Below are 57671 nucleotides of genomic sequence, written 5' to 3' on the forward strand. Positions count from 1 at the left end.
TCGTCCAACTGCTGCACGCCGTCATGCACTCCCCCGGCTGAATGAGGATTCCTCCTTGGATCAGGGGTGGACGAGACCGTCGCTCACCCACCGGCACCGACCGCGAAACCGCAATGATCACCATCGCTGCGGAGTCGCCTCCGACTGGAATGATTTACAATACCAACAATCTCCATATTGGTTGGTATTACCAACGATGTCAAACGCCCCCGGACCGCGCACTCGGCGCGTAACGCAGCCACGGCGACATCTCCGCACTACTCAGCTCGACCGGTTGACGGCGAGCATGCTCCGCGAACTCAAAGAGGCGGTGCACTCTGTGTGCACCGCCTCCTTGAGAGGTCAGACGACCTGACCGGAGCTGCTGTCAGGAAGCGCTCCAGCCGCCGTCCACCGTCAGCTCGGTGCCGGTGATGGACATCGCCTCCGGTGAGCACAGGAACCCCACCACGCCGGCGACCTCGTCCGGCTCTATCAGGCGTTTCACCGCCGATCGCGCCAGCAGTACGTCCGAGATCACCCGGTCGGCGCTCAGCCCGTGAACCAGCGCCTGGTCCGCCAGTTGCTTCTCGACCAACGGGGTCCGCACATAACCGGGGCAGACGCAATTGCTGGTGACGCCCTTGGCCGCGCCCTCCAGCGCGATGACCTTCGAGAGTCCCAGAAGACCATGCTTGGCACTGACGTACGCGGACTTGTAAGCACTGGCCCGCAGACCATGGACGCTGGCGATGTGGATGATCCGTCCCCAGCCGCGCTCGTACATGCGGGGAAGCACGGCACGACTGAGCAGGAACGGCGCCTCCAACATCAGCCGCAGCATGAACGCGAACTGCTCAGGATCGAACTCGTCGATGGGGGCGACGTGCTGGACACCGGCATTGTTCACCAGGATGTCCGCTTCCAGCGTCAACTCGGCCAGACCGGCGGTCCGGCTCAGGTCGAGCACCAGAGTCTCACCGCCGATCCGCTCAGCCGTCCGTGCCGCACCCTCGGCATCGATGTCGCACACCACGACATGAGCGCCCAGCCCCGCCAGCCTTGTCGCCACGGCCGCGCCGATGCCACTCGCCGCGCCGGTCACGACGGCGCGGCGGCCGGAGAGGTCAGGGCCCGAGAGCGTGGTCGTCATGACTTCGGCGAAGCGAACGGATTGGCGTCGGCGTGGTGGTGTCCCCAGACGTCCGAGACGCCGAAGTCGTGCGGCGTCCAGTCCTCGCCCACGTCGATCCCCCCGCAGCCGATCTCCAGGTGGAACCCGCTGGGATTCCGCACGTAGAACGAGATCGCCTTGTCGTTCATGTGCCGGCCGAGGCTGATCGAAATCGGCACGCCGTTGGACTTGGCCCGGTCGTAGGCTCGCCCGACGTCGTCGATCGAGCCGTGCTCGAATTCAAGGTGGTGGATCGACGGCGTTTCCGCTTTCGCGAGCGCGATGCTGTGGTGGGTCGCATTGCAGCGGAAGAAGAACAGGCCGGGCGCACGGTAATCGGTCAGTTTGAACTCCAGCACGGACTCGTACAGTTCACGGAGTTCGTCGAGCTTCGGGCCGGCCAGGACGAAGTGGCCGAGGCCGGTGGCGCCGTGCGGGGAGCCATGCGGAGGCCTGTCACCGGGGCGCGCCTTGGCTTCGCCGATCGCCAGCTCCACGCGGTAACCGACCGGGTCGGTGAACCAGCGGAGCCGGGTGGCGCCGCGCAGTTCCAGCTCTTCCGGGGTGCCGTCCTCGACGGTGAATCCGGCGTCCGTCAGCCGCCGGCTGAGCCTGTCGAGCTCGTGCGGTGAATCGACGATCCAGCCCAGCTCGTGCGGGCTGTCCTGGGTGGACGGGTAAAGAGCCACACGGTACTTATACTCGTCAAGTGCGGCCAGGGCGACTTCGTCCGTGCCGAATTTCGCCGTGGTGACACCGATTCCCAGTGTTCGTTCGAGCAGGTCTGTCCAAGCATCGACGTCTGTGACGTTGAGTCCGACGTAACCCAGCTTGCGGATACCCACGGTGTCATCCCTCCGATGCGGCGGCTGCTCCGCCCTGCAGAAACTCGCGAACAATGTGGTTGAACTCAGGTGCACGCTCGTACTGCACCCAGTGCCGGCAGCGAGGCAGCACGCGGAGCTCCGCGTCGGGTATGCCCTCAAGGATCTTGGACGCCCAGGTCAGCGGCACGGTCTGGTCCTCCCGCCCCCAGACGAGCAGCGTGGGGGCGGCGATGAGAGCCAGGTCGGGGGTCAGGTCGCCGAAGTTCGGCGGAATCGGCAATTCGGGGTGGGCCCTGAGGCTCGACTCGTACCGCTCGTCGATGAGGGCCTCGGTCGCCAGCGTCTCGTCGTACACCATCAGCCGCACGAACTCGGCCATCGCGTCGCGCGAGGGCTTCTCGGCCGCCATATAGGCGAAGAGGCGGTCAAGCCCGATCGGCCACGGCGGCGCGTCCGCCGGGAGGACTCCACCCGGGGCCATGAGAACGAGCCGGTCCACGCGGTCGGGATGACGCATCGCCATGCGCATCGCGACGGCGCCCCCGTAGGAGTTCCCCACCAGGTGGGCGCGTTCGATCCCGAGAGCCGTCATCGCGCGGCGCACACGTTCCGCCGCGTGGAAGATCAGCGGCTCGTCCGTCGCGGGCCGCGGCGAGCTTCCCCAGCCGGGGAGGTCCACCACGATGTTGCGGTAGTCCTCGAAGGCCGGCAGGTTGCCGCCGAAGTTGCTCATGCCTGTGGCCCCCGGCCCCGAGCCGTGCAGCCACACGACCGGGCTGCCCGAACCGACGTCGGTGTAGGCCACCTGCCCGTCCCCGACATCCAACGTGCTCATCACTCTGACGCCCCATTCTGTGTATGTAACGCTCACTATACAGTGGTCGGCGGCGTTATCAAGGTCTTTCAAGCAGGCCAGGGGCGCGAACGCGGACGCCCGCCGGACGCGTCAGCGGCCGTAGGCTTCCAGCAGCCGTAGCCAGACCTCGCTGACGGTGGGATAAGCCGGGACCGCGTGCCACAGCCGGTCCAGCGGAATCTCGCCGACCACGGCGATCGTCGCCGCGTGCAGCAGCTCCGCGACGTCCGGGCCGGCCAGCGTGAAGCCGACGATCACCTTCCGGTCCTCGTCGACGACCATTCGGGCGTCGCCCCGGTATCCCTCGGCCTGCAGGACGGCGCCGGCGATGGCGCCCAGGTCGTGGTCGACGACCCGGATCCGCAGTCCGGCGGCCTCGGCGGCCGCGGCGGTCAGTCCCACCGAGGCGATCTCCGGCTCGGTGAAGACCACCTGAGGCACCGCGCGCTCGTCGGCCGTCGCCGCGTGCCGGCCCCACCGGCCGTCCTCGACCGCTTCGCCCTTCGCGCGCGCCACGATGACGTCCCCCACGGCACGAGCCTGGTACTTGCCCTGGTGAGTGAGCAGCACGCGCCGGTTCACGTCCCCGGCGGCATAGAGCCACTCGTCACCGATCGGCGCGCCGTCCTCCCCGACGACCCGCATCGTGTCGTCGACCGTGAGCCAGGCGCCCGGCGTCAAGCCGACGTGGTCCAGGCCGATGTCCTGGGTGTTGGGTGTGCGGCCGATCGCGACGAGGAGTTCGTCGGCTTCGATCTGCCCGCCGTCGGTGAGCGTGACGTGTACGGTGCCGTCGTCGTCGCGCTGCACGGATCCGGCCTCCGCGCCGAGACGGACGGAGACACCCGCGTCCCGTAACGACTCGATGACCCGCTCGCCGGCGAACGGCTCCGCGAGTGGCAGCACACCGTCACGAGCCAGCATCGTCACCGAGGCGCCGAGAGCGGCGAACGCGGTCGCCATCTCCGACGCCACCACGCCACCGCCGATGATGGCGAGCCTGCGGGGAACCGCGTCCGCGGCGACCGCCTCACGGCTCGTCCACGGCGCCGCCTCGCGCAGTCCGGGGAGGTCCGGGACCAGCGCGCCGCTTCCGGTCGCGATGACGACCGCGTGCCGCGCGGTCAGTGACGTCCTGACGGCGTTCTCGCCGGTCACCTCGACGGTCCGGGCGGACGTGATCCGCCCTTGTCCGCGGAACAGCGGGATCCCCACCTGCTCCAGCCAGGCGACCTGCCCGTCGTCCTTCCAGTGCGAGGCGAAGGAGTCGCGACGGCTGAGGACGGCGGCCACGTCCAGGTCGCCGGTCACGGCCTCACGCGCGCCGGGCACCTGGCGGGCCGCCCGGAGCGCCGCCGCGCTCCGCAGCAACGCCTTGGTCGGCATGCAGGCCCAGTAGGAGCACTCGCCTCCGACCAGCTCCCGCTCGACGATGGCAGCGCTCAAACCGCCCTGTACCACCCGGTCGGCGACGTTCTCCCCGACCGGGCCCGCGCCGATGACGATGACGTCGTACGTCGTGGTGTCCATGTCAGTTCCCCTTGGCGGCGCGGCCGAGGCGCAGTGCAGAGACGAGGAAGAAGACGCCACCGAGGACGGCGTAGCCGGCGATGTTGGTCAGCATGGGATTCGGCGCGGCGGCCCCCAGGAAGAACGACCCCCCGGCCAGCACGGAGATGCCGCCACTGAGGATCATCGGCCACTGGCCGCCCATCTTGCGACGGCCGACACCCACGATCAGCTGGACGATTCCGGAAACGACCGCCCAGACGCCCCACACCCGCAGGATCGCCGGCACACCGGAGGCGGCGGCGATGGCCAGGCCGGCGGCGGCGAGAAGACTGACCGCGATGTTCACATACAGTCCGAGAGCCGATCCGGTGGCACGGGACGAGCGAGCGTCCACGACCGCCGCGGCGACGTCGAACAAGGGGTAAAGGACGACCAGGGCGATACCGAGCGGCCCGAGCTGCGACATGGTGACGACCAGCAAGGCCGCCCAGACGATGGCGAACGCGAACCGCACGAAGTACAGCCGACGCAGAGCCGGCGCGATCCCGCCGGCGGCGGGTGAGTCAACGGTGGTCACGATGATCCTCTCAAGAGTGAGGTGTACGGGACGTCGGCTTCCTCAATGAGATGAGACCGAACGTTCTATCTTGAGCAAGTATGGCAACGTTGACCCGAACCGTCAAGACAGAACGTTCTACCTATCTTGCCGGCGTCAGCTCCGGTAGTCGTCGGCAGGAAGGGGGTGGTCGACGGGGACGACGCGGGAGTGGACCGCGGTCAGGCAGCCGGGGCAGTACAGCTGCCGGAAGACGATCTCCGCGTCGACGTACTCGGACGGGTCGTGCCAGATGTGCGGTCCCGCTTCCGTCGGGGCTCCGTCGCGACGTGCCAGCGCCGCGACGAACGCACTGCCGGCGAGCGGCCCGATCCGGGTGCCGCAATGCAGACACACGACGGTCCCGCCATCCGGCGATTCCAGGACGGCGAGGTTGTCGTCGAGACGGCGCGCCCCGTCGAGAACCAGCCCGTCGGGATCCAGCGCGCCGATCGGTTTGAGCGACGCCTCGGGCAGGCCGGCCCCGGCAGCGCGCCGGCGCCGCAGCTCCTCGCGGGTCTCGCCGGTCGCGGTCGCGTCCACGTCACCGTCCTCGCGGAGCACGACGCCGTAGACGTCCCTCGCGGCCGCCGCCGACACGCGGGCCTGCCGCACGTCTTCGCGCACGCTCCCGGCGGTACGCAGCAGGGGGTCGCCGTACCCGCCGCCCGCCTGCCAGTGCAGGTAGAGGGCGTCACCGGGGCCGAGATCCGACTCGCCCTCGCAGGGCAGGACCTCGATGTCCCCGCCGAGCTCGCCCAGGTCGCCGGGGATGGCGGTCGCCTGGGCGAGCTGGGGATCGTTGACGCCGCGCACCACCAGATCGAGCTGGGAGTTGCCCGGATGACCGCCGGCCAGTCCGACGTTCTGGTTCGCGACCTTGCCGGTCCCGGAGACGATCAGGGACATCGTTCCCTTCTGGTCCGGGTGCTGGACGTAGCAGACCGAGCCGCTCATCCCGCCCCGCTGCCGGCCGGGCCCGCCGGAGTCGATCTGCTCGCGGCGCCACAGGGCGACGAGGGGGTAGAGGTACTCGGTCATCTCGACATCCGGTGCCCGCGCGGAGGGGATGATGAGCCGGCCGCCGGTGTCGACGCCGTCGTGGTACACCTGGGCCCCGTAGCCACCGGCCATGACGTCGAACACCGGTGACACGAAGCCCTTGCTGCCGCCGCCGCGCACATCGACACCGGACACCACGCAAAGGTCGGTGGTGCCGTTGCAGATCGACTGCACGTCGCCGCGGTGGCTGGGTTCGGCGTCCAGCATCTTGGCGAGCACCTCGGCGACCAGGTTGCCCGCTCCCCACGCCGGCCCGAACGGTCCCTTGCCGACCGCGGCCGGGAACGACGCGTTGGTGATGGTGTCCTCGTCGGTGATGATCTCGAAGCAGCGCATCAGCCCGCCCGCCGCCCACGGGATGTCCCCGGCCAGCAGGGGCAGCATCGTGAAGACGATCCCGGCCCGCAGCCCCGGGTAGGGGCAGTTGATGATGCCGGTCTGCTCGGCGGTCCCGCGGAAGTCGAAGACGAGCCGGTCGGCCTCCTTGGTCATCGCGACCTTGATCGCGTGCAGGCCGCGGTCGCCGGTCTGCGACTGCTCCTGGTAGCCGACGGCGGTCCAGGTGCCGTCGGGCAGGTTCGTGAGCTTGGCTCGCAGCCGGCGTTCGGCGTCGTCCATCATCCGGCGCATCACGACCTTGACGGTGTCGGCGCCGTACTTGGCGATGAGCCGGAGGATCTGCTCCGCCGCGTTCTTGTTGGCGGCGATCTTGGCCCGGAGGTCTAGCCCCACCAGGTGCGGGAGCCGCGAGCGCCGGACCCAGGCGTCGGCGACGTCGCGCTGCAGCACTCCCCCGCGGACGACCTTCAGAGGCGGCGTCGGGACCGCCTCGCCGAACACGTCCTGCGCCGACGGGCTGAAGGAGCCCGGCCGCGGCCCGCCCAGGTCGATCTGGTGGGCGATGGCCGTCGTCCAGCCGAACAGCTTGCCCTCGTGGAAGATCGGCGCCAGGATCGCGGCGTCGTTCTGGTGCAGCCCGCCGCCGATCCACGGGTCGTTGCACAGGAACATGTCGCCCTCGGTGATGCCGGGATTGTCGCTGCGGTTGCGCAGCGTCCAGACGATGGCCAGGTCCATCGAGCCGATGAGGCCGACGTTGTAGGTGCCGACCTGGACCTGCTCACCGAGCTCGTCGCAGATGGAGAAGTTGAAGTCGTTGGACTCGGTGACGACGTGCGAGCCCGACATCCGCCGCAGCGTCTCCCCCATCTCCTGGGTGATCGCCCAGAGCCGGTGCCGGACGACCTCGTAGGTCAGGGCGGCGACCTGTTCCGCCTGCTCATCGTCGACCTGGTGCAGCGGCAGGGCCGGCGAGATCTGCCGCAGCAGCTCCTCGCGGGGAAGGGGACGGCTGGTGAACTCGTCCGCCCCGGGAATCCTTGAAGTCATGGGAACTGTCCTCACTGGTAGCTCAGCACGAGGTTGCCGAGGCGGTCGACGCGGCCGGTGACCCCGGCGGGGACCACGACGACCGTGGTCGGCACCTCGACGATCGCCGGTCCGGCGAGCTCGTGGCCCGCGCGCAGCCGGGCATAGTCGTAGACGGGGGTCGGCACGAAGCCGATCTGCGAGTCGAGGCAGACGGAGCGTTCGCCGAGGAGGGCTGCCGCGGGGTCCGGGCCGGCGGCCTCCGGGATATCCGGCAGCACGACCGGGAAGCCGAGGCCCGCCTTGACCCGCACCCGGTAGGTGATCGCCTGCACGCCGGCCTCGCGGTATCCGGCACCGCTGCCGTTGATGCGCTCGTACTGCTCCTCGAAGCGTTCGAGGATCTCGTCGCCGGTGCGCTCGGTGAACTTCTCGTCCGGGACGGCCGTCGCGAGCTCGGTGACCTGCATCGAATAACGCAGGTCCACCTCGCGCTGCAGCGTCACGTCGTGGAACTTCACCTTCTGCCGGTCGAGCGCACGCTGCAGGTCGGCTTCGAGCCGGGCGAAGTGGGACTCGAGCACTGTGTGGTCGACCGGGAACGAGGACGGATCGGAGAGCTCCGCGCTCAGCACGACGTCCGAGGCCGCGAGCCCGTAGGCCGAGAAGGCGGACGCGACGGGACCGAGCGGCACGACGACCTCGCTCACGCCCAGGTCCTGGCAGTAACCGGCGCAGTGGGCCGGTCCGGCACCGCCGAACGCGTAGGCGACGAAGTCGCGGGAGTCGTAGCCGGCCTGCACGACAGCGCGGCGGAGAAGGTCTCCCGCCTGCGCGTTCTGCACCTCGTGGATGGCGATCGCGGCTTGCTCGACGGTGAGGCCGAGCGGCTCGGCCACGTGCTCGCGGATGGCTTCCCTCGCCAGGTCCAGGCGGAGCGGCTTGCGGCCGCCGAGCAGGCCGCGCTCGCTCAGGATTCCGAGGACCAGGTTGGCGTCGGTGTTCGTGGGGCGCGTGCCGCCGTTGCCGTAGCAGGCAGGGCCGGGGACGGCCTCGGCGCTCTGCGGGCCGAGCCGCAGGTTGCCGCCGGCGTCCACCGACGCGAGAGCCCCACCGCCGGAACCGATGGTGTGCACCCGGATCGTCGCGGCGTTGATCGGGAACTGGTTCACGATGGAACCCGCCGCCATGACCGGCTCCCCGTCGACGACCAACCCCGCCAGGAACGTCGTGCCGCCGACGTCGGTGGTGATGACGTTGCGGTGCCCGAGCTGCTCGGCCAGGCGCATCCCGCCGATGACGCCGCCGGACAGGACGGACCCGACCGTGGTGATGGCGTGCTCCGGAGCCCGGTCGGCCGTGATGGTGCCGCCCTCGCTCTGCATGACCAGCAGGGGCCCCTTGAGCCCGCCTTCCTCCAGCTGCTTCTGCAGCGGGAGCAGGTAGGTGCGCAGCCGCGGCCCTATCTGGGCGTTCATGATCGTCGTGGAGGTCCGGGCGAACTCGCGGATGCGCGGGCTGACCTCCGAGGACAGCGTGACGTACATGTCCGGCGCGATCTCGTGGATGAGCTCGCGGACGCGCCGCTCGTGGGCCCCGTTCTTGAACGACCACAGCAGGCAGACGGCGATCGCCTCGACCCCCTGGTCCACGAGGGACCGCGTGACTCGGCGGACCTCGTCCTCGTCCAGGGGGACCAGAACCTTCCCGGCGTAGTCGATGCGCTCGGTCACTTCGAGCGCCCGGTACTTCGGGATCAGCGGCGCGGGCTTGCGTTGCCGGAGCGTGTCCTGGATCTCGTGGGCCGACCGGCCGAGGGTGCGGCCCTCGGCGTTCATGATGTAGATCGAGTCCCGGTGGCCCTTGGTGGCGATCAGCCCGACATCGGCCACCTCCCCCTGGACGAGGGCGTTGATCGACGCGGTCGTGCCGTGGGCGATGTAGTCGGTCTGCGAGAGCAGCTCGCCGACGCCGATGCCCAGCGCCTCCGCGAGCTCCTCGATCGCGCGCATGACGCCGACCTCGCGGTTCGGCGGGGTCGTCGGCGTCTTGGCCGACACGATGCGGCCGGCCCCGTCGGAGGCGACGGCGTCGGTGAACGTGCCGCCCACATCGATGCCCAGTGCGTATGGCATGTGGTTCTCCTGGTGTTCTTTACCGCTGGCGGGCGGGGACGCGCCCGGTGACTGTGTGCAGGAGCTCGTGGGGGCGAGCGTCCGATCCGCCCATCCAGGCGACGTGCTGGTCCGGGCGTACGAGCAGGAACGCGGCCGGATAGCGGTCGGTGTGGTTCGCCGGCAGGTCGACCACGGCGAGGGGGATCCCGAGCTCACGAGCCGCCACGACCCAGGGCGTCACGCTGACGTCCGGGTCGGTCCGCACCAGGGTGAAGTCGGGCCCGAGCACGTCGAACACCGAGCGGCCGTCCGCCAGCCAGACGTGGGGCAGCCGGAAACCGGCCTGCGCCCGGTCCCGGTAACCGCCCATGGTGATGGCGGCCTGGTCCTCTCCGCCGACGACGAGGGGGGAGCCCGCGTAGTGGTAGCCGAAGCTGAAGCCGTCGGGTGAGTACCGGTGCGGCTCCGTGACCGCGAGCCGCTCGGCGAGCTCGGCGCGAGCCCGCTCACCGGCCGGGCCGGACAGGTGGATGTCCGGCGAGACGTCCGCGAGGGACTTGCGCGCGGCCGATCCCACCGCCTGGGCGAACTGCTCCCCCACCGGCTTGCGCTCCCGTTCGTACGCGGTCAGCAGGTCCGGTGGCGCCCAGCCGTGGCAGACCGCCGCGAGCATCCAGGCCAGCGTCGCCGCGTCCTGGATGCCGGCGTTCATGCCGAATCCCCCGACGGGGATCCAGATGTGGGCGGCGTCTCCGGCCAGGAACACCCGGCCGTCGTGGTAGCGCTGGGCGACCAGCCGGCGGCCGGTCCAGCGCACCACGCCGAGCACCTCGTGCTCGACGGGGCCGCCCACGGCTTCGCGCAGGAGCTGTTCGGGATCCTCGCCCTCGGTGTCGTGGCCGGGCGCGAAGGCGACGTGGTTGAGCCACAACGAGTCCCCGTCGATGGCGATCAACGAGGCGAGTCGGCGGCCGTAGGTCCAGTATGTCCAGGCCCGGTCCCGTGCGGCCAGCCGCCCGAGCTCGGGTGAGCGGACGAAGGTCGACACGAACCGCTGGATCGCGTCGACGCCTTCGTAGCGGATGCCCAGCTGCCGGCGGACGGCGCTGTGGGCCCCGTCGCAGCCGACGACGTAGGCGCAGTGGAGGGTGCGACGGGCGCCCTCGGTCTCCACGACCGCCTCGACATGGTCCTCGTGCTGCCGCAACTCCACCAGCCGGGTGCCGCGTTCGAGGGTCAGCCCGGGGAGCCTGTTCGCGTGCTGCTCCAGGATGGGTTCCAGGAACAGCTGCGAGATCCGGTGCTGCGGCTCCGGTGTGGGCCAGCCGTCCCTGCCGACACCGGCCAGCACGTCGCCCGCCGAGGGGAGGTCGATGCGGAAGATCTCCTCGCCCCGCAGGGTCGTCCGGTACTGGATCGAGGTGGGGTGGTCCTCGGGCAGGCCGGCCCGCCGGATGTCGTCGGCGAGCCCGAGCCGTCGGAAGATCTCCATCGACCGGGCGGAGGTGGTGTTGCACCGGGGATTGACGCCTCGCTCTTCGGTCGCCTCCACGACATGGCACGCCACCCCCCGCCGGGCGAGGTCGATGGCGAGGGTCAGGCCGGTGGGGCCGGCGCCGACGACCAGGACGCCGACTCGGTCCTCGCTGGTTTGCTGTGTCATGCGTTCAGGAACTCCCCTACCAGGCGGCGGAACTCATCCGGCCGATCGACGTGGATCCAGTGCCCGGCCCCCGCCACCACCTTCAGGCGGCCGTGGGGCAGGGCCTCGGCGAGCCGCTCGGAGACCTCGATCGGTGAGACCCGATCGCGCTCCCCGTGCAGGGCGAGGACCGGGTTGACGATCTCGGTCGGGTCGACGGGGGGCGGCCCGTCGACGACGTGGGCGAACATCGATCGGAAGGCCTCCTCGGCGCCGGGCCGCAGGGCCCGCTCCAGCCGGACACCGGCCAGGTCGTCGAGGAGCTCGCGGTGGACGCTCTCGTCGGCGACCAGACGACCCAGAGTGGCGCGCATCGACTCCTCCGTCGGCTCGTCGTAGAAGGGAACGGCACGAGGCGGCGGTCCGGTGCCCGCGCCGCCCATGAGAACGGCGCGCCCGATCCGGTCAGGCGCCATGGCCAGGAGCGCCAGCGCCGCGGCACCGCCCGCGGCCGAGTTTCCGACGACGTGCGCGCGTCCCAGGCCGTGGCGATCGAGCACGGTGAGGATCTGCCGGGCACGGGCGTGCGCCCAGGCTAGCGGCCCCCTGAGGCCGGCCGTCCCCGCGCCGGTGATCCGCGTGCCGAAGCCGAGCAGGTCAGGGGCGAGGCAGCGGAACTCAGCCGCGAGTCCGGAGCGCACCGCCGCCCAGTTGCTCGCGGCGTCCACGCCCGGCCCGCCACCGTGAAGCAGCACGAGAGCGGGCTTCATGCTTCGGCCGCCGCGCCTTCGACGGCTCTGGGTTCGGTCGAAGAGCTCCGGGACGCACGCCCGAACCGGACGAGGAGGATCAACGCGGCACCGCCGATCACGCCCGGAATCGCGAAGACCAGGAACATCGATCCCGGGGCCCAGCCGGCTTGCAGCAGGAAGCCGGCGAGCAGCGGTGCCAGCACGGCACCGAGCCTGCTCACGGCCACAGCCAGGCCGAGAGCCGTCGCGCGGGCTTCGGCCGGATACATGCTCGGCACGATGACGTTGATCCCGGCTACCGTGCCGTTGAGGAACAGTCCGACGAGCACCGCCACGACCAGTGCGCCGGCCAGCATGCCGAGCGACACGGAGAAGAGGATGAGCATGAGGGCGCCGAGGAAGAAATAGGCCGCGGTCAGCCGCCGCGGTTCGATCCGCGACGCCAGGACACCCAGCAAGGCCGCGCCCGTGACACCGCCGAGGCTCAGCAGAACCCCGCCGCTGATGCCCTGCTGGTTGGACATGCCCGCCTGCAACAGCAGGCTGGGCGTCCACGAACTCGCGAAGTAGAACATCAACTGCGCCGCGGTGAACGCCACCCAGACCAGCACCGTCCGGACGGCGTTGCTCCCGCGGAGTATCGAATCGAACGCCACCTTGCGCGACGTCGACGCCGACGCGGGCAGGTCCTCGACGGGGGCGCGGCCCATCGAGACGAGAATCCGGTTGAACCTGTCCAGCGCCTGAGGGGGGCGGCGTGCGACGAGGTAGTCCATCGATTCGGGCAGGAAGCGCAGTCCGACGGCGAACAGGATCGCCGTGGCGATGCAGCCGAACACGAAGACCGACCGCCAGCCGAACGAGCCCAGCAGGAGGCTGGAGGCGATGCCGGCGATGACAGAGCCCAGGCCGTAACCGGTGGTGATCAGCGCGACGACGAGCCCCCGGCGCCGGTTGTTCGCGTACTCGGAGGTGAGCACCGGCAAGCTGGCCGCCATCGCCCCCACCGCCGCGCCCGTCACCAGCCGACAGGCGAGAAGCTGGCCGAAGTCCTGCGAAACGGCCGCGGCGAGCATGCCCAGCGCGGCCAGGGCGAGACAGCCGAGACTGAGCCGGCGGCGCCCGACGCGGTCGGCGAGTGGAGCTAGGAAGAGCGCGCCGATGGCCATGCCGGCCAGTCCGCCGCTGAGCAGCACGCCCACCCCGGACGGAGACAGGCTCCATTCGCGGGTGATCGCCGGCCCGACGAACGAGGTGACCAGGAGGTCGAACCCGTCGATCAGGTTGATCAGGAGGCACAGGGCGACCGCCCTGATCTGGGCGCGACTCATGGGTGAGTTCTTGACCTGCTCGAGAACATTCAAGGGAAACCTCGCTTCGTTGCGACGATCGGTCAGGCCCCCGAGAGAGCCCCGAACCGGCGCGGGGCGCGCGCCGGTTACTGGGCGCTCCATGCTTTGTATGTAGCGTTCACTCTATAGATGTCGAGACGTATTGGCTACAGCCAAGATGCGGACTGCGAAGCGGCGACCGCCTTCAGCGTTTCGGCTCTCCCACGATGCCGCGGTGCTCCGCCAAGCCACAGATCAGGGAGACGAACGGGCGGACCTGCGAGCTGTAGGACATGTCGTCGAAGCTCTCGGCCACCGAAAGGCCGTCGGTCAAAGCTCGCCCGAGGACGGCCAGCCGCTCGACGAGAGCTTTGTCGTCCTCGCCGCCGTCCGGCGCGAAGATCGGGGTGAGCGCGTCCACCCAGGACGCGTGGGCGTAGTCGCGGATGCGACGCACGGTCTGCCGGACCGCCTCGGAATCCTTCTGCGGGCCGACACTGATGGCGACCAGAAGGCGAAGATAGTCGGGCCGCCGGTCGAGGGCGCTGCACGCCGCCGAGAACCACGCCTCAAGCCGCTCCAGCGGCGCCAGGTCGTCGAACGAGGACGGATTCGGGAACAAGGCGTGCAGCTCCTCGAAGGTGCGCTCAAGGAGCGCCGCCAGGATGCCGAGCTTGTTTCCGAAGTGGTAGTAGATCGAGCTGGGCGGCAGCCCGGACTGCGTGCACAGGTCCGAGATGGCCATGCCGTCGTACCCTTTTTCGCCGATGAGGGTGCGAGCCACGTTCAGGATGGCCTCACGGCTGGTCAAGCCGGCAGCGGTCGGCGTGGAGCCGGAATCCCTCACCATGCGGCCATGATAGGTCAGTCCCGGCGCCGCATGATCCTGTCGCGGCGGTCGGGCCGATGGTTCACATCAGCCCGATCACCGGCATCAGGCGACGGTCGCGTCAACGGTCACCGGAACGTTGCCGCGGGTGGCGTTGGAGTACGGGCAGATCGCGTGGGCCGCTTCGACGAGCTCGTCGGCCACCGCCTGCTCCACACCGGACAGTTCGACATGCAGTGCGGCGCCGAGGCTGAACCCGCCTTCCGGCGTCGAGTACACCTGCACCTCGGCGACGACCGCGGAGTCGGCGATCGGGGTTTTCCGCTGTGCCGCGACGGCCTTGAGCGCCGAGTGGAAGCACGACGCCCATCCCGCCGCGAACAGCTGCTCCGGGTTGGTCGCACCGCCGGGACCACCCATCTCTTTCGGGATCGCCAGGGAGATGTCGAGCACGCCGTCGTCGGTTCGCGCCTGCCCTCCCGCCCTGCCGTCGCCGGTGGAGGTGGCAATGCCGATATAGAGCGGTTTGCTCATGATGATGCGGTTTCCCTTCGTGGCGCTCAACCAGACAGAACGTTCTACCTCCATCGTGGCCTTAGGCTGCACTCCTGTCAAGACCGAACGTTCTATGCCATGACGAGGGTCTGATCAGCGTCTCGGCTCAGCGGGCTGACGCAGTGTCCGTGACAGGCCGAGCGCCGCCGTTCGCACGGCCGGGGCGAGATGAGCCGGCCGGAACTGCTCGCGAGGTACCGCCACGGACAGCGCCGCGACGGCGGTCCCACCCGCGAACACCGGCGCGGCGATGCAGCTCGCGCCGAGCGCCGCTTCCTGTTCTTCGTAGGCGAGCCCGGATACTTGAGCCTGTTCCAGTGCCGTTCGCAGGCGCAGCGGGTCGGTGATCGAGAACCTGGTGAGCCGCGGCAGCGGATCGGCGAGGATCTCGTCCGCCAGCTCGGGCGCCGAGAACGCGAGAAGTGCCTTCCCGATCGCCGTGCAGGTGAGCGGCAGCCTGCCCCCGATCCGGGACGGCAGGAGCACGGCGTCATGGCCATGGATGCGCTCCAGGTACACGACGTCGCGATCGTCGCGGATGCCGAGATGGACCGTGTGACGGGTGCTTTCGAACAGATCCTGCAGGAAGGGCAGGGCGGCCTCGCGCAGGTCCTGGCGGCGGGGCACCAGCGATCCCAGCTCGAACAGGGTGCCGCCCAGCCGGTATCGGTCCCCTTCGCGCTCCAGCAAGCCGAGGCGGACGAGGTCACCGACGAGCCGGAAGGTCGTGGTCTTGCTCAGCCCGGCTCTGGACGCGAGTTCCGTCAGACGGAACGATCCGCCGTCCGGCCGGTAGGCATCGAGGATGAGCACCACTTTGTCGAGCATGTTCCCACCCTGGCTGTTCTGCCGCACGGAACAGACTTTGGCATACCTCGCACTACCCGCCTATACCTGGGGCCACAGTCCCAGCTCCGGAGGTCCACAGATGCCCTCGATCCGCCTTCGTGGGGAGTCACGATGAGCACCGACGTCCAGAAGGCCGCGGAGCTGCTCGCGGCCGCCGCCGGCACCGCCACACCGTGCCCGCCGATCCGCGATCTCTTCGCCGATGGCGACCTCGACGCCGCGTACGAGGTCCAACGGCTCAACACCGAGCGCATGCTCGCCGCGGGGCGCCGCCTCATCGGGCGAAAGATCGGCCTGACGTCGGCAGCCGTGCAGCGGCAACTGGGCGTCGACCAGCCCGACTTCGGGGCGCTGCTCTCCGACATGGCCCTGGGCAACGGGGAAACGGTGCCGGCCGGGCGGCTCCTGCAGCCGAAGGTCGAAGCGGAGATCGCCCTCATTCTGGGCGCCGACCTGACCAGCCCCGACTGCACCACGGCGGACGTGCGCGCGGCGACGGCGTACGTGTGCCCCGCCCTGGAGATCGTGGACAGCCGGATCGCCGATTGGGACATCACGATCGTCGACACCGTCGCCGACAACGCGTCATCGGGCCTGTTCGTCCTCGGCGACACCCGGGTGCCGATCGACGACCTCGAGCCCGCCGACGTCGGGATGCGGCTGTACCGGGGCGCCGAACTCGTCTCGGAAGGCAGCGGCCGCGACTGCCTCGGCGACCCGCTCAACGCGGCGGCCTGGCTCGCCTCGACGCTCGCGCGCCGCGGGGATCCGCTGCGCGCCGGCGACATCGTCCTGACCGGGGCGCTGGGCCCGATGGTTCCCGCCTCGCCCGGCGACGTCTTCTCCGCCCGGATCTCGGATCTGGGATCCGTACGGATCAGCTTCGCGCCAGAAGGAGACACGTGATGAGCGGCCGTACCAGAGTGGCGATCATCGGCTCGGGCAACATCGGCACTGACCTGATGATCAAGGTTTTGCGCCTGTCGGATCGGCTCGAAGTCGTCGCCATGGCGGGCATCGACCCCGACTCCGACGGGCTCGCCCGGGCCCGTCGGCTCAAGGTCGCCACGACGCACGAGGGCGTCGACGGCCTCGTGGGGCTGGACGAGTTCGCCGACGTCCAGTATGTCTTCGACGCGACCTCGGCGGGCGCGCACCGGCGTCACGACGAGGTCCTGCGCGCCCAGGGCCGCACGGTCGTCGATCTCACGCCCGCTGCGCTCGGGCCGTACGTCGTTCCGCCGGTCAACCTCGATGAACACCTCGACGCCCCCAACGTCAACATGGTCACCTGCGGCGGGCAGGCCACCATCCCGATCGTGGCCGCGGTGGGCGCGGTGACCCCGGTGCACTACGGCGAGATCATCGCGTCGATCTCCTCGCGCTCGGCGGGCCCGGGCACCCGGGCCAACATCGACGAGTTCACCGAGACCACGGCGTCCGCCATCGAGAAGGTCGGCGGCGCCGCGCGCGGCAAGGCCATCATCGTCCTCAATCCCGCCGAGCCCCCGCTGATCATGCGCGACACCGTCCACTGCCTCGTCTCCGGCGCCGACACCGAGTCCGTCACCGACTCGATCGAGTCGATGGTCGGTCGCGTGCAGGCCTATGTCCCCGGCTACCGGCTCAAGCAGAAGATTCAGTACGAAACCGTCGCCGTCGACGACCCCCTGCACGGGCTGGTCCCGGCGGACGCACCCGGCGACGCGGTCAAGGTGTCGGTGTTCCTGGAGGTCGAAGGGGCCGCTCACTACCTGCCCGCGTACGCCGGAAATCTCGACATCATGACCTCAGCGGCATTGCGGACCGCCGAACGCATCGCCGCCCACCGCCAGGAGGCCGGCCGATGACCGATCTGTACGTCCAGGACGTCACCCTGCGGGACGGCATGCACGCCATCCGGCACCGCTACACCGTCGAGCAAGCGCGGTCGATCGCCGGTGCGCTGGACGAGGCAGGGGTGTCCGCGATCGAGATCGCCCACGGAGACGGGTTGTCCGGCTCCAGCATCAACTACGGGGTCGGCGCGCACACCGACTGGGAGTGGATCGAGGCGGTCTGCGACGTCACCCGGCGCGCCATCCCGACCACCCTGCTCCTGCCCGGCATCGGCACGCTGCGCGACCTGCGGGAGGCGCACCGGCTCGGCATCCGCTCGGTCCGCGTCGCCACGCACTGCACCGAGGCCGACATCTCCGCGCAGCACATCGGCGCGGCACGCGAGCTGGGCATGGACGTCGCCGGGTTCCTGATGATGTCCCACCTGGCCGAGCCGGCCGAACTCGCCGGACAGGCCAAGCTCATGGAGTCCTACGGCGCCCGATGCGTCTACGTGACCGACTCCGGCGGACGGCTCACCATGGACGGCGTTCGTGACCGGATCCGCGCCTACCGGGACGTCCTGCGGCCGGAGACCCAGATCGGCATCCACGCCCACCACAACCTCGGACTGGGCGTCGCCAACAGCGTGGTCGCGGTGGAGAACGGCGTGGTCCGGGTCGACGCCTCCCTGGCCGGGCAGGGCGCCGGAGCCGGCAACTGCCCCCTTGAGGCCTTCATCGCCGTGGCCGACCTGATGGGCTGGGACCACGGCTGCGAGCTGTTCCCCCTGATGGACGCCGCCGACGACCTCGTGCGCCCGCTGCAGGACCGCGAGGTCCGGGTCGACCGCGAGACCCTGAGCCTCGGCTACGCGGGCGTCTACTCGAGCTTCCTCCGTCATGCCGAGGCCGCCGCGACGCGCTACGGCCTGGACACCCGCGCGATCCTCGTCGAGGTCGGCCGGCGCGGCATGGTCGGCGGCCAGGAAGACATGATCACCGACATCGCCCTCGACCTCGCCGCGTCCACCCGTACCGCGCCAGAAGCACCATCGGCTCCCGGATCCCCTTGATCACGCAGCGGTACGGGCGACCTCTCCTCAGGTCGAACCCCGTCCGGCCGGACGGGGTTCGTGCTCAAGCCGCCTGGAAGGAACGCCGGGAGAGACCGACGCCGTAGCCGTCGAGCGTGGTCAGCACCGGCGCGGTCGGGTCGGTGGCCGCGCCGAGCGTCACGAACAGCGGGGTGAAGTGTTCCACGGTCGGGTGCGCGTAGGGCATCCCCGGGGCGGCGGTGCGGAAGCGGGCGAGCTCGGCGACGTCGCCGCGGGCCAGCGCGTCGGCGGCCCAGGCGTCGAAGTCGGCCGACCAGCCGGGCACCTTGTTCTCCTCGAACATCTCCCTGGTCAGGAACGGCAGGCCGTGCGTCATGTGACCGGACCCCACCACCAGCACGCCGGCCTCCCGCAGCGGCCGCAACCGCTCGCCGATGGCCAGCAGCCGGTCGGGGTCCTCGGTGGGCAGGCTCAGCTGCAGCACCGGAACGTCGGCCGCCGGGTACATGATCTTCAGGGGCACCCAGGCGCCGTGGTCGAGGCCGCGGCCGGCGTGCCGGTGCACATGCTCGGAGTCCGGCATGAGCCCCACCACCTGCCGCGCCAGCTCGCCGGCGTCCGGGGTGTCGTAGCGGAAGGTGTGGTAAAGCGGGTCGAAGCCACCGAAGTCGTACACCAGCTCGTCGGGCCGATCGGCGCTCACCGACAGCGGCGCGGACTCCCAGTGCGCGGAGACGACCAGGATCGCCTTCGGCTTGGGCAGGGCGCGCGCCCAGTCGTGCAGCGGGGTGAGCCATTCGGGGCTCTGGAAGGGCAGGGGGCCGCCGCCATGGGACAGGTAGAGGCTGGGCATCGGCCCGTCCTGTGGCGTCCACGACCGGTGCGGGTCGGCGACCTCGAGAGCGGCGGTCCGCCTCAGGTGCGCGGCGAAGGGGTGCGCGGCCGGGATGCGGGCGTCGGCGGCGGCGGTCGGAGAGGCGTCAGGCGAGGTCATGCTGGCTCCTTGGTGCCGGTGCTGCTTCGGTGTGCCATGACGGCGGCGCTGCTTCCGTAGGGGAGGATTGGTTGTCGCGACAAGTAACACTGTGCACAGCAAACTTGTCGCTACAACCATTCCCGAAGGACGTGACCGTGGATACTCCCTGGCTCGACCGGCCGCAGCTACGCGCCTGGATCCGCCTCCGCGCGGTGATCATGCTTCTCCCGGGCGTGCTCGATGCCCAGCTGCGCCACGACGCCGACCTGACGGAGTTCGAGTACTACGTGATGGCGACGCTCTCCGAGACGCCCGGCCGGACGCTGCGCATGACCGAGCTGTCCTGGCAGACCAACGCCACGCTGCCCCGGCTCTCCCACGTGGTGACGCGCCTGCAGGGACGGGGCCTGGTGCAGCGCCTCTCCTGCCCGGAGAACCGCCGCACGACCAATGTCCGGCTCACGGACGACGGCTGGGAGAAGGTACGGCGGACCGCACCGGGTCACGTGGCGACCGTCCACCACCACGTCATCGACGCTCTCACCGGCGAACAGGTCGAGCAGCTGGCCGCCATCAGCGACGCCATTCTGGCCAGGCTGGACCCGTCGGGAACGATGGCCGCCACCTACACCCGCTATGACGGAACTCCCGAGTCGCAGCCACCGGCCGATGGATGACCGCGGCGAACTCGCTCCTCAAGGACGGCGCCCCGGAAAACGCCGGTCCAGGAAGGCGCACCACGAGGCGACGACCGTTTCGCGCACGCCACGACCACCCCGGGGATGCCGTCGACACCGGTAGCCGAACCAGGAAGATCCCCGCACGGACCGCCAGGAACGGGGCGAGGCGCCGTCGCCCGGCCGCGGGCCGGCAGCTCGAAGAAGTCCTTGACCAGGTCGGCGGTGTTCACGTCCTGGTTGGTCCTGCCGAGAACGGCAGGCGCCTTGCGGGGGCCCGGAATGGTGTGCCCGCCGCCGCGCACCGTGTACAGCGTCACCGGAGGCCGTCCTGGCTGCCGGTAGTCGGTGCGTTCGATCGACGTCCCACCGGCTGAGCCCGCGCGCTGGGGCAGCGTTGTGCCGGCCGGCTCGCCGGTGATGCCGTTGCGGGCCGCGAAGTAGGCCGCGGTCTCCGGCATCGACAGGCTTCGGCCGCCGACCTTGAACAGCGTCCGTACCCACCAGCTCAGTTCGCCGCCCGCGTACCCGATGATCGGGTCCTTCGTGCCGTGAACCAGCAGCACCGGCATCGGCGCGGGCGGTGCGCCGGCCGCCAGGAAGTCTTCCGGCGCCGGCATGGTCGCCGCGATCACCGCCGCCCCCGCGATCAGCTCCGGCGCCTCGTGGGCCAGGCGCATCACCATCTGCCCGCCGTTGGAGTAGCCGACGGCGAACACCCGTCCCGGGTCGATCCGGTGGCCGGCCGCCAGCTTCTCGATCACCGCCCGGGTGAAGCCGACGTCGTCGACGTTCTCCGTACGGGCCGGGAACGAGCTCTCCCGGCGGGCGTCGTTCCAGTTTCCCCGGTAACCGTCCAGGTAGACGACCACCGCCGTGCCGCCGTCCGCCAGCCGGTCGAAGGTGTTCCCGGTGAACTTCCGGTGCTTCGCCCCGGTCTGTCGCGACCCGTGGTAGACGAGTATCAGATCCTGCGAAGGCATGCCGTCCGCCGGGCCCACCACGGTGTAGGTTCGCGACCTGCCGCCTACCTCGACGCTGTCCTGCATCACTGTTCCTGTCCTTCCGTTGCACGGGTGGCGCGGTTGCGATGGCCGGTGCGGCCAGTACGTCACGGTGTCCACCGTCCGCCGAACCTCACTGTCGCCCTGGCCGCCCCGCGCAGCCAGGGACCAGGAGTCCATGGCTGAGGCCCGGCACGGGACATACCGTGGGGCATGTGGACAGACGTGCATTGGCACATTTCCTGCGCAACAAGCGGGCGCAGATCAGCCCGGCGGACGTGGGCCTGCCCCAGGGGCACCGCCGGCGCACCCCGGGCCTGCGGCGCGAGGAGGTCGCCCAGCTCGCGTACATCTCCGTCGACCACTATTCGCGACTGGAGCAGGCGCGCGGCCGGCACCCGTCACGGCGTGTCCTCGGCGGCATCGCCCGCGCGCTGCGCCTCACCGACCAGGAGCGCGCCCGCCTGTTCCAGCTCGCCGGGGAGAGGGAGGAGAACGAGGCGGTCGGGCCGGTACGCGAGGTGCAACCGAGCACGCTGAACCTGATCGACCGGCTGACCGACGCCGCCGCGATCGTCCTCGACCCCACCTGCCGCGTTCTGGCCTGGAATCCGCTCGCCGCGGCCCTGCTGGAGGACTTCTCCGCCCTGGCCCCCGGTCAGGAGCGCAACCTCATCCGGCGTTACTTCCTGCACCCGGACCCGGACCGGCGGCACTATGGCATGGGCATCCACGATCGGTTCGCCGTCACGGCGGTCAGCTACCTGCACATGGCGGCCACCCGCTACCCCGACAGCCGGGAGCTGAAGAGCCTGGTGGCGGAGCTGGTGGCCGGCAGCGAGGACTTCGCCCGCCTGTGGAACTCCCACCAGTTCCGCATCGACCGTCACCTGCGGCAGACCGTGCGGCATCCACAGGTCGGCGCGATCGAGCTGGACTTCGACGTCCTCACCGTGCCCGACCAGGAGCAGCACGTGGTCATCTTCACCGCCGAGCCCGAATCCCCCGCCTACCGGACCTTGCAGTTGCTGAAGGTCATCGGCACCCAGCGCATGACCGTCGAGAGCTGACGGTCGAGCACCATCCGGCGTCGCACGGGGCAGGCAGAGCAGGTCCGCTCCTTCCCGTCCGTAGTGACGGACACGTCGAAGGACAGCTCACCGAGGTCGTGCCAGGTGGCTTCCCAGATGCCGGGCTCGTCGGGCAGGTAGTACTTGTCGCGGACACCCACGGCACCGTTGCCCGGAGTCCAGACGTTCTCCGACCGCGTACCGCAGTCGTCGCAGGGCTCGGGATTCACGCGGGGTGGCCCCTTGACGCCACGTTACCCGCAGTAGAGCATGACGCAACAACTATCAAACGCTTTGTCCGATAATTGGACAACTAGCGCTTGATTCCCAAGGAGAGAACGCCGTGAAACGAGCATCGGTCACATCCATCGGGGTCCTCGCTCTCGCCACAGGTCTCGTCCTCGCCGGCTGTGGTGCCGGCACGGGCACGTCCACGCGAAGCTCGGCGGCGCCTGAGAGCGACGCCGTCTTCACCTGGGCGGTGCCGGGCATGCCCACCTCCTTCGACCCCCGCAAGTCGGCGCCGCTGGACCCGATCTTCCTGGACGCGGTCTACGAGAGCCTGATCAACCGGACCCCGGCCGGTGAACTCGGCCCGGGCCTCGCCACCAAGTGGGAGTTCAGCGACGACAACAAGGTGCTCACCTTCACCCTGCGCGACGGGGTGACCTTCCACGACGGTGAGACGTACGACGCCGAGGCGGCCAAGACGTCCCTCGAGGCGTTCAAGAAGAGCGGCACCCTGGTCGGGCAGTTGGCGATCCTGGACAAGGTCGAGGTGACCGGGCCGCTGGAGCTGAAGCTGACCTTCAAGGAGCCCGCCGGTTACATGCTCAACGCGCTGGCCGGTGAGGCGGGCATCGCCGTCTCGCCGAAGGCGCTGGACGCCCCCGACCTCGTCACCAAGCCGGTCGGCACCGGACCGTTCACGGTCACCGGCCTGCAGCAGGGCAAGGTCAGCTTCACGAAGTTCGACGGCTACTGGAACGTCCAGGCGGTCGGCATCGGCGGCATGGAGATGCTCGTCTTCAACGACGAATCGACCCGGCTGCGTTCGGTGAAGTCGGGGCAGGTCGACGGCAGCAGCATCAGCGGCGAGCAGATCAAGGAGGCCGAGGCGGCCGGTCTCTCGATCGTCAGCGGACCGAACACGCGGTTCATGGGCCTCCTGCTGAACACCAAGGACAAGGCCCTGTCCAACCCCAAGGTCCGGGAAGCGCTGCTGTACGCGATCGACCGTGAGGCGATCAACACCAACCTGGAAGGGGGCACCTGCGTCCCCACGGTGCAGCCGTTCCCGCAGAGCCACTGGGCGGCCACGCCCGACCTGAAGGACACCAAGCCCTACTACGACGTGGCCAAGGCCAAGCAGCTCCTGGCCGAGGCCGGCTACCCCAACGGCTTCGACATGGAGATCGCGTCCGGCACCACCACCTCCTACCAGACCTTGGCGCAGGTGGTGCAGGCCCAGTTGAAGCAGGTCGGGATCAACGCGTCGGTCAAGGTCTACGAGTTCCAGCAGATGATCAACGCGCGCCGGACCGGCAAGTACACCTCCGTCGTCTCCGGGATTCAGGCCGGGCGCCCCGACCCGAGTCAGTTCATCGCCGACTTCTACCTGCCGGGCGGGTCGTACAACTCCGGCGGCTACGAGCTGCCCGGCGGTAAGGAGCTGCTGGCGAAGGTGCGGGCCAGCGCGGACGACACCGAGCGCGGGGCCGCGATGCGGGAGGCCTTCAACACGGTGATCAAGGACGGCCCGCCGGTGATCCCGATCTGCAACATGAACTACGTGGCCGCGTTCCGCAAGGGCGTGACCGGCTGGCAGGTGCCGGTGCTCGGCGACTACGACTTCACCAGCGTGCAGGTCGCCGGCTAGCGCCTCGTCGAAGGGGGCCGCCACAGCGATGTCGTGGCGGCCCCTCTTTCACCTCCGCAGGCATCCCGCCGACCGGCGAAGAGCACGTCCATCGGCATCAAGAACGCCGCGCAGGGCATCGCTGTCGAGACGCACGCCATCGCCGCCCTCGACTGAACCCCTCCCAGCGTAAGGAATGCCATGGCCACTGCTTCGCCCGTCTCGTTCGACGACATCCGCGAGGCCGCCGCCCGCCTCAACGGCATCGTCCACCGGACCCCCGTACTCACCTCCCGCACCCTGAACGCCCTCGTCGGCGCGGAGGTGTTCATCAAGTGCGAGAACTTCCAGCGCATCGGCGCCTTCAAGTTCCGCGGCGCCTACAACGCCGCCGCCCAGCTTTCCCCGAAGCAGCTGGCCAAGGGCATCGCCGCCTACTCCTCCGGCAACCACGCCCAGGCCACCGCCCTGGCCGCACGCGAGCTGGGCGCCGGCGCCGTCATCCTGATGCCCGAGGACGCGCCCCGCTCCAAGATGGAGGCCACCGCCGGATACGGTGCGGAGGTCGTCACCTACGACCGCTACACCCAGGACCGCACCGCACTCGGCCAGGCCCTCGCCGAAGATCGCGGCCTTGCCCTCATCCCGCCTTATGATCATCCCCACGTCATCGCCGGACAGGGCACCGCCGCCCTCGAACTCCTTGAGGAGACCGGGGACCTGGGCGCCCTCATCGTGCCCGTCGGAGGCGGCGGCCTGATCGCCGGCAGCGCCACCACCGCCAAGACGCTCCAGCCCGCGATCCGGGTCATCGGCGTCGAGCCGGAGAACGGCGACGACACCAAGCGCTCCCTGGAGCTCGGCGAACGCGTCACCATCCCCGTGCCCCGCACCATCGCCGACGGCCAGGCCCTGTCCACGCCCGGCGAGATCACCTTCGCCATCAACCAGCGCCTCGTCGATGCCATCATCCTCGTCAGCGACGAAGAGATCGTCCACGCCATGCGGTTCGCCTTCGATCGCCTGAAGATCGTCCTCGAACCCAGCGGCGCGACAGCCCTGGCCGCCGTCATGGCCGGCATCGACAACCCTCCGGCGCGCATCGGCATCATCGCGTCCGGCGGCAACATCGACACCCAGCGGTTCACCGAACTCACCGGCAGCCGGTGACCACCGACCGATCCTGGATCCGCAGCGCGGGCAGGGCCTGACTCGTCTTCCCCGCTGGGTCTCACGGCGGGAACGCTCCGCCGTGCTGAAGTGGTCGTCGCCGGAGAATCGGTGAACTCGGCCACCGGCGTGCGCGGCTACATCGCGATCGGGGCCGGCGGTTTCAGACGTACACCAGCGCGGTGTGCGCGTGCCCGCGGCTGCCACCGACCTCCACCTTGACCGAGCTCTTGGCCTTACGCACGCTACGGTCGCTTTCCTTGACCGATTTCACCGGCCAGGGCAGCGTGATCTTCACCTCGTCGGCGGCCCTGGACGGGTCGGAGACCGCGAGCCGTACTCGCCTGTCGTCGCGGCGGATCAGCAGCGTGCACGGGCCGTCGGCGGCGAGCGGCCCGTCCGCGGTCTCGACGGTTCCCGCGCGCCAGAAGACGGCGGCGAGCACGTTGTCGCGGGAGATGGCCTGCACCGCTCCGGAGTTGGCGAGAATCTCGACCCTCCCTCCGTAGGCCACGGTCTGCGCGATGGAGGCGCCGGGCAGTACGGCGTAGGCGTAGCGTTCCTTACGCGGATCGACGCCGTGGTCGATGAGGATCGTCGTGTAGAACCTGGTGACGGGGGTGTCGTCGCCTCCGGTGGTGGCGCCCTTGTCGATGTCCTGCCAGCGGCCGGTGCGCTTCTTGCGGATCACCTTCGCGTCGACGCCGTCGAGCAGCGCGTAGCCGCCCACACCCGACAGGTGGAGCCAGCCGTCGCCCCAGGCCATCGGCGGATGCCGGTCGTGGGTGTTGCGGTTCTCCACGATGGTCTCGATGCGGCGGCCGTCGGAGGCGCCGATGCCGGTGCCGAGGGCGATCACCGCGTCGTCGAGGAGGAACCACGCCTTCTTGGCCCGCAGCGAGGAGCCGTCGGCGATCAGCTTCATGGCGGCCACGCCGTACTCGCCGTCGAGTGCGACGCCGCCCGCCCACGGGGTGGGCGGCAGGCGACGCTTGCCGTGCCGGAGATCGGCGCGTCTGCGGGTGTCGACGGTCGTGCCCGGCAACCGGTACGGGTCGATCGTGGGCCACAGGTCGTCGTTCCAGTGGGTGTGGTCGCCGTTGTAGAGGTAGGTCATGCCGTCGCCTGTGTACCAGCCGTGCAGGTTCTCCCGGTTCATGGCCTCGGCCGCGCCGATGCGCTCCGAGCTCATCGCGATCGCGTACGCCCAGGTGGGACGGCGGTGCACGACCCGGTCCATGTCGGCGAAGACGTACGTGCCCGTCATGGGCGGGCCGACCGGCACCGACGGGTCCTCCAGCAGGGCCTTGGCCCGTGCGATGCTCGCCAGTGGCGCGAGCGTGTCGTAGGGGATGGCCTGGTTGCGCGTGAGCCAGCCCTTCACCAGCGGCCGCCAGCGCTGGGCATAGCGCTCGGGCGCCGCTTCCAGCAACGTGAGGATGGCCTCGACCGCCTTCTGCCCCGAGTGGTAATCACGGTGTCCCTGCACCGAGATCTGCCGGCCGCGTACGCAGTCCATCATGAGCCCGTCGACGATGAACGGCGTGAACGAGCGATCCACGATGTCGTAGATGTTCCCGATTCCGGTGATCTCCCACGGTGACCGCGTGAGCATGGCGATCAGCTTGGCCACACTCTCCAGGTAGTCCACGCCGTAGCTGCCGGTGTAGGGGTAAACGTCGTGCTGGATGAACGAGCCGTCACGGTAGAAGCCGTCGCCTGGGCCCCTGGTCGGCCGCAGCAGGTCGGAAACCGCGTCCCTGGCCCGCTTGACCAGGCGTGCGTCGTGGGTGAGCAATCCGCGCATCGCCACCGCCATGGCCTTGCCCGCCCGGTTGGCGCCGGTCTCGACGACGCCGGGGTGGCTGACGCGGCGCTCCGGGTCGGGGCACCAACGGCGCAACGGGCGCAGCCAGCGCTGGAGGTGGTCCTTGGGCAGGCCGTCGTACAGCAGGGCGCAGGTGTCCGTCAGCGCGCGAGGGACGCCGATCTCCCACCAGTACCAGTTGCTGCCGCGCCGATCGAGCCCTTCGTGGTAGGCGTGCTCGTGCAGGAAGTCCAGTGCCCTGACCGCGGTCTCGGCGACCTGCCTGTCCCGGTGCATGGCGGTGCCCGGTGTGGCCCAGCCCAACGCCAGTGTGCGCATGCGGTTGTAGGCACGGTTGAAATTGCCCGTCCGGGGGTCCTCCAGCGGCAGGTCCGGCCACAGGCTCGGGCGGCCGGGGGTGGGCTTCATCTTGCGCAGCACCGCGTTGGCCGAGCCCTCGACCGCCTGCGTCTTGGCGGTATAGGCGGAGTTGTCCGACCCACCGGCCAGGAGGCTCACCCACCGCTCACGCGCGGCGTCGAACGCGGCGGTACCGACCGCCTCGGCCGGTGTGTCCCGTAGCGCCAGGCCGGCTACGGCTGCGGCGCCCAGCAGGGCGGACCGCCGACTGAGGGGATGGGTCATGGAGGCCTTTCCGACAATCAGGCAGATATCAGATAAACGATCATATGTCGAACAAGCAGGTGGACTCTTTCGGCTCAATGGCATTCTCGGCATCCGGCTGTGCGCACTTCCCTGGTTTGCGCGCCGAAGCGGCGAACTTCTGGCCGGGAGGGCGCGTCCAAGCTGAGGACGGTTCACTAAGGAGGTCGCCATGAAGAAAGTTCTCGTTGCGGTCGTCGCGGCTGGGGCGCTCGTGCTCACCGGGACGCCTGCGCTCGCCGCACCGACGCTGGGTCCGCACGGCTATGGCAAGGTCCGGCTCGGGATGAGCGCGAAGCAGGCCGCAGCGACCGGCGCGGTCGTGCGCAAGAGTCGCGCCGGTGACGGCGCGTGCTCCGGCTGGGACCTCAAGGCCCACCCCACCGGCCGTGACAGCGTGGGGCTGTACATCTCCAAGAAGCTCGGAGTGGCCGCGATTTTCGCCGCGAAGGGGGTCAAGACTGCCAAGGGCATCGGCCTCGGCTCCACGATGCGGCAGGCCAAGAAGGCCTACCCGGCGATGCGGACGTCGGAGAGCGGAATGTCGTCCGTCGTGGTGCCCGGCAACCCCAAGGCCCGTTACCTCTTCGGCGCCTCGGCGAAGGGCAAGATCGTGGAGCTGGCCCTGATCCGCGTGAACCAGGACTGCATGGGCTGATCAGCACAGCCGGCCTCGCGCCGGTGCGATTCTCGCGCATCGAGATTCGCACCGGCGCTGTACAGTCCGTCGCGGAGGCGTCGATGAGAACACGTTTACTGGCCGTCGTGGCCTGCTTGGTCGTACAGGGCTGCGCCGCCGGGCCCACGTCGGCGGTCAGCTCCGAGCCGCCGCCCGCGCCCGAGCTCGCCTCCGCCTCCGAGCTCGCTTCCGTCTCCGAGCCTGCCGCCGAGCTCGCGTCCGCGCCGACGCCGGCCGACGAGAAGGTCCCGCTGTCGGCGCGGTGGAAGCTCGTCCCCGGCCTGCCCGACGACCACAACTGGGAGCGAGGCCTGTACGACGTGAGCGCCGCCTCCCCGGAACGCGCCTGGGCCGCCGGCTACCAGGGCTGGGAGGACGGCGTGGAGATGACCCTGCGCCACTGGGACGGCGCCCGCTGGCGGCGATTGCCGGCGGGCCATAGCGGCAGCCTCGCGGCGGTCGACGCCGACGGGCCGGCCAACGCCTGGGCGGTGGGCGGCGGCGCCTACGACAAGCCCGTCGCCCTGCAGTGGGACGGCCGTTCCTGGCGACGCCATCGGTCGCCGTTGAATGCGCGGGACGTCGCGGTGGACGGCGGTCGCGTCGTCCTCATCTCGTCCTCGCAGGCGGTGCAGGGGAACGGCGCCCGCTTCGTCCGGAAGCTCGTCGTCAGCCGGCCGGCCGCCGAGCTGCGCGCGGTGAGCGCGGGCGGGGGGCACACCTGGATCGCCGGAGAGCGCAGGGGGCAGCCGATGGTCTGGCACGGCTCGGCCCGTGGGTTCGAGGAGGCCGAGATGCCCGTGGTGCCGGGTGGCGGCACACTGGGCGCCGTCTGGCAGAACAGCCCGTCCGACGTGTGGGCGGTGGGACATGCCGGGGAGAGCCCCCTCGTCCTGCGGTGGAACGGCGTCTCCTGGAAGCGGGTCGAGCTGCCGCCGGACTGGCGAGGCGGGCTGACCAGCGTGACGGCCTTCGGCCCCCGCGACGTGTGGATCGCGAGCCTGCGCATCGGAACCACTCCGCGCTCTGTCGTGCTGCTGCACTGGGACGGCCGGACGTGGACGCGCGAGCGCTCGCCGTCGCCCGGCGAGGTGACCCGGGCGGTGGTCGAGCGCATCCCGGGCACCTCCCAGCTGTGGCTGGCGACCTCGATCGTGGACGGCGACTCCGAGTCGATCGTCACTTACCGCCGCGGCTGAGATCAGGCGGCCGTCGTTCAGGCTCGGTCGAATCGCGGCGGTGAGGCCGTGACGCGCACGGGTTCGGGCAGATGGAGGGCGGCCTGCTCGCGGGCATAGAGGCGGATCAGGTCGTGCATCCGATAGCGGCCAGGCCCGGCGGGTTCGAGGAGGCGGGCGTCCAGGAGGTGATGGAGTGCGGTCTCGGCGCGGTGTTCCGGCCAGTCGGTGAGGGCGGACGTGGCAGGCACCGTGTGAGTGGCGGTCTCCATCGAGCCGAGCAGGAGGAACGTGTGGGCGGCGTCGCGGCCCACGGGCCGCCCCGGAAGGTGCTGAAGGCTGACCGCGATGCTGTCGCGGATCGCCAGGTCGGCATGTTCGAGCGCGTCAAGGCGGCTGCTGGGGTCGGCGAGCTGATCGGCCAGCTGGGTCAGCGTCCGATCGGGCTGGGCGGCCAGGCGCGCCGCCGCGATGCGCAGCGCGAGAGGAAGGCCGCCGCACTGCCGGGCGATCCGCTGCGCCGCGTCCGGTTCGGCACGGACCCGGCCGGCATCCACGATGCGGGCGAACAGCGCGGCGGCGTCGGCGGGGTCGAGCCCGGTCAGGCGCAGATGGCTCGTGCTGTCGAGCGAGGCCAGGATCTGGCGGCTGGTGACGATGACCGCGCACGAGGGCCCGGCGGGGATGAGCGGCCGGACCTGGCTCGCGTCGAGCGCGTCGTCGAGGATGACGAGCAGTTTGCGCGTCGAGGTAAGGGATCGGTAGCGGGCGGCGGCCTCGTCCAGGGTGGCCGGCAGGGCGGCGCGGTCAAGCCCGAGCGAGCGCAGCAACCGGCTCAGGGCCTCGTACGGCGACAACGGCTGAAGTCCGGCGGTGGCGGCGCGCAGGTCGACATGGAGCACGCCGTCGGCGAAGCGATCGGCGATGGTGTGCGCGGCGTGAACGGCCAGCGCGGACTTGCCGACCCCGCCGGGACCGTTGATCGCGGCGACGGCCGGCGAGCCGGGCACGATGTCGGTGAGCGTCCGGTGCAGCCAGGCGGTTTCCGTGGCACGGGCGGTGAAGAACCGGGTGTCGGCGGGGAGTTCGACCGGAACGGCAGGCTCGACGACCGTGGTCCGCTGCGCGGGAGAGGTGAGGTCGAGCGCGGGATCGCGCCGGAGCACCGCCTGCCGCAGCCGGCGCAACGCCGCTCCCGGTTCGATGCCCAGCTCATCGACCATGACGCGGCGCGTCTCCTGGTACACCGCGAGGGCTTCGGACGTCCGGGCGGCCCGATACAGCGCCAGCATCAGCTGGGCGCGGGATCTCTCCCGCAGCGGGTGGGCCTCGACATGGGCGGTGAGCACCGGCACCGCCGCGTGGTGATCGCCGGCTGCCAGGCGCAGGTCGATGTGGTCCTCCAGCGTGGCCAGGCGCTCCTCTTCCAGCCGGGCGGACTCGACCCGGGCCCATGAGGCGGTCATGCCGGCCAGCGCGTCACCTCGCCACAGCGCCAAGGCCCGTCGGAACAGCGCGTCGGCCCTGGTGATCTCGCCGTGAGCCCGTGCGGCACGTGCCTGGCGGCCCAGGAGCGAGAACAGGTGGGCGTCGACGCGCTCGCATGCGAGGTTCAGCCGGTAGCCGCCGGAGACGGTCGCGATGACGTCGTCGTCCTGGTACGGCGAGAGCAGGCCGCGCAGCTTCGACACCACGATGTGCAGTTGCTTGCCCGCTGTCGTCGCCGTGCCCTGGCCCCACACCTGGGCGAGGAGTTCGTCCGCGGAGACCGGCTGCCCGGCGCTCAGCGCCAGCCTGGTCAGGACCCCGACCCGCCGCTCACCGGTCAGTCGCACCGGCTCATCGTCCGCCGTGATCTCCCATGGCCCCAAGATCTTGATCCCCAGTCCCATCAGGCCCTCCTTGTCATCGTGGACAGCCGACGCGAGCGGACGGAGAGGCCTGCTCGTGGGAGCGGACGGCCAGAGCGCGGACGACTCGCCTGGAACGGCGTCATCGCCAGGCGGCGCGGTCGTCATCGACACCGCCGCCCGTCGCAGGGATCCCCCGGGCTCGCCACGACTGATCACCACTCTAGGAAGGCGGAGGGCGCGCCGGTGTCCGGTGAACGTCCTACAACGAGGGCACCGTACGGTCGAGCTCGGCGAGCCGGCGACGCGATCCGGGCCCGATCGCGCGGGAGACGGCGATACCCGGGACTTCCGGCTCAACCTGCCGTATAGCTACTATCAGGCACCAATCGCCTACATGGCGACTTTCGTCATGGACTTACAGATCGGCGAGGAGAGTGTCCCGCACGTGGCTGAATTGGGCAGGGCCGGGCGACGACGGACGGGCGCCATGGGCGACGGGACCGGGCCTGCGGGGTCAGCCGGCGGCGGGCCGCGTCGTCTGACCGGTGTCCGCCGGCTGCCGTTGCGCACCGTACTGCTCATCATCGTCTTCGTGCCGAGCCTGACCTTCACCCCGCTCCTGGCCTCGGGCATGTACCAGCTGGCCACACAGTGGCAGGCGGAGCAGACCCAGATGGAGCTGGCCACCACCGGCGCCGGCAGACCCGCGTCCGACCTGTTCTTCAGCCTTGATCAGGAGCGACGGCTCACCGCGGAGGTGCTGGGCGGCCCGAGCGGTGCCGCCCGCGGCAAGCTCGCCGAGCAGCGCGCGGCGACCGACCGGGCCGTGCGGGCGTTCCTTCCCCTGACCGCCCTGGACGACTCCGACGCGCAGGAAGGGCTCGCCGACGCCGTCACCCGCACCGAACGCGGCCTCGCCCTCCTCGATCAACAGCGCCGGGCGATCGACGCCGGCCGGTCCAGCACACAGCGCGCGTTCGACTACTACAGCAGCGTCCTGGAGTCAGACCTCGGCGTGCTGACCGCCCTCGGCAATACCGGCGAGGGCCAGGTGAACAGCAAGGCGCAGACGCTGACCGACCTCTTCTGGGTCGTCTACACGCTCGGCAGCGAAGACGCCTTGCTGGCCGGCGGCTGGGAAACGGGCACCCTGACGAGGAGCGAGTACGGCCTCGTCACCGACGCCATCGGCGCCAGGAAGCACCTCATGCGGTCCCGGGTGCTTCCGGCTCTCACGGGCAACGAGACCCCGTACGCGAAGCTGACGGACGGCAGGGCGTGGGAGGCCATGTCCGCCCTGGAAGGGCGGCTGATCGCCGCCGGGAGCGCCGCCGAGGGCGATGAGGTGACGCTCCGCGACGACAGCGCCAGATGGCGCGCCGCGGTGGACGCGGTCAGCGTGCAACTGCGGCAGCTCCTGAGCCTGCGATCCGAGAATGTCGGCCGGATGGGCTACGATCACGCCGACATGATCTTCATGATCTTCATCAGCATCTCCACCGTGGGCCTGCTCGCCCTGGGGCTGGTGTTCTACACGAGCTGGCGGCTCACCGCCGTTCTTCGCCGGCGCATCCTCCACCTGCGCCAGGACGCCCAGGAGCTCCAGGAGCGGCTGCCCGACGTGGTCGCCCGGTTGGAGCGTGGCGAGGACGTCGACGTGGACGCGGAAGTACGCACGCTCCGGCCCACCCCGGACGAGCTCGGCGAGCTCGGGCAGGCCCTCAACCTGGCCAGCCGCAGCGCCGTCCTCACCGCCGTGCGGCAGGCCGAACAGCACCGTGGCTTCCAGCGCATGCTGCAGCGCATCGCCCGCCGCACCCAGATCCTCATCGGCCTGCAGCTGAAGAAGCTGGACGAGCTGGAGCGCAAGCACGAGGACCCTGAGGTGCTGGAGGGCCTGTTCGACCTGGACCACCTCGCCGCCCGGCTGCGCCGCTACGAGGAGAACCTGGTGATCCTCGGCGGCGGGCAGCCGCAACGCCGCTGGCGCAAGCCGGTCAACCTGCTCGATGTCCTGCGCGCCGCGCAGGGCGAGGTCCAGGACTACCGCCGGATCTCGATCGACGTCGAGGGCGAACCCTGGATCGGGGAGCGCGCGGTGCAGCCGCTGGTCCACGTCCTGGCGGAGCTCATGGAGAACGCCACCACCTTCTCCAAGCCGCTGACCCCCGTCGAGGTGCGCGCCGCGCCGGTCAGCCGGGGCGTCGTGGTGGAGATCGAGGACCGCGGCCTGGGCATGGAACCCGAGCAGTACACCGCCGCCAACGCCCTGCTGCGGTCGCCGCCGCGGCTCGACGTGCTCACCCACGCCGACGACGTGCGTCTCGGCCTGTACGTGGTCGCTCGGCTCTCCGCGAACCTCGGCCTCCAGGTGGAACTGCGGCCGTCGGCCTTCGGCGGCAGCCGGGCCATCGTGCTGCTTCCCGAATCACTGGTGGTGGACCGCCCGCGTACGGTACCCGGGCCGGCCACGCTCCCCGGCAAGGCCCCCCGGGCCGCCAACGGCGCACCGCCCCGCCCTCCGGAGGATACCCCGCCCCACGAGGAAGGTCAGCTGCCGGCCCGCTCCCGAGGACGTGCGATGGCGTCCGTGACGACACCGGAAGGATCGCCGGACCAGGACGACGCCGCAGCGTCGCCCGACAACCGGCCGCTGCCCCAGCGGGTGCGCCAGGCCAGCCTGGCGGCCGAGCTCAAGGTCCCGGCGGACCGGGCCGAACCGGCCGGGCAGGAGTCCTGGACCGTACCCGACCAGCCCCGCCGATCCGGTGCCGCGATCGGCGCCTTCCAGAGGCAGTCACGCCTCCGCCGCACCGGCGACGACGCCTCTCAGCCCCGGGCGAACGGATCCCCCGAGCCCGGTTCCCCTACGACGGGAGATCGATGATGACGCAGCGCACCACCGCCACCGACACGGACCTGGACTGGCTTCTGGACGGCTTGGTCGATCAGGTCGCGGGCTCCCGGCACGCCGTCGTGCTGTCCGACGACGGCCTCGTGGTCAGCCGGTCCCGGACCATCGAACGCGCGGACGCCGAACGCCTGGCCGCGATCGCCACCGGCCAGCAGAGTCTGGCGCGCGGTGTCGGCCAGCTCTTCAACGGCGGGCCGGTCCACCAGGTCATCATCGAGATGGCCGATCTGTGGTTGTTCATCACCGCCGCGGGCCGGGGAACCCATCTGGCGGTGGTCGCGTCCCAGGAGGTCGACGCCGAGCTGATGAGCGTCGCGATGCACACCCTGATCCAGCAGGTCGGCCAGAAGCTGGGGACCGGCGTGCGCACCCCGAGTGACGGGGAGAGACACGGATGAAGCACTGGACAGAGGGCTTCGAGGACGATGACGCCGACGAGCCCCTTGTCCGTCCCTACACGATCACCGGCGGGCGAACCGCTCCCGAGCGGGACGACCTGACGCTGATCACTCTGGTGACGACGATGCCCGCGGTCTCGCCGGGGAGTGGACGCGGCCTGAAGAGGATGCAGCCGGAGCACCGCGCCATCCTCACTCTGTGCGAGCGGCCCCTGGCGGTGGCCGAAGTCGCCGCCGCGCTGAATCTCCCGGTGTCCGTGACGAAGATCCTCATCGGCGATCTGATCGAGTCGGGTCAGCTACTGAGCCGGCCACCGCTGGCGTTCACACAGGCAGGCGGCATTCCCGAGATGGCGATCCTTGAGGCGGTGAGAGATGGGTTACGCAGACTCTGACCACGGCGACGTTGCTCCTCTGGCGGTGAAGGTCCTGATCGCCGGTGGTTTCGGCGTCGGGAAGACCACCCTGGTCGGCGCGGTCAGCGAGGTCGCCCCGCTGCGTACGGAGGAGTACCTGACCCATGCCGGCGTCGGCGTCGACGATCTGGACGGCGTGGGCGGCAAGTCCACCACCACCGTCGCGCTGGACTTCGGCCGCATCACCATCAACAGCGAGCTCGTGCTCTACCTGTTCGGCACGCCGGGACAGGAACGCTTCTGGTTCCTGTGGAACGACCTGGTCAACGGCGCGATGGGCGCGATCGTCCTGGTCGACACCCGCCGGCTGGACGTGAGCTTCGCGTCGATCGACTTCTTCGAAAGCCGCGGCATCCCCTTCGTCGTCGGCGTCAACTGCTTCCACGGCGTGCTCGACCGCACTCAGGAAGAGATCCGGCGGGCACTCGACCTCGATCCGCAGGTGCCGCTGGTGCTCTGTGACGCCCGCGACCGGACGGCAGGGCGCGATGTGCTGCTGGTGCTCGTCGACCATGTGATGGCCGCCCAGTCCCGTGGCACACCGCACCCCGTGGCCTGACCTGGCCGTGCGGTCGCGGGCGATCGCGGAGGATCGCGGACGATCAGGGGCGGCCGTTGGCGGCGCACCAGCCTGCCCAGGTGGTGGCGCCCTTGCCGAGCTGCTTGTTGTAGAAGGACGTCCAGGAGTTCTCGCTCGGCCCCGGCTCGCCGGGGGCGGCCTTGAACAGCGGATGGTTCTGGTCGACCTCGGCTCGCAGCCACGGCTCGATGTCGCCGTAGGAGTCCAGCGACCAGCTGCGGGCATGGTAGGTGAGCTGACCGTGCACGTCGGTCTCCGGCAGGCACATGAACGGCGCCCACGGGCTGGTCCGCGCCCAGCTGATCTTCGTCTCCATCGCGCCGGACGGGACGCCGACGCTGGTGCGCGCCGCCACCTCGTGCTCGTCGACGGAGAAGTCGAACATCTCCTGCGCCGCGTACACGCCGCCGGTCAGGCCGAACCGCTCGCCGAGCGTGGTGCCGAAGTCCGCGCGTACGCCGATGTCGCTGGTCCAGACGGTCTCGTCGTGCAGCTCTCGCAACGGCGGACCCGCGAAGGACGAGGTGATCGGGAACGGGCCGAAGTTGACCGTGTCATTGTTGATGGGGACGACCGGGTACGTCTTGCCGTCGATCGGGTTCTTCCACTCGCGCACGACGCGCTGCGGATCCGCCGGGTCGGTGTAGAAGACGATCTCCCGGGAGAGCTGATAGAGCTGGTTCGTGCCAGGTACCCGGTACAGCCGCCGGATGTTGTAACCCTCGATGTTGAAGAGTTTCTGGCCGTGCCGCAACGCCGGGTCCAGGCTGTTGCCCTCGATGTTCGCGTACACCGATCCGGAGATCCGGAACACCATGTCCTTCCCGTCCGGACGCCCGTACGTCTGGAGGGACAGTTTCCCGCTCTTGTCGGTGACCGTCGCGTAGACCGGTCCGGGGTGTGTGGGAAAGGCGGAGCGGTCGTCCGCCGCCGCGTTCGGCACGCCGGTGCCGAGGATCAGGACGACCAGGGCCGACAATCCGGTGATACCTCGCTTGATCACGTACACCCTTTCATGCGAAGAAGACAGCGAACAGCGCCATATTGTGATCACGCCGAGCGGAGGATTGTCCAGGGCGGGGTGGGCTCGTCCACCGGATGCGGCCGCGCGGCACGGTGACCGGTCCCGGACGTGCTCTTCGGTGCGATCCGGCTGTTGGAGAGGCGCTTCACCTTGAAGACGCCGGGCCGGCCCCGGAAGTAGTGCGTGCCGCTGTTGTCGCGGGCGCCGGCCGCGACGCCCGGCCTCTGGACGGTGGCCGTCAAGGGACCGGGGCGCGGCTCAGGAGGGGATCCGGTCGAGGGCTGCCTGAATCTCCTCCTCCCGCCGGGGAATGCCGATCGCGCGGACCAGGTCCAGAGCCTCGGTGAGCGCCTCGCGGGCCTCCGCCGGGCTGCCGCTGTGGACGTGGATGTCGCCGAGAATGGTCAGCATGGTCGCCAGCCCGGCCCGGTCGCCGACCTCGCGATGGAACGCGAGCGGGCCGGTCATGATCTCCTCGGCGTCGTGGTGACGGCCCGCCTGGTCGTAGGCCAGTGCCAGGTGCCACTCACACCACACCACCCCGGCCCGGTCATCATGCCGCCGCCTGCTCATCCCAAGCGCTTCCTCCAGCACGCGTACCGCGTCCGCGGGCCGCCCCGCCTGCACATACGCGTCCGCGACGTGCGCCGACAGCCAGATCAGGGCGCCCTCGTCACCCTGGCGCCGGTAGATGTCACCGGCCTCGGCGTAGTGGCCGAGGGCGTCCTCGGGTCGCCCGAGGTCCAGCTGGAGGTCCCCGTAATGGGTCAGGACCCAGCCTGCCACGCCGTCGTCGCCCAGCGCGCGGGCGATCTCCAGGGCGCGGTCGTACAGTCGCGGCGTGTCCGCGCCGCGACCGAGGATGCGGCGGGCCTCGGCCAGGTGGACGAGCGAGCCGAGCTCGGCGCGCTCGTCCTCCGCCCGCCGGGCGGCGGTCACCGCCATGTCCTTGACCTCCTCCATCCCCTCCCAGTGACTTCGGTGGAACAGCAGGCCGTAGAGCGACCCGGCGACGCGCAGCACCAGATCCCAGTCCCCCGCGTCGTACGCGGCGCGAACGGCGGCGTGCACGTTCGCGTCCTCCTCGGCGAACCAGGCGATCGCCTCGTCGGGCGGGCGCTCATGGGCTCCGGGGAGCGACATCCAGCCGTGCAGCCGATCGGCGTGCCACTCGACGGAACGGCGCAGCACGGCATGGCGGTCGGCCGGGGAGTCCGTCTGCTCGGCGTTCTCCCTCGCGTACAGCCTGAGCAGGTCGTGCAGCCGGTAACGGTCGCCGTCGCGTCCGGCGCTCTGGAGCAATTGCAGGTTGACCAGCTCGCCCAGCAGGCGCTCGGCGTCGGCCACGTCCAGGCCGGCGGCCCTGGCCACCAGTTCGGCGCCGAAGCCGACACCGGGGAGCAGGCCGAGGAGGCGAAACAGCCGCCGCGTGTCCTCCGGCAGACCGTTATAGCTGACCACGAAGCTGTTGCGCACCCCCCGATCCTTCCCGGCCAATTGGGAAATACGTGTACGTTCGTCGGCCAGGAGAGCGACATAGGAGGACAAGGGGCGTTTCTCCAGCGCGGGAGAGGACACCTTCTCCCCCGCCATGCGGATGGCCAGCGGAAGGCCGTCGAGCATGGAGAGAATGGTCCGCGCCGTGTCGGGTTCGCGGGCGACCCGGCCGGCGCCGACGATCTGCTCGAACATCCGCAGCCCGGTCGCGGTCGGCAGTTGATCGACCGCCAGCCGGGACGCCCCGTCGATCGACAACGCCGACCTGCTGGTCAGGATCGCCGCGCTGCCCGGGGACTGAGGGAGCAGCGGGAGAATCTGCTTCTCGTTCGTCACGTTGTCCAGAACCAGAAGGCTGGGGCCGTCGCGCAGGAACTCCTGAAGAGTCTTCTTCCGTTTCTCGCGGTCAGGGGGCAGATCGCCGACGTCCATCCCGAATCCGCGGAGTAGCCGGATCATCGCGGCGTCCGCCGAGACCTCCCAGGCCTCGCTCCGCCCGAGTTCCACCATGATGCGGGCGTGCGGGAACACCGGCCCCAGCCGGTGTGCGAGCTGAATGGCCAGCTCGGTCTTCCCGATCCCGGCCATGCCGTACAACACGAGCACCGGCACGGTGTCCGCGAGCCGGCGGGTCACCCGCTCACCGGCCTCCGCGATGAGCCGTTCGCGGCCGGTGAAGTCGGCGAGCGGACGGCGCAAGTCCTGATGCCTGGAGACGGCACGGGGAACGGCGCGCCTCGGCAGAACGGCCCAGGTCTGCGGATCGGAATGCCACCACGGGCCGACGTCCCCCGCGACGTCGGCCAGGCGGGTGAGCGGTGACAGGGTCAAGGTCGAGGAGCCCTCGCTCAGGCGGTGTTCGATGACGACCCCGACGGCCACCGGGTCGCCGAGCACGTCCCTGCCGAACACCACCGCGCCCGACATGCCCTCCCACGCCGATTCGCCCTGGCCCCTGACCTGCTCCGGAGTCGAGGTGCTCCGCAGTTCGAGCAGCTCGCTGCGCAGGTGGGAGCCGGTCGGGATCACCCCGCCGATGTGGGAGGTGTCGCGCAGCGGGACGGTTCGCCCCAGCTGCTCGGTCTCTCTCCAGCGCGGGAATCCGATCGCCCAGCACTCCTCGATGGCATGGGCCAGGGAACGATCGACGCGAGCGAACCGGATCGGGGTGAGACCGGCCAGTCCGGGGATCTCGGCCGTCCCGAGCAGGGCGAGATCGTGCCCGGCGTCGGCGTAGAGGACCTCGGCGGGCACCTCAGCGTGGTTCAGCAGCCGTACCGAGATCTCCCCGGCCACGACGCCGCCGTCGCACACGTTGTGCGCGGCCGTGAGGACCCGCCGGTCGGCGGCGAGGAAACCCGAACCGACCGTCCAGGTGCCGTCCTCGCGCCACCAGAGCACCTCGACGGCGCGTCCGGTGATGTCCACCGGCGTCAGGGCTTCTCGGTGAACTCGCGGGTCACGCGTACGGGACGCCCGGCCCGGTCGACCGGAGCCTCCAGCGTCAGCGTCACCCGCTGGATCTCCTCCTTCTGGTACGAGCTCTCGCCGCCCAGCTCCAGGACCCAGAACTTGGCCTTGCCCTGGCCGCCGGTCTCGCGCGTGACGCCGATGTTGAACTCGACCTGCACCTGCCCCACCTCGAACCGGACGTCGGCATCCCGTGCGGCGCGCATCGCCTCGGCCAGTTCTTCACGCAGCGCGGCGATGGTCGCGGCAAGCGGCATCTCTCCCACAGTGCACCCTCCGCAGGGTTCAGGCCCGGACCCCTCATGGCTCTCAGTTGTGCATCGCTGCGGAAGGTAACCATGTTTCTGCCGTTCTGGCGGAAGCCCCGAGACCCGGCGCGCGTGCGCGGGCTCAGCCGTACATCCCGAGGACGTAGGCGCCCGGTATCAGCGCGATGGTGAGGGCGGCGGCCCACCAGCGGGGAGCCGGGCCGTCTTTCAGCATCCCCACGCCGAGGGGCACCAGGGCGACGGCGAGGCCGGCCAGGGCGACCAGCGAGATCGGGTCGCTGCTGCCCTTCAGCACGCCCAGCGGCAGCGCGTGCCCCAGCGCCAGTGCCACGCACCTGACCACGCCGAGCGCGTGAGGGCCGAACGCCCGGGACCGGTAGGCGCCGATGGCGAGCACGATCCAGCCGGCCATGATGCAGATGTTGACGGCTTTGAAGGCGTGGAAGGCGCCGTAGGTGTCCGTGACCACCCGTTGTGCCTCTTTCAGCCCGAGCTCGTCCACCAGCTGGAAGGCCAGATGGCTCACCCCGGCGTGAAAGATCCGCCCGAACAGCCCGAGCACGACCAGCGTGACGCCCCACCTGGCCCAGCCCGGGTGGGTCACGCTGATCAACCGGGCCAGCGCGGTGGTCGCCGGCCACAGCAGCACGACGCCGGCGGCGAACAACCCGTAGGACACGGCCATCCGCCCTGGATCTGTGGCATAGGCGGCGAGCTGGCCGGGGAAGAAGTCGTCCTCGCCGATCCGGGTGAGCACCCCGGCGAGGAGGAGCAGCGGCCCCAGCACCGCCCCGGCACCCTCGACCCAACGGCCGGGAATCGTCCGTGTCATCGTCATGCCGACCATTGAAACGACGGCACGGCCCAGGCACACACGTGCTGGCGCGACAATCGACGGTATACCCAGGACTACCATTCGGCCGAGGGCCTGGCGAACCCCGGTGCCGGGCTACCGGGCGGTCATCCAGGGAGAGATGTGCCCCGGTCAAGCCGCGCCCAGTACCCCCGGAGCGGGTGACGGTAAGCGATCGAAAGCAAAACAAAAGCCGCCTTCACTAGAGTCGCCTCCGTGACCTGAAGGGAGGGGCAACGTGCGGAAGATCTTGATCAGCCTGGGCATCACCGTGGCGGTCGCGACGGGCGCCACCGCCACAGCGGAAGCAGAGAGTTGGGACCTGGCCTGCAAGCACTACAAGATGGACGGGCTCTGTGACATGTCCTGGACCGAGGAGACCATGGGCAAGCCGCTATCGGCCTGAGCCTGGCGGCGGCTGCCGATCTCGCTTCCCCAGGCGCGAACGCCGTCCCCGCCACCGTTTCGGAACCCGCCACTGCGCCCCTCGCTCAGCGTGATCGGGCCAGGGCCTCCGCCGCCTTCGCCCGCCAGCGCTCCGCCTCCATGTCGGCGAACAGCGCGTGCGCCTTCTCCAGGTGAGCCACCCCACCGGGGTCTCCCTGCTGGCTGAGCAGCAGGCCGAGCGACAACCTCGTTCGCCCCTCGATGTGCCGTTCTCCGAGCTCCTGGGCCATGGCCAGAGCATGTGACAGGACACGTTCGGCCTGGTCGGCCCGGCCGAGGGCCGCCTGCGCCTCGCCAGTCCCGTGAAGGACGTACGTCTCACCGATCCGGTCCCGGATGCTGCGGACGATGGCCAGGGCTCCTTCGAACTCCTCCAGCGCGCGCGGGGCGTCGCCGCGCAGCAGGGCGAGGTCGGCGATGCGCTTCAACGCCTGGGCCTCGCCGCGGGGAACGCCCTCGTCCCTGAAGATCGCCAGTGCGCGGTCGAGCAGCGGCTCCGCCTCACCCAGGCGGCCCTCTTCGAGATGGATGGCCGCGATGCTCACCAGGACGTGGCCTTCGGCCGCCGGGTCACCCACTGCCTCCAGCAGCGGCAGTGCCTGCCTGTATCTGTCGAGCGCCGCGTCGACCTCGCCCCTGACCCGCATCGAGAGCGCCAGGTTACGCAGGGCCAGCGCCATGCCGTGCACCTCCCCGATCAGCTCGAAGATGTCGATCGCCTGGACCAGCAGAGGTTGTGCCTCGTTGTACCGCTGCTGGAAGATGGCCAGTGTGCTCAGCGAGTACAGCATGGCCCCCTCTCCGCGCGTGTTGGCGGCCCTTCGGCAGGATTCGAGCGCGATCTCGGCGACGGTGCGCCACTCGTCGTAGTACGCCCGGACCTCGAAGAGGGTGATGGCGGTCATCGCGATGTTCCAGCACAGCTCGTCGAGGTCGTGCGCCGCCGCCTGCCGTACGCTCGCCAGGAGCGTGGTGCGCTCGTCCTCCAGCCACCCGAGTGGGTCGTTCCCGAACAGCGCGTCGGCCAGGCCGTCGTCCTGGGAATCACCCGTGTCCTTGCCCCGCAGGAGGGTGAAATGCCCGCCGTAGGAACGCTGGTGCGCGCGGTCGGCCAGGAAGAGGAAGCGCTTGCAGGCACGCTCGACCGCCGTCCGGCGCTGCTCCTCGCCGTCGCCGGTGAGGGCGCTTTCGCCCGCGTACGCACGCACGAGGTCGTGCATGACGTATCTCTGGCCTCTGCGGACCAGCAGCGAGGCGTCGACCAGCTCATCGAACGCGTCCTGGGCCGCGTCGTCGCCGAGCAGCGCCTCGCCTAGCCAGTGGGCGATCTGCGGGCTGCCGAGCAGCCCGATCCGCCGGAACAGCGTCTGGGCCTTGCGTGACAACCCTTGGTAGCTGACGTCGAGGCTGGCCCGTACCTCAAGATCACCATGACTGAGAACGTCCAGCATGGTGCGGGAGTCGCTGAGCAGGTCCACCAGGGTCCGGACGGTCCACTGCGGGCGAACGGCGAGCCGCGCGCCCGCGATGCGCAGCGCGAGCGGCAGGCCGCCGCACTGCTCGGCCAGCGTCCTGACGGCGTCGGGCTCCAGCGCGGCGCGATGAGCGCCGATGTCGTGGGTGAGCAGTTCGACGGCGCCCTCGTTGCCGAGAACGTCGAGGCGGACCACCCGGTGTTCCGGCAACCCGATCGGGTGGTGCCGGCCGGTGATCAGGACGGCGCTGGGAGAACCGCCGGGAAGCAGGGGCCGGATCTGTTCGAACGACCCCGCGTTGTCGAGGAGCAGGAGCACGCGGCTGCCGGCCACGGTGGAGCGGAACAGAGCGCCTCGCTCCTCCAGCAGCCGGGGTATCACCGTGACGCCCAGCGCGCGGAGGAACTGGCTCAGCACGTTGGTCGGCTGCAGCTCGCCTTCGCGCAGGTCGATGTAGAGCTGCCCGTCCGGGTAGCTGGGCGACAACCGATGCGCCGTCTGGAGTGCCAGCTCGGTCTTGCCCACCCCGGCCCTGCCGACGATGGCGGCGATGGGCAACCCGGTACCCGCGCCCGTTTCGTCGAGCAGCGAGCTGATCCGGCGCATCTCGGCCTCGCGTCCGGCCAGCCGCGAGATCATCGGAGGAAGCTGCCTCGGGACCGGCGTCTGACTCACGATCGCCGGCCCGCTGTCGAGCTCCGCGTTCTGGTTGAGTATGGCGAGCTCAAGCCGACGTAGTTCGTCCCCCGGCACCAGACCGAGCGTGTCCTGCAGCATCACCCGATAAGCGCGGAAGACGTCGAGTGCTTCGGCCTGTCGTCCCGAACGGTAGAGCGCGAGCATGAGGAGTCCGTGTAACCGCTCGCGTAGCGGGTTGTCGCGGACGAGGCCGCGTAGCTCGGCGACCAGTTGCTGATGGCGGCCCTCTCCGAGTTCGAGTTCGATGCACTGCTCGTGAGCGAGCAGGCGGCGTTCCTGTACGCCGTGCACGATCCTCTGGACCAGGTCGCTTCTGACGTTGGACAGCATGGGGCCCCGCCATAGGGCCAGTGCCGCGCGCAGGGTCCTGGCCGCTTGGGCGGGATTCTCCAGTCGGGCCTGCTCGGTCAGCTCGTCGAAGTCGGTGAGGTCGAGCTGACCGCGTTCGACTCTCAGCCGGTAGCCGGGAGGCTTGGTGATGAGGAGACGGTGCGGCTGAGCGGTATCGCCGAGCAGGCGGCGCAGCTGGGAGATCCGGATCTGGATCTGATTCCGGGCGGTCTCCGGGGGCGCCTCACCCCAAATGGCCTCGATCATTCTGTTGACGGGCACAATTCGATTGGCGTCGAGTAGCATGATCGCCATGGCGACGCGCTGGAGCCCGCCTCCGAGGTGCAGCTGTTCGCCGCCCCGTTCGACCTCCAGCGGTCCGAGAATCCTGAAACGCATGATCCTCCTCCGCAGGAGATCATCCCTGGACAGGCCGCATCGCACAATACCTCCCATTTGGGCGAATTCTGAGCATGAATCCCGTTTTCACAGTCCGCGATGATCGCCTTTCGGTAGCGGCCGGAGCAGCATCCCGGCCGTGAACCAGCCCTTGATGGAAGGCACCGGGGGCCGCAGCCGGGGTCAATCATGACAGCGCTGTAATGCGGCAGTAATGGTATAAGTCGCCAAAAATGATCTCATTCCTGCCACCCTGATCCCGAATTGCCGCGGCAGCTCCATCCGCCCACTCCTTTCGGCCGACGTCTCGCCCGTCTCCAGCCATCACCCCTGGCGGGAATCCGGCCGGGACGGTCACGACCGGTTCTCACGTTCACCGCCCTGTCAAAGGACATTCACCGTCAACCGCAGCCGCCCGGGGCTTTGGGAAGGTTTTGCGAGAACCTCTCAGCCTGGATCCACGGTGTGAATTCGGTTGATCGTCTGCGGGTCCGCCCCCTCGACCAGGACCGTTCTCGCGGGCAGGCGCAGAGCGATGCGGCCGCGTCCGCACCGAGCGATGCGGGCGGGAACCGCCGGCCAGGTGGGCGTTGACCCGCTCTTGCACTGCGTGGCCACGGTGGCGTTCCCCCGCCCACCGGAGGGATGCGGGCTGTCGGTGAAGTTTTGACCACCGCCTCGCCCTCGGACTACGCCCCTACGCGGGCCGCTATGTGCGGGCAAAAGCGAATTGAAATCGTGTTCGAGTAGCGTCCCAGGACGTGGGACGTCGAGTCGGGAAGGCACGCGATGCGCAATCACCGCCCGGACGTCGGCCGACTCGGTGACCGCATACCCACCGAAAAACGCGGAGCGGCTTCACGGAACTCAACGCGTTTCGCCTGCCGCCCGACGCCGGACAACGCCGATCTGATTCTCGGGTGCGTCATTCCTGGGCGACTATAACCGCTTTCCCGTGGGACAATATTGGGCGAACAGTGATCCGGGAGCACACATGTACTTCTCAGTACTGGGGCCACTCGAAGCAGGATCAGAAAACGGCCCCATGGATATCGAAGGGATGCGCCAGAAGATCGTACTCGCAATGCTGCTCCTCGAGCCAGAGAAAGTCATCTCAACAGACCGGCTGATCGAGGCGGTGTGGGACGATGATCCGCCGCCTACGGCCCGCGAACAGATCCACTTCTGCGTGTCCCGTCTGCGACGAGCGATGGGCAGGGCGCACGGCGCCCACCTGATCGAAACTCGAAGGCCTGGCTACCTGCTGCGGTTGGACGGCTGCACCCTCGATACCCGGTTATTCGACGCCCGCGTCGCCGAAGGCCAGCGCGCCCTGCGCAATGGCGATCCCGCCCGGTTCGTTGCCGGCATGCGGGGAGCGCTGGCGCTGTGGCGGGGAGCGGCGCTGTCGGACATATCAGCCCCACTGGTCCAGCACTGTGTGGTGCGCTTGGAGGAGCGCCGCCTGAGCGCCCTGGAGCAGAGCATCGAGATCGAGCTGGCCGCGGGACTGGATCAGGATCTGGCGGCCGAGCTCGCGACCCTCACCCGGCAGCATCCCTTACGTGAGCGGTTCCATGCCCTGTTCATGATGGCGCTGTACCGCCACGGGCGTCAGGCCGAAGCGCTGGACGTCTATCGGAACATCCACCGCCTTCTCACGGCTGAATTGGGCATCGAGCCGAGCGCGGATCTTCGATCACTGCACCGGGAGATGCTGGCCGGTGAACACGTCTTCGGGCAGGCCCCCTTACGGGTGGGGTCCGTGCCCTTCGGCAACAGCATCGATCCGGCACAGAAAAGGCTGGCCGAGCCGATCTCCGCACCACCGGTCCACCCGGGCGTCCCCACGCTGCTGCCACCGGCCATCTCGGACTTCACCGGGCGCACCGACCTGATCCATGCGGTTCTGACTGACGTCATCGGGACCACGAGCGCGGGCCGAGCACTTCCCGTCGTGGTCTTCCACGGCCGAGGTGGTGCGGGGAAGACGGCTTTCGTGGTCCACCTGGCGCACCTGATGGCGGGTGACTTCCCAGACGGCCAACTGTTCGCTCACCTGCATGCCGACTCCCGGGCGGCCGATCCCGCCGATATCCTCGGCCGGTTCTTACGCGCCCTGGGTGTCAGCGGCTCCTCCCTGCCACACGATGTCGAGGAACGCGGGGAGGTCTACCGGAATCTACTCGGCAAACGCCGCATGCTGATCGTCCTCGACGATGCGGAGTCCGAGGAGCAGGTCATGCCGCTGCTTCCGGGGAGCGGGCAGTGCTCGGTGCTGGTCACCAGCCGCCGCCGGCTGACCGGCTTGCCGGCCGAGCGGATCGAGATCCCGACGATGAGCCGGCCCAGCGCCGTGACCTTGCTGGACCACGCCATCGGCGGCGAGCGAGCCCAGGCGGAACCCGAAGCGGTGGAAGACCTGTGCGATCTGTGCGACGGCCTGCCGCTCGCGTTGCGCATCGTAGCCGCCCGCCTCGCCGCGCGACCGCACTGGAAGGTGGCGGGTCTCGTGGAACGGCTCACCGACGAGACACGCCGGCTCGACGAATTGAACCACGGCAAAATGGGAGTGCGCGCCAGCATTTCCTTGTCCTACAACTCCCTGTCCCCCGAAGCCCGCAGGCTTTTCCGGCTTCTGGCGCTCTCCGAGGCGAGCAGCTTCCCCGCCTGGGTGGGCGCGCCTCTGCTGGAGACCGGCCTGCTCCAGGCCGAAGACGCCATCGGGGAACTGGCCGAGGCGTATCTCTTCGACGTGGAATCCGGTCCGGGCCCGGACCGTTATCGGTTCCCCGCCATGATGCGGTCATTCGCACGCGAACGGCTGCTGGAAGAGGAGAGCCCGGCAGAGCGACGTTCCGCGCTGGAACGCCTTGTCGGGTGCCTGCTGTTCTTGGCCGGCGAGGCATACCGTCGCGAGTATTCCGGTGACTACCTCCTCCCAGCCGGCCGCGCCTCCCGATGGGCGCTCCCGGCCTCGTTCCTCGATCGTGTACTCATCGAGCCCTTGGCCTGGTACGAGCAAGAGCGGCAGTTCCTCCTCTCCGGCATCCGGCAGGCTGCGGCCGCCGGGCTGGTCGAGCACTCCTGGAACCTGGCGCTGAGCGTCGTCCCCCTGTTGGAGTCGCAGTCCTATTTCTCCGACTGGCGCGAAAGCCATGCCATGGCGCTCAAGGCGGCCTGCCGGCACGGGAACCAGCGCGGCGAGGCCGCCATGCGATACTCGCTCGGCTCCTTGGACATGATCCAACGGCGACCCGGCCCGGCGACACAGCAGTTCGAGCAGGCCATGGCGTTGTACGAGCAACTGGATGACGAGCACGGCGCCGCGCTGGTGCTGCGCTACATGGCGTTCCTCAATCGTCAGAACGGGGACCTGGAGACGGCGTTGTCTCAGTGGGGGGCGGCGCTGCGCACATTCCAGCAGGTCGGCGATCGTGTCGCCGAGGCCTACGTCCTGCACAACATGGCGCAGGCGAACATCGACCTCGGCGACGACGAGGCGGCCCAGAGCCTGCTCGGCCGCGCCACCCACATCTCCGACCAGATCGGCAACCGCCGGGTCGGCGCCCAGGTGCAGCACCGCCTCGGAACGCTGCACCTGACGCGCGGCGAGTTCGTCGAGGCCGCGGAGTTGTTCACGGCGGTCCTGGCGACCACCCGCAGGTCCGGGGACCGGCTCGGCGAGTGCCACGCCCTGCTGGGCCTGGCGGAGGCCGATCTTCGGAGAGGTGCGCACCAGCAGGCCGGCCCCCTCCTGGAGCGGGCCCTGACCCTGGTGAACACGGTCGGGGACAGCGTGGTCAGGAACCGTGTCGAGCTGGCCCTCGCGGAGTGGTCACTGGTCCGCGCCGATCTGGACACCGCGCTGGCCAGGGCCGATCAGTCGGTGTCCGGTTTCGCGGAACTGGGCATGGTGTTGTTCGAGGCACGAGCCCTCATGGTCAAGGGGCGGGTGCTCGCCGCCGCCGAAGCGCCCAAGGCGGCGGAGACGGCCTGGCGGATGGCCTCCCGCTTGCTGTCGGGAACACGGCCACAGCACGTGGTGAAGGCCCGGAAGGAAGTCGAGCGCCTGCTGGCCGGTCTGGCGAGGGGACGCTGATCGGTCCGGGGCAGGTCGAGTTGTCAGTCCCAAGCGGTATTCGCGGTGCACCGGATCATCTTGGTCGCGCTCATCTCTGTCCTTTCTGGCGTCTGGCGATTCTCGCTTTTCTTTACTTACTGAGCCGAGGGTAGGAGAGCAACCTGTTGAATCGCTTTCCGCCGCCTGCCATCCGCTGTCGATCAGTTTCCGGGCCGGAGTCCGCTGAAGGCCATCGCCATTGATGCGCCAGTGATAGCCGATTGAAAGGCACGCTTCCCAGGCTGGCCGCTGACAGGGTTCGCAACCAATTCGATGGGAATCCGGATGAGGCCGACCGATGCATCTCTTGAGGACGCCCACACCGCCGCGCCGACCTTCGCGGCCGGCCCACTCCGCGTCGATGCCGACCGCTTCCTCACCGCGCTGCGCGGCCTCGCCCAGATCGGATGCGATCCGCAGGGGGGAATCACTCGGCTCGGGCTGAGCGCGGAGGAGAGCCGAGCACGGGAGTTCCTCGAAGACCTGGCCGCGAAAGCCGGGCTGGCCACTGACGTCGACCCGGCCGGCAATCTGCTGATTCGGCGCGCGGACGCCGACCCGTGCCTGCCGGTCCTGATGTTCGGTTCGCACATCGACACCGTCCGGCAGGGCGGCTGGCTCGACGGCGCCTACGGCGTGGTCGCCGCTCTGGAGGCGTTGACGGTGCTGCTCGAGACCGGGGTCACGATCGACGGATTCGAGCCTGTAGCCGTGGGATTCGCCAACGAGGAAGGCGCGCTCGTTCAGCATCCCTTCTGGGGGTCACGTGCGATGGCCGGCTTGCTGGACGCCGACGCGGAGAAGGCCGTCGACCGGGCGGGCCGCCCGGCGAGGGACTATCTGCCGGCCGCGGGGGGCGACCCGGAGCGCTTGGCCGAAGCCGCCTGGCCGGCCGGCCGCATCGCCGCCTTTCTCGAGCTGCACATCGAGCAGGGGCCGGTGCTGGAGCGACTCGGTCTGGACATCGGCGTGGTGGACGGCATCGTCGGCCGCACCATATTCGCGTGCGAGGTCAGCGGCGAACAACAGCATGCGGGTACCACTCCCATGCGTGACCGCCGGGACGCCCTGGTGGGCGCCGCACACCTGGTCGCCAAGGTGGAAAGCCTCGCCACGGCGCTCGGTGCGTGCTCGACGGCGACCGTCGGATTCATGGACGTGTCCCCGAACACCGTCAACACCATTCCCGGCGTCGTACGCCTCAATGCTGAGATCCGCGATACGGATACCACCCGGATCCAGCGCAGCGAGCGACTGCTGGCCTCGATGGCCGAGCACGTGGCCCGGGTGTCCCACGTTGATGTCGACCTGCGGGTCTGTGACCGGTCGGCTCCCGTGCTCACCGACCCCGGGCTGCGTGGCGTCATCGCGGACGCGGCTGAGTCCCTGGGCCTGTCCTGGCAGGCCATGCCGAGTGGCGCCGGCCACGACGCGCAGGTCATCGCGGCCCTGGCCCCCGTCGGCATGATCTTCGTGCCCAGTAAGGATGGAATCAGCCACGCACCCGGTGAGGACTCCGACGTGGGAGCTCTGGTCGCCGGGGCCGACGTGCTCGTCACGGCGCTGGCCGCGCTCCTGGGCCGTGGCTCACCGGAGTCGGATCTCGAAAAGACCAGGGAGGATCTGGCGAGTATCGCCTGTCGCCGGCTGGAAGGCCGGCTGGGCGCATGAAGATCTCCATTCAACTCGTCGACGGTGTGACCGGCCGGCCCTGCGCGGAGGTCGACGTCGGCCTGGCCTGTGAGACGGCGACCGGCTTGATCAAGCTGGCGTCGGGTCGTACGGGATGTGACGGCCGGCTGGTGCTGGCCGAAGGCCCCGGCCTGGAAGCGGCCACCTATCAGGTCGAGGTGGAGCTGGACAGCTACTACACGCTCCAGGGCTGTCTGCCGCTCTTTCTCCGAGCGTCCTTCGTCTTCCGGGTCTGCGGCCCGACGACCGACCTCCATCTGCCGTTGCTGACCTCGCCTCAGTCCCTCCTGGCGTATCGCGGTGCTGACACATGAATGATCACAGTCTCTTCGTCATGATCCCGGGGTGAGCCATGGTACGAGCACGCTCGGAAGGCAGCTTTTCTCAGGTCCTCCGCCAGCAAAGGCTTCGCTGCGGCCTGACCCAGTTACAGCTGGCGGCCCTGTCCACGATCAGCGTGCGGGCGATCCGCGACATGGAGAGCGGCCGCGTCGCCTCCCCGCGCCGGGCGACCGTGGCCCTTCTGGCCGGGGCGCTGCGCTTGACCGGGCAGGCCCGGACCGCCTTCTGCCGGGCCGCCCAGGTCGAGAGCTCCTATCTCGACAAGATGGTCACGGAGAGTATGCGATCCGACGCGTCCGTGTGGACCACGGACGGTCTGGTGGGGCGAGAGCACGAGCTGGACGCCATCACAGGACTGCTGGCAGCGGAGCCGCGCCAGCGGCTGCTGACCATCACCGGCATCAGCGGTGTCGGCAAGACGCGGCTGGCTCTGGAGGTCGGCCAGCGCGTGCTCGCCGAGCTCGACATCCCCCTGCTGTGGGTGCCCGTCGCCGAGGCTCACCACGACTGGATCCCGAACGCGGCCACGCCGCCCCTGCTGGAAGCCATGGTCGAACTCATCACCGGCCAGGCGGACACGAGCGGCGAACTCGCCGCGATCATCGGCACCACGCCGATGATCGTCTTCCTGGACGGCCTCGATGACGTCCCGGTCCACGCCCGGGCACTGCTCCGCCTGCTGGCGGACTGTCCGCATGTGACCGTGGTGACCACCGCCCGCGTGCCCCTGGGCATCCGGGGAGAATGCGTCCTCCCGCTGGCTCCGCTGGCGGTACCTGAACCCGGTCAGGAACGGGACCTCGACTCCCTGATCCAGGTCCCGGCGGTCAGCCTGCTGCTGCGGCAGCTCGCTCCCGTCCAGCCGGACTTCCGCCTGAATCCGGCCAACGCGTCGATGATCGCGGGGCTCTGCCGGATGCTCGACGGGTTGCCGGCCGCTCTCGGCCTGGCAGCCTCCCAGTGCCTCATGGAGCCGCTCCCCCACCTGTACGGGCAGCTGGTCGACGACCCGCGTAATCTGCATGCCCTCATCTGCCATCATCCTGAGCCGATGCTCTACGCCGCGGTGATGAGCAGCGTCGAGACGCTGCCGCAGCCACATCGGAGGCTGCTCGATCGGCTTCTGCAGATCGACGGCTGCTGGACGGTGGACGAGGCGGCCGGAGCGACCGGCCTGTCACGGCCGGAGCTGACGCGGTCGCTGCACGTTCTGTTCATCCGTGGCCTGCTGCGGCGCGTCGAGCGGCACGGCGACTACTTGATCTCGATGCTCAACATCGTTCGGCACGCATGCGCGGAGATCCACGACGTTCCGCTGTCAAGGGCCGATCAGGCTCATCTGTTCGCGATCATGTGATCAAGGTGCCCGAACCACGAAGGGCCTTCCAGGCGCATGGAGAACAGGCAGGACGTCGGCAGGTTCGCTGCAGGTTGGCTGTCAGACCTTCAACCGGCCCGGCGCGATTTGCCAGTCTGCCTACCATGCAGCAGCTTCCCAGCGTGCAGCAGCTTCGCGAAGGTCCTGCCGAGCTCGCCTTGCCAGTCCTGCACCCCACCGTGCCCCCGGAGCCGTTCCCGGCGTTGTTCGAACGTCAGGTGCGCCAGGCCCCTGACGCTCCCGCGGTCATCTCAGGGACCGAGACGCTCACCTACGCGGAACTTGATTCCCGCGCGAATCGGCTCGCGCGCGTGCTGGTCAAGCTCGGCATCGGGCCCGAGCAGGTGGTGGCGCTCGCGCTGCCGCGCTCAACCGAGCATGTCGTCGCGGTCATCGCCGTGCTGAAGGCGGGCGCCGCCTACCTGCCCGTCGACCCTGACTACCCCGCCGACCGCATCGCCTTCATGCTTCAGGACGCCCAGCCCGCCGGAGTGCTCACGAACGGTGCGACCGCGCCTCGACTGCCCGAGACCACCTGCCCGGTCTGGGAGGTCGGCGCACCGCCCCTCCTCGCGGGCGCGGAAGCACCGGCGGAAGCTCTCATCGACGCTGAACGAACCATCCCGCTGGCCGTCGATCACCCGGCCTACGTCATCTACACCTCAGGGTCCAGCGGGCGGCCCAAGGCTGTCCTCGTTCCGCACGTCGGTATCGCGAACTTCAGTCGCGAACAGGTGCGGACGCTCGACGTCGGCCGTGGCTGCCGGGTCCTGCACTGTGCCTCGCCGAGCTTCGACGCGGCGTTCTGGGAGTTGTGCCTGGCGCTGCTGAGCGGCGCGACCCTGGTCGTGGCGGGCACCCGGGGGCTGGTCTCCGCCGCCGAGCTGGCCAGTCTGGACCTTACGCACGTCTCGCTCCCGCCCACCCTCCTGGGCGCGATGTCACCGTCGGACCTGCCGACCGTGCGAACGGTGATCGTCGGCGGTGAGCCGTGCTCAGCCGAACTCACCGCGCTCTGGGCACCGGGCCGCCGGATGTTCAACAGCTACGGCCCGGCCGAGACCACGGTCATGGCCACGATGTCCGCCCCGCTGCCCGCCGGCGTCAAGCCGTCGATCGGACGCCCCATCTCCGACGTCGCCGTCCACGTGCTCGACGAGAACCTGAACCCGGTCGGTCCTGGCCGGACCGGTGAGATCTACATCGCCGGCATCGGGCTGGCACGAGGCTATCTGCGCCGGCCCGGCCTGACCGCGCAGCGCTTCGTCGCCGATCCGTTCGGCATCCCCGGATCGCGGATGTACCGCACGGGTGACCTGGCCGCCCGGCGCCCCGATGGCCAACTGGACTTTCTCGGCCGGGCCGACGAGCAGTTGAAGATCCGCGGATTCCGCATCGAACCGGGCGAGGTCGAGGCGGCGATCGCGGCGTGCCCCAAGGTGCGGCACGTCGCGGTCGTGGTCCGCGAGGACCGTCCAGGCATCAAGCGGTTGATCGCGTACGTCGTGCCCACCGCGGCCGCCGACGGCGACCGCGCTGACAAGGAGGTCGTCGACGCGTGGCGGCAGGTGAACGAGTCCCTGTACGGCCAGCGCTCACAGCGTCCCCTCGGCGACGACTTCGAGGGCTGGAACAGCAGCTACACCGGTAGGCGGCTCCCTGTCGACGAGATGCGTCTGTGGCGGCAGGTGGCGGTGGACCGGATCACCGCCTTGGAACCACGCCGCATCCTGGACATCGGCGTGGGCAACGGATTGATCCTTTCCCAGCTCGCGAGTGTGTGCGAGAGCTACTGGGGCACCGATCTGTCGGCCCAGGCGATCGCATCCCTGCGACGCTCGATCAGCGCCCGGCCCGAATGGACCGGCAAGGTACGGGTCATGGCGCAGCCGGCCGATGACTTCACCGGCCTGCCGGACGGTTTCTTCGACACCCTGATCCTCAACTCAGTGGTCCAGTATTTCCCGAACATCGATTACGTCATCCAAGTCCTGGCAGGAGCCTGGAATCTGCTGCCCGACGGCGGTCATCTGTTCCTGGGCGACCTGCGTAACCTACGCCTGGCACGGGCCCTGCACACCGGCATCCAGGTGCGGCGGGCCCGGCCGGACACCGATCCGGCCACGGTGGCCGCCTTGGTGGAGCGCGGGATGGCGAACGAGCGGGAGCTGCTGATCGACCCCGGGTTCTTCGCCACGGTCAGGAACCATCTGGCCGACGTCGCCAGCGTCCAGGTCCTGCTGAAGCCGGACGGCGGCCACAACGAACTGACCGGGTACCGTTACGACGTCATCATGCGGAAGGGGCCCGAACAGCCGGCCCCCGCGCCGGCGGCCCTGCGCTGGGGTGACGACGTGACGAGCCTGACCGCCCTCGACCACCACCTGAGCCTGCGGCGACCGAGCACGGTGCGGCTGCACGGCATCCCCAACGCACGGCTCACAGCGGACGTCGCCGCGGCCCGATCGCTCGACGCCGGTGACCTCGCAGGTGCTCGGCAGGCGATCGCCGGCCCCTGGACCGGCACCGATCCGCGGGCGCTACGGGAACTGGGGATCGGCCACGGCTACGAGACCCACCTGACGTGGTCGGAGGAGGCCACCGACGCTTTCGACGTGGTGCTGGTCGACAGGCTCGCCCCCATCGGCCCGATCGACGTGGTCCCTCGCCCGCGCTCCGTACCGGCCAACGAACCGGTGCCGCCCGCTCGCCGTACCGGCCTGATCCACGAGATCCGCGCGCAGACGGTACGCACGCTGCCGAAGCACATGGTGCCGACCGACATCGTGCTCCTCGATCGCCTGCCGACCACGCCCAACGGCAAGCTCGACCGGTCCGCCCTGCCCGAGCCGGAATCGGAGGAGCGCGAAGCCGGCCGGTCCCCGGGCTCGCCGCGGGAGCGGATCCTGGCCGAGGCGTTCGCCGAGGTGCTGGGCTTGGCGTCGGTGAGCGTCAGCGACCAGTTCATCTCCCTCGGCGGCGACAGCATCACGGCGATCCGGGTGTGCGGCGTGGCTCGCCAGAATGGCCTGTTGATCGAGCCCGACGAGGTACTGCGACTGCGGACGGTAGCGAAGCTGGCAGCCGCGGCACGAACAGCACAGACCGATCAGCCGGCCGACGACGACATCGAGGTCGGTGCCCTTCCCGCCACCCCGATCGTGCGATGGTCGGTCGAGTGGGGCGCGCCGATCGACGACTTCAGCCAGTCGGTGGTGATGCGAACCCCCTCCGACCTGCACGTTGAGGCGCTGGAGCGCGTCTTGCAGGCCCTGCTGGACACCCACGACGGGTTACGCCTGTCGATGGTCGCCACGAACGGAGAACAGGATCACCCTCTTGAGGTGCTCCCGGCCGGGAGCGTGCCCGCGGCCGAGTGCCTCACGCGAGTCGATGCCCGGACGTTGACCGATACCGAGCTGGCAAGGACGATCGACGATGAACTGGCCAGGGCGAGGAGCCGCCTCGCCCCGCGTCAGGGCCGCCTGCTGCAGGCGGTGTGGTTCGACCGCGGCCCGTCGGCGACCGGCCGGCTCGCCCTGGTCGTCCAGCATCTGGCCGCCGACGCGTTGTCCTGGCACATCCTGACCGACGATCTGGCCACGGCCTGGCAGGCGATCCGGCAGGGCCGCGAACCGAAGCTGATCGGCCCCTTCACCTCGTTCCGCCGCTGGGCCCACCTGCTTCAGACGACGGCCGGTCACGCGGATCGCCGAGCCGAGCTGCCCTTCTGGCTCGACACGCTGGACCGGCCCGCCGCCGGCTTCGTGCGCGGCGTCACGGATCCGGCGAAAGACCGCATGGGGGCGATGGTGTCGGCCACCTTCGACCTGCCTCCCGAGCTGACGAAGAAGTTGTACGCGGTGCCGGAGGCACTGGGCTGCGAACTCAATGACGTCCTGCTGACCGGCCTGGCTCTGGCTCTGGCAGGCCGCGCACCCGACCCGGAGGCCGGCTCGGACAAGGCGGTGCTGCTGGAGCTGGAGAGCCACGGACGTGAGGCCATCGCCGACGGCGTCGACCTGTCCCGCAACGTGGGCTGGTTCACCAGCGCCTACCCGGTGCGCCTGGTGCCCGGCACAGCCGATCCCGGCCGCGCTCTCAAGCGGATCAAGGAGCAGCTGCGACAGGTCCCAGGGAAGGGCCTGGGTTTCGGCCTGCTGCGCTACCTGAACCCGCAGACCGCGCCCATCCTCGCGAAACGCCCCAAGCCGCTGATCCGCTTCAACTACATGGGCCGCTTCGCCGCGGGCCACGAGCGCGCCTGGGCGCTGCTCCCCGGCCGCGACGCCTTCAACGATCACGTCGACCCGGCCGCGCCGGTCGTGCACCCGGTGGAGATCAACGCGGTCACGCAGGACCTGCCCGACGGTCCCCGGTTCAGCGCCACCTGGCGATGGCTGCCGGCCGCGGCCGAGCCCGGCCTGGTCGCCGCGGTGTGCGAGGAGTGGTTCGCCGCGCTGGAGACGATCATCGATCACGCGGCGCAGCCCGGCAGCACCGCCCTGACGCCCTCGGACCTGTTTCTCAGCTCGCTGAGCCAGCGCGAGATCGAAGAACTCGAAGCCGACCTGCTCGGAGAGGTGTGATCGTCATGGGCAAGGTGCGACGTTCAGCGATCGAGGACGTTCTCCCTCTGTCGCCGCTTCAGGAAGGACTCCTGTTCCACTCCCTGTACGAACGCGAAGCCACGCGTCTGTACGTGGCGCAGCTGTCGATGGAGCTTCACGGGGACGTGGACCCGACGGCTCTGCGGTCGGCCTCTGCCGCCGTGCTCAGCCGGCACCCGAACCTGCGCGCGGGGTTCCGCCACCGAGGCTCGGGCGAACCCGTCCAGGTGGTTCCGCGTGGTTTTTCCCTTGAGTGGCAGGACCTCGACCTGTCCGATCTCGGCGGCGTCGAAGGTGCCGCCCGTGACGCCCGCCTGGCGCGGTTCCTGGACGACGACTGGTCCCAAGGGTTCGCCATCGAAAAACCGCCACTGCTACGTTTCGCGCTGATCCGGCTCGGAGCGGGGCACCACCGGTTCGTCCTGACCGCACACCACGCCATCCTGGACGCGTGGTCCGGCAGACTCCTGCTGGGCGAGATCTTCACGGCCTACGGCTCGACCGACGCGGCCGAGCCGATCGCCCCGTACCGCGACTACCTGGCCTGGCTGGACCAGGCCGATCAGCAGCGGGCCGAGGCGGCGTGGCGGCGTGCCCTGGACGGTCTGGAGCAGGGGACCTCGATCGCCGGCGCCCTCGGCGGACACGCCGGAAACGCCGGATCGGCCGAGGCGGAAGAGCTGCGCTGGGACCTTTCCGAGGATCTCAGCCAGGCGCTCGTCGACCGCGCGCGCGAGGTGGGCGTGACACTGAACACGGTCTTCCAGGGGGCCTGGGCCCTCGTCCTCGGGCGGTCGCTGGGCAGCGACGACGTGGCGTTCGGCACCCCCGTCTCCTGCCGGCCCGCCGACCTCGCCAACGCCGACAGGATGATCGGCCTGCTGATCAACACGGTTCCGGTACGAGTGCCCCTGCCCCCGGACATCTCCCTGCGGCAGATGCTGCGTGAGCTGGGCGACGGCTGGTCGGAGTCCGTGCGGTACGGCCACCTCGGGTTGTCCCCCATCCAGCGGCTCACCGGCATCACCGGGCCCCTCTTCGACACCGTCCTCTCCTTCGAGAATCAGCCCGGCGGTACGGCCGACCTGTCCACCGTCGACTTCACGGCCACCGATCTACGCGTACGTGAAAGCACGCACTATCCCCTGGCCCTGGACGTGCGCCCCGGCCGGCGCATCGCGATCTCGCTGCTGCACCGGGTCGACATGGTCGACCGCGTCGCGGCCTCGGTCATGGCCGACCGTGTCACTCGTGTCCTGACCGCCCTCGCCGAGACGCCCGATCTGAACGTGGGCAGCGTCGAGGCTCTGTCCGGACAGGAGCTGGACCTCGTTCTCAGGACGTACAACGACACCGGGACCGATCGTGTGCCCGGCCTCGTCCACGAGCGCTTCCGGGCACAGGCACGGCTGACCCCCGACGCTGTGGCGGTGACCGCTGACGACGGTTCCACGACCTACGCGGAGCTGGACGCCCGGACCGACCGGCTGGCCGCGC

General features: G+C 69.8%; 46 protein-coding genes (2 of these 46 only partly in view). 22 read left to right on the plus strand and 24 right to left on the minus strand.

The genetic code is table 11. The features are described 5' to 3' along the window. On the plus strand, positions 1–41 hold the 3' end of the coding sequence (locus tag ACTMTF_RS07690) for a MarR family winged helix-turn-helix transcriptional regulator (RefSeq protein ID WP_441109931.1). The gene continues 373 nt to the left of window position 1, outside the view; the window shows 41 of its 414 coding nt (coding positions 374–414); its start codon lies beyond the left edge, outside the window; it ends in the stop codon at positions 39–41. Positions 42–367: 326 nt separating this feature from the next. Here the strand turns inward: ACTMTF_RS07690 and ACTMTF_RS07695 are convergent, their stop codons facing one another. From ACTMTF_RS07695 to ACTMTF_RS07755, 13 genes are all read right to left on the minus strand, one after another. After that, positions 368–1132 (minus strand): 3-hydroxybutyrate dehydrogenase, encoded by a 765-nt coding sequence (locus ACTMTF_RS07695; RefSeq protein WP_441109932.1) that lies wholly within the window; start codon positions 1130–1132, stop codon positions 368–370. Further along, positions 1129–1998: a VOC family protein gene (locus ACTMTF_RS07700; RefSeq protein WP_441109933.1), complete on the minus strand. Its 870-nt coding sequence runs from the start codon at positions 1996–1998 to the stop codon at positions 1129–1131. Before ACTMTF_RS07700 ends, ACTMTF_RS07695 begins: the two co-directional genes overlap by 4 nt. A gap of 4 nt (positions 1999–2002) precedes the next feature. Next, the gene (locus tag ACTMTF_RS07705) at positions 2003–2815 is read right to left on the minus strand and encodes an alpha/beta fold hydrolase (protein WP_441109934.1); all 813 of its coding nucleotides are present in this window, start codon (positions 2813–2815) and stop codon (positions 2003–2005) included. 111 nt (positions 2816–2926) lie between these two features. After that, positions 2927–4366, minus strand: a complete 1440-nt coding sequence (locus ACTMTF_RS07710; protein ID WP_441109935.1) for a dihydrolipoyl dehydrogenase family protein — start codon at positions 4364–4366, stop codon at positions 2927–2929. A 1-nt stretch (position 4367) separates the two neighbouring features. Continuing rightward, positions 4368–4925, minus strand: coding sequence for a hypothetical protein (locus ACTMTF_RS07715; RefSeq protein ID WP_441109936.1), 558 nt, complete (start codon positions 4923–4925; stop codon positions 4368–4370). 135 nt (positions 4926–5060) lie between these two features. Then, the gene (locus ACTMTF_RS07720) at positions 5061–7394 is read right to left on the minus strand and encodes a hydantoinase B/oxoprolinase family protein (RefSeq protein WP_441109937.1); all 2334 of its coding nucleotides are present in this window, start codon (positions 7392–7394) and stop codon (positions 5061–5063) included. Between the two features lie 11 nt (positions 7395–7405). After that, complete coding sequence (locus ACTMTF_RS07725; RefSeq protein WP_441109938.1) at positions 7406–9508, minus strand: hydantoinase/oxoprolinase family protein; 2103 nt, start codon at positions 9506–9508, stop codon at positions 7406–7408. A 19-nt stretch (positions 9509–9527) separates the two neighbouring features. After that, positions 9528–11153 (minus strand): FAD-dependent monooxygenase, encoded by a 1626-nt coding sequence (locus tag ACTMTF_RS07730; protein WP_441109939.1) that lies wholly within the window; start codon positions 11151–11153, stop codon positions 9528–9530. Then, positions 11150–11902, minus strand: a complete 753-nt coding sequence (locus ACTMTF_RS07735) for an alpha/beta fold hydrolase (RefSeq protein WP_441109940.1) — start codon at positions 11900–11902, stop codon at positions 11150–11152. The genes ACTMTF_RS07730 and ACTMTF_RS07735 overlap by 4 nt, the downstream gene beginning before the upstream one ends. Next, positions 11899–13215 carry an MFS transporter gene (locus ACTMTF_RS07740; RefSeq protein ID WP_397012660.1) on the minus strand — a complete coding sequence of 439 codons (1317 nt, stop codon included), beginning with the start codon at positions 13213–13215 and terminating at the stop codon, positions 11899–11901. Before ACTMTF_RS07740 ends, ACTMTF_RS07735 begins: the two co-directional genes overlap by 4 nt. Positions 13216–13420: 205 nt before the next feature. Further along, complete coding sequence (locus ACTMTF_RS07745) at positions 13421–14065, minus strand: TetR/AcrR family transcriptional regulator (RefSeq protein WP_441109941.1); 645 nt, start codon at positions 14063–14065, stop codon at positions 13421–13423. 84 nt (positions 14066–14149) lie between these two features. Beyond that, the gene (locus ACTMTF_RS07750) at positions 14150–14608 is read right to left on the minus strand and encodes an organic hydroperoxide resistance protein (protein ID WP_441109942.1); all 459 of its coding nucleotides are present in this window, start codon (positions 14606–14608) and stop codon (positions 14150–14152) included. Between the two features lie 84 nt (positions 14609–14692). Next, positions 14693–15427, minus strand: coding sequence for an IclR family transcriptional regulator (locus tag ACTMTF_RS07755; RefSeq protein WP_441109943.1), 735 nt, complete (start codon positions 15425–15427; stop codon positions 14693–14695). A 132-nt stretch (positions 15428–15559) separates the two neighbouring features. Between ACTMTF_RS07755 and ACTMTF_RS07760 the strand changes: the two genes are divergently transcribed. Genes ACTMTF_RS07760 through dmpG form a run of 3 tightly spaced genes read left to right on the plus strand, consistent with a single transcriptional unit; the run spans position 15560 to position 18341 of the window. Continuing rightward, entirely contained in the window at positions 15560–16354 is a 795-nt protein-coding gene (locus ACTMTF_RS07760; RefSeq protein ID WP_441109944.1) for a 2-keto-4-pentenoate hydratase, read from the plus strand. Continuing rightward, the gene (locus ACTMTF_RS07765; protein WP_441109945.1) at positions 16354–17298 is read left to right on the plus strand and encodes an acetaldehyde dehydrogenase (acetylating); all 945 of its coding nucleotides are present in this window, start codon (positions 16354–16356) and stop codon (positions 17296–17298) included. Before ACTMTF_RS07760 ends, ACTMTF_RS07765 begins: the two co-directional genes overlap by 1 nt. Next, positions 17295–18341, plus strand: a complete 1047-nt coding sequence (dmpG, locus tag ACTMTF_RS07770) for a 4-hydroxy-2-oxovalerate aldolase (protein ID WP_441109946.1) — start codon at positions 17295–17297, stop codon at positions 18339–18341. The genes ACTMTF_RS07765 and dmpG overlap by 4 nt, the downstream gene beginning before the upstream one ends. A 64-nt stretch (positions 18342–18405) precedes the next feature. On the opposite strand, the gene ACTMTF_RS07775 is transcribed toward dmpG, so the two are convergent. Then, on the minus strand, positions 18406–19317 hold the full coding sequence (locus ACTMTF_RS07775) for a dioxygenase family protein (protein WP_441109947.1): 912 nt from the start codon (positions 19315–19317) through the stop codon (positions 18406–18408). A 137-nt stretch (positions 19318–19454) separates the two neighbouring features. Here ACTMTF_RS07775 and ACTMTF_RS07780 point away from each other — a divergent pair, with 137 nt between their 5' ends. Continuing rightward, positions 19455–19976 carry a MarR family winged helix-turn-helix transcriptional regulator gene (locus ACTMTF_RS07780; protein ID WP_441109948.1) on the plus strand — a complete coding sequence of 174 codons (522 nt, stop codon included), beginning with the start codon at positions 19455–19457 and terminating at the stop codon, positions 19974–19976. On the opposite strand, the gene ACTMTF_RS07785 is transcribed toward ACTMTF_RS07780, so the two are convergent. Beyond that, positions 19934–21025 carry an alpha/beta hydrolase family esterase gene (locus ACTMTF_RS07785; protein WP_441109949.1) on the minus strand — a complete coding sequence of 364 codons (1092 nt, stop codon included), beginning with the start codon at positions 21023–21025 and terminating at the stop codon, positions 19934–19936. The two genes, ACTMTF_RS07780 and ACTMTF_RS07785, sit on opposite strands and share 43 nt — an antisense overlap. 170 nt (positions 21026–21195) lie before the next feature. Here ACTMTF_RS07785 and ACTMTF_RS07790 point away from each other — a divergent pair, with 170 nt between their 5' ends. Continuing rightward, positions 21196–22050 (plus strand): helix-turn-helix transcriptional regulator, encoded by an 855-nt coding sequence (locus tag ACTMTF_RS07790; protein WP_441109950.1) that lies wholly within the window; start codon positions 21196–21198, stop codon positions 22048–22050. Here the strand turns inward: ACTMTF_RS07790 and ACTMTF_RS07795 are convergent. Continuing rightward, positions 21990–22280, minus strand: a complete 291-nt coding sequence (locus ACTMTF_RS07795) for a hypothetical protein (RefSeq protein WP_441109951.1) — start codon at positions 22278–22280, stop codon at positions 21990–21992. The two genes, ACTMTF_RS07790 and ACTMTF_RS07795, sit on opposite strands and share 61 nt — an antisense overlap. Positions 22281–22393: 113 nt before the next feature. On the opposite strand from ACTMTF_RS07795, the gene ACTMTF_RS07800 reads away from it, so the two are divergent. Genes ACTMTF_RS07800 through ACTMTF_RS07810 form a run of 3 tightly spaced genes read left to right on the plus strand, consistent with a single transcriptional unit; the run spans position 22394 to position 25078 of the window. Then, positions 22394–23929, plus strand: coding sequence for an ABC transporter substrate-binding protein (locus ACTMTF_RS07800; protein WP_441109952.1), 1536 nt, complete (start codon positions 22394–22396; stop codon positions 23927–23929). A gap of 33 nt (positions 23930–23962) precedes the next feature. Continuing rightward, a complete protein-coding gene (locus ACTMTF_RS07805; RefSeq protein WP_441109953.1) occupies positions 23963–24085 on the plus strand; it encodes a hypothetical protein in 123 nt (40 codons plus the stop codon). A 24-nt stretch (positions 24086–24109) separates the two neighbouring features. Continuing rightward, positions 24110–25078, plus strand: a complete 969-nt coding sequence (locus ACTMTF_RS07810; protein WP_441109954.1) for a threo-3-hydroxy-L-aspartate ammonia-lyase — start codon at positions 24110–24112, stop codon at positions 25076–25078. Between the two features lie 163 nt (positions 25079–25241). On the opposite strand, the gene ACTMTF_RS07815 is transcribed toward ACTMTF_RS07810, so the two are convergent. Continuing rightward, complete coding sequence (locus ACTMTF_RS07815; protein WP_441109955.1) at positions 25242–27530, minus strand: polysaccharide lyase 8 family protein; 2289 nt, start codon at positions 27528–27530, stop codon at positions 25242–25244. Between the two features lie 190 nt (positions 27531–27720). Between ACTMTF_RS07815 and ACTMTF_RS07820 the strand changes: the two genes are divergently transcribed. Both ACTMTF_RS07820 and ACTMTF_RS07825 read left to right on the plus strand, forming a co-directional pair. Then, positions 27721–28206, plus strand: a complete 486-nt coding sequence (locus ACTMTF_RS07820; protein ID WP_441109956.1) for a hypothetical protein — start codon at positions 27721–27723, stop codon at positions 28204–28206. An 83-nt stretch (positions 28207–28289) separates the two neighbouring features. Further along, positions 28290–29426 carry a hypothetical protein gene (locus ACTMTF_RS07825; RefSeq protein WP_441109957.1) on the plus strand — a complete coding sequence of 379 codons (1137 nt, stop codon included), beginning with the start codon at positions 28290–28292 and terminating at the stop codon, positions 29424–29426. 17 nt (positions 29427–29443) lie between these two features. Here ACTMTF_RS07825 and ACTMTF_RS07830 read toward each other — a convergent pair whose 3' ends face one another. Beyond that, positions 29444–31297, minus strand: a complete 1854-nt coding sequence (locus ACTMTF_RS07830) for a BTAD domain-containing putative transcriptional regulator (protein ID WP_441109958.1) — start codon at positions 31295–31297, stop codon at positions 29444–29446. A 370-nt stretch (positions 31298–31667) separates the two neighbouring features. Between ACTMTF_RS07830 and ACTMTF_RS07835 the strand changes: the two genes are divergently transcribed. Genes ACTMTF_RS07835 through ACTMTF_RS07850 form a run of 4 tightly spaced genes read left to right on the plus strand, consistent with a single transcriptional unit; the run spans position 31668 to position 35545 of the window. Further along, positions 31668–34145: a sensor histidine kinase gene (locus ACTMTF_RS07835; protein ID WP_441109959.1), complete on the plus strand. Its 2478-nt coding sequence runs from the start codon at positions 31668–31670 to the stop codon at positions 34143–34145. Beyond that, entirely contained in the window at positions 34142–34570 is a 429-nt protein-coding gene (locus ACTMTF_RS07840) for a roadblock/LC7 domain-containing protein (protein WP_397012689.1), read from the plus strand. The genes ACTMTF_RS07835 and ACTMTF_RS07840 overlap by 4 nt, the downstream gene beginning before the upstream one ends. Continuing rightward, complete coding sequence (locus ACTMTF_RS07845) at positions 34567–34965, plus strand: DUF742 domain-containing protein (RefSeq protein ID WP_441109960.1); 399 nt, start codon at positions 34567–34569, stop codon at positions 34963–34965. Before ACTMTF_RS07840 ends, ACTMTF_RS07845 begins: the two co-directional genes overlap by 4 nt. Beyond that, the gene (locus ACTMTF_RS07850) at positions 34946–35545 is read left to right on the plus strand and encodes a GTP-binding protein (protein WP_441109961.1); all 600 of its coding nucleotides are present in this window, start codon (positions 34946–34948) and stop codon (positions 35543–35545) included. The genes ACTMTF_RS07845 and ACTMTF_RS07850 overlap by 20 nt, the downstream gene beginning before the upstream one ends. 43 nt (positions 35546–35588) lie before the next feature. Here the strand turns inward: ACTMTF_RS07850 and ACTMTF_RS07855 are convergent, their stop codons facing one another. From ACTMTF_RS07855 to ACTMTF_RS07875, 5 genes are all read right to left on the minus strand, one after another. Next, a complete protein-coding gene (locus ACTMTF_RS07855; RefSeq protein WP_441109962.1) occupies positions 35589–36569 on the minus strand; it encodes a DUF1838 family protein in 981 nt (326 codons plus the stop codon). A gap of 47 nt (positions 36570–36616) precedes the next feature. After that, the gene (locus ACTMTF_RS07860) at positions 36617–36832 is read right to left on the minus strand and encodes a hypothetical protein (RefSeq protein ID WP_441109963.1); all 216 of its coding nucleotides are present in this window, start codon (positions 36830–36832) and stop codon (positions 36617–36619) included. Between the two features lie 16 nt (positions 36833–36848). After that, positions 36849–39515, minus strand: a complete 2667-nt coding sequence (locus ACTMTF_RS07865) for a tetratricopeptide repeat protein (RefSeq protein WP_441109964.1) — start codon at positions 39513–39515, stop codon at positions 36849–36851. Positions 39516–39520: 5 nt separating this feature from the next. Further along, positions 39521–39814: a trypco2 family protein gene (locus ACTMTF_RS07870; protein WP_441109965.1), complete on the minus strand. Its 294-nt coding sequence runs from the start codon at positions 39812–39814 to the stop codon at positions 39521–39523. A 133-nt stretch (positions 39815–39947) separates the two neighbouring features. Next, on the minus strand, positions 39948–40664 hold the full coding sequence (locus ACTMTF_RS07875) for a hypothetical protein (RefSeq protein WP_441109966.1): 717 nt from the start codon (positions 40662–40664) through the stop codon (positions 39948–39950). A gap of 253 nt (positions 40665–40917) precedes the next feature. On the opposite strand from ACTMTF_RS07875, the gene ACTMTF_RS07880 reads away from it, so the two are divergent. Further along, on the plus strand, positions 40918–41085 hold the full coding sequence (locus ACTMTF_RS07880; RefSeq protein ID WP_441109967.1) for a hypothetical protein: 168 nt from the start codon (positions 40918–40920) through the stop codon (positions 41083–41085). An 85-nt stretch (positions 41086–41170) separates the two neighbouring features. Here the strand turns inward: ACTMTF_RS07880 and ACTMTF_RS07885 are convergent, their stop codons facing one another. After that, a complete protein-coding gene (locus ACTMTF_RS07885; RefSeq protein ID WP_441109968.1) occupies positions 41171–44029 on the minus strand; it encodes a BTAD domain-containing putative transcriptional regulator in 2859 nt (952 codons plus the stop codon). A 1045-nt stretch (positions 44030–45074) separates the two neighbouring features. Between ACTMTF_RS07885 and ACTMTF_RS07890 the strand changes: the two genes are divergently transcribed. From ACTMTF_RS07890 to ACTMTF_RS07915, 6 genes are all read left to right on the plus strand, one after another. Further along, positions 45075–48131, plus strand: a complete 3057-nt coding sequence (locus ACTMTF_RS07890; protein ID WP_441109969.1) for an AfsR/SARP family transcriptional regulator — start codon at positions 45075–45077, stop codon at positions 48129–48131. 306 nt (positions 48132–48437) lie between these two features. Then, a complete protein-coding gene (locus ACTMTF_RS07895; protein WP_441109970.1) occupies positions 48438–49823 on the plus strand; it encodes a Zn-dependent hydrolase in 1386 nt (461 codons plus the stop codon). After that, positions 49820–50158: a hydroxyisourate hydrolase gene (locus ACTMTF_RS07900; protein WP_397012711.1), complete on the plus strand. Its 339-nt coding sequence runs from the start codon at positions 49820–49822 to the stop codon at positions 50156–50158. The genes ACTMTF_RS07895 and ACTMTF_RS07900 overlap by 4 nt, the downstream gene beginning before the upstream one ends. Before the next feature lie 38 nt (positions 50159–50196). Continuing rightward, on the plus strand, positions 50197–51543 hold the full coding sequence (locus ACTMTF_RS07905) for a helix-turn-helix domain-containing protein (protein WP_441109971.1): 1347 nt from the start codon (positions 50197–50199) through the stop codon (positions 51541–51543). A 125-nt stretch (positions 51544–51668) separates the two neighbouring features. Next, positions 51669–56153 (plus strand): amino acid adenylation domain-containing protein, encoded by a 4485-nt coding sequence (locus tag ACTMTF_RS07910; RefSeq protein ID WP_441109972.1) that lies wholly within the window; start codon positions 51669–51671, stop codon positions 56151–56153. 5 nt (positions 56154–56158) lie between these two features. Beyond that, positions 56159–57671 carry the 5' end (the start) of an amino acid adenylation domain-containing protein gene (locus tag ACTMTF_RS07915; RefSeq protein WP_441109973.1) on the plus strand. It continues 7937 nt past the right edge of the window, so only the first 1513 of its 9450 coding nucleotides appear in the window; it begins with the start codon at positions 56159–56161; its stop codon lies beyond the right edge, outside the window.

The organism is Nonomuraea sp. ZG12 (genome assembly GCF_052068115.1).
GTDB lineage: Bacteria > Actinomycetota > Actinomycetes > Streptosporangiales > Streptosporangiaceae > Nonomuraea.

What these genes read in the sequence shown, in the direction of transcription:
- ACTMTF_RS07695 (WP_441109932.1), bottom strand. Translation starts at nt 1,132, where the DNA reads ATGACGACCACGCTCTCGGGCCCTGACCTCTCCGGCCGCCGCGCCGTC.
- ACTMTF_RS07705 (WP_441109934.1), bottom strand. Translation starts at nt 2,815, where the DNA reads ATGAGCACGTTGGATGTCGGGGACGGGCAGGTGGCCTACACCGACGTC.
- ACTMTF_RS07710 (WP_441109935.1), bottom strand. Translation starts at nt 4,366, where the DNA reads ATGGACACCACGACGTACGACGTCATCGTCATCGGCGCGGGCCCGGTC.
- ACTMTF_RS07720 (WP_441109937.1), bottom strand. Translation starts at nt 7,394, where the DNA reads ATGACTTCAAGGATTCCCGGGGCGGACGAGTTCACCAGCCGTCCCCTT.
- ACTMTF_RS07725 (WP_441109938.1), bottom strand. Translation starts at nt 9,508, where the DNA reads ATGCCATACGCACTGGGCATCGATGTGGGCGGCACGTTCACCGACGCC.
- ACTMTF_RS07730 (WP_441109939.1), bottom strand. Translation starts at nt 11,153, where the DNA reads ATGACACAGCAAACCAGCGAGGACCGAGTCGGCGTCCTGGTCGTCGGC.
- ACTMTF_RS07735 (WP_441109940.1), bottom strand. Translation starts at nt 11,902, where the DNA reads ATGAAGCCCGCTCTCGTGCTGCTTCACGGTGGCGGGCCGGGCGTGGAC.
- ACTMTF_RS07740 (WP_397012660.1), bottom strand. Translation starts at nt 13,215, where the DNA reads ATGAGTCGCGCCCAGATCAGGGCGGTCGCCCTGTGCCTCCTGATCAAC.
- ACTMTF_RS07745 (WP_441109941.1), bottom strand. Translation starts at nt 14,065, where the DNA reads ATGGTGAGGGATTCCGGCTCCACGCCGACCGCTGCCGGCTTGACCAGC.
- ACTMTF_RS07755 (WP_441109943.1), bottom strand. Translation starts at nt 15,427, where the DNA reads ATGCTCGACAAAGTGGTGCTCATCCTCGATGCCTACCGGCCGGACGGC.
- ACTMTF_RS07760 (WP_441109944.1), top strand. Translation starts at nt 15,560, where the DNA reads ATGAGCACCGACGTCCAGAAGGCCGCGGAGCTGCTCGCGGCCGCCGCC.
- ACTMTF_RS07765 (WP_441109945.1), top strand. Translation starts at nt 16,354, where the DNA reads ATGAGCGGCCGTACCAGAGTGGCGATCATCGGCTCGGGCAACATCGGC.
- dmpG (WP_441109946.1), top strand. Translation starts at nt 17,295, where the DNA reads ATGACCGATCTGTACGTCCAGGACGTCACCCTGCGGGACGGCATGCAC.
- ACTMTF_RS07775 (WP_441109947.1), bottom strand. Translation starts at nt 19,317, where the DNA reads ATGACCTCGCCTGACGCCTCTCCGACCGCCGCCGCCGACGCCCGCATC.
- ACTMTF_RS07785 (WP_441109949.1), bottom strand. Translation starts at nt 21,025, where the DNA reads ATGCAGGACAGCGTCGAGGTAGGCGGCAGGTCGCGAACCTACACCGTG.
- ACTMTF_RS07810 (WP_441109954.1), top strand. Translation starts at nt 24,110, where the DNA reads ATGGCCACTGCTTCGCCCGTCTCGTTCGACGACATCCGCGAGGCCGCC.
- ACTMTF_RS07815 (WP_441109955.1), bottom strand. Translation starts at nt 27,530, where the DNA reads ATGACCCATCCCCTCAGTCGGCGGTCCGCCCTGCTGGGCGCCGCAGCC.
- ACTMTF_RS07820 (WP_441109956.1), top strand. Translation starts at nt 27,721, where the DNA reads ATGAAGAAAGTTCTCGTTGCGGTCGTCGCGGCTGGGGCGCTCGTGCTC.
- ACTMTF_RS07825 (WP_441109957.1), top strand. Translation starts at nt 28,290, where the DNA reads ATGAGAACACGTTTACTGGCCGTCGTGGCCTGCTTGGTCGTACAGGGC.
- ACTMTF_RS07830 (WP_441109958.1), bottom strand. Translation starts at nt 31,297, where the DNA reads ATGGGACTGGGGATCAAGATCTTGGGGCCATGGGAGATCACGGCGGAC.
- ACTMTF_RS07835 (WP_441109959.1), top strand. Translation starts at nt 31,668, where the DNA reads ATGGACTTACAGATCGGCGAGGAGAGTGTCCCGCACGTGGCTGAATTG.
- ACTMTF_RS07840 (WP_397012689.1), top strand. Translation starts at nt 34,142, where the DNA reads ATGATGACGCAGCGCACCACCGCCACCGACACGGACCTGGACTGGCTT.
- ACTMTF_RS07845 (WP_441109960.1), top strand. Translation starts at nt 34,567, where the DNA reads ATGAAGCACTGGACAGAGGGCTTCGAGGACGATGACGCCGACGAGCCC.
- ACTMTF_RS07850 (WP_441109961.1), top strand. Translation starts at nt 34,946, where the DNA reads ATGGGTTACGCAGACTCTGACCACGGCGACGTTGCTCCTCTGGCGGTG.
- ACTMTF_RS07870 (WP_441109965.1), bottom strand. Translation starts at nt 39,814, where the DNA reads ATGCCGCTTGCCGCGACCATCGCCGCGCTGCGTGAAGAACTGGCCGAG.
- ACTMTF_RS07875 (WP_441109966.1), bottom strand. Translation starts at nt 40,664, where the DNA reads ATGACGATGACACGGACGATTCCCGGCCGTTGGGTCGAGGGTGCCGGG.
- ACTMTF_RS07885 (WP_441109968.1), bottom strand. Translation starts at nt 44,029, where the DNA reads ATGCGTTTCAGGATTCTCGGACCGCTGGAGGTCGAACGGGGCGGCGAA.
- ACTMTF_RS07890 (WP_441109969.1), top strand. Translation starts at nt 45,075, where the DNA reads ATGGATATCGAAGGGATGCGCCAGAAGATCGTACTCGCAATGCTGCTC.
- ACTMTF_RS07895 (WP_441109970.1), top strand. Translation starts at nt 48,438, where the DNA reads ATGAGGCCGACCGATGCATCTCTTGAGGACGCCCACACCGCCGCGCCG.
- ACTMTF_RS07900 (WP_397012711.1), top strand. Translation starts at nt 49,820, where the DNA reads ATGAAGATCTCCATTCAACTCGTCGACGGTGTGACCGGCCGGCCCTGC.
- ACTMTF_RS07905 (WP_441109971.1), top strand. Translation starts at nt 50,197, where the DNA reads ATGGTACGAGCACGCTCGGAAGGCAGCTTTTCTCAGGTCCTCCGCCAG.
- ACTMTF_RS07910 (WP_441109972.1), top strand. Translation starts at nt 51,669, where the DNA reads ATGCAGCAGCTTCCCAGCGTGCAGCAGCTTCGCGAAGGTCCTGCCGAG.